Genomic DNA, 57,671 nt, shown 5'->3' with positions numbered 1-57,671 from the left:
ATCTAATTGTACTTTATAAATGGCTTCCCACTTTTTATATAATTCTTCATAAATGAAGTGATTCGATACGTTTGGTTCGAAGGTTTTTTCAAACTTTACGACTTGATCGATGGCTTCTTTAAAATTTAGATAAACGCCAGCACCTACACCTGCACATATCGCTGCACCAAGAGCAGTCGATTCTTTTACAACTGGAATTTTCACCTTCCTATTAAGAACATCAGCAAGAATTTGGCACCATAAGTCACTTTTTGATGCCCCGCCTCCAAATACAATGGATTCCGGTGAGGTCTTGGTAATTTTAGAAACCATTTCAATATTCCCCTTGGTTACAAATGCGGCATTCTCCATGATCGCCCTATAAAAGGTGGCCTTATTAAACGAACCATCAAATTTAAAATCTACGAAACTAGGTGCTGCATGTTTCCAAGAAAAGTAATTCATTTTATCGGAAAACGTGCAAATCATTCCATGGCTACCAGCCGGTACATTTTGGGCTCTTTTCTCCATTTGGTCATAAATGCTTTCACCACTTTCTTTTTGAAGGAGGGCTTCAAGCTCACAAAACGTATCTCTGAACCATCTCATGATCAATCCAGGAAAGAAGGCGATGGCTTCATATTGCCAAGTATTTGGGAGTGCATGACAATTCACTCTTACTTTACATTGATCATTGATTTCGACATGGTTAGTTGTATATTCATATTGCCAAAAACTTCCGCCTAAAACAGCGGCATCTCCTTCATTGATCACTCCCATCCCGATGCATCCTAATTGAGCATCACCACCTCCTGCAATCACTAAAGTTTGCGTACTTAATCCAGAAAGTGCTGAAAATTCTTCGGTAACATGGCCAATGATGGATCCGCTCTCATTTACGACTGGAAAAATATCATTCCGCAGACCAACCTTCTCTGAAATACGTGGATCCCATACTCGATTCTTAATATCAAATAGACCAGTCGTACACCCATTAGAAGGTTCAACCGAAATCACATCGGTTAAGCGATAGGTAATCCAGTCGTTCAACATTGTCACGTATTTTACTCTTTCATACGTTTCGGGAATATTCTTTTTCACCCAAAGAATTCTAGGAATTGCTCCTAGTGAAAAGGTTTGCCCTGAAACATGGTGAATTTCTGCTTCGATGGTGTCACTTATTTTATAAAGGTTCGCTACTTCATCATTGGACCTTGAATCAACATTCGCACAGGCCCATAACTCCTGACCGTTTTCATCGTATAAGACAATGGCTTCACGCATGCTCGTTGTTGAAATGGAGACAATGTTCTCTGGGTGAACCTTGCTTTTTGCTAAGATTTCCTTAATGAGATGGATGATTGTTTCCATATTTTGATTGATATCAAAGTCCTGAGAACCCGGATATCGTTTATCTTCGTTATGGGTCCATTCTGATTGTGTAACAAAGTGTTCATTGCCTAATGTGTCAAACAAAATGACTCTGACACTGCCAGTGCCGGCATCAATCGCCATTAAGTATTTTTCCATACGATCAACCTTCCTCACTATCATTATTAGGAATTATTGGTCTAAAGCATTTCAATCTATTAGACTATTAGCAACGGCTTCATCTGTAATTAATACATCGATATATCCTCCTTTTAATGCACCGATAATGGCTTCTTTTTTTTCGAGTCCTCCTGCTACCGCAACCACGTGGTTAAGTGATTTTAATAGATGAATATCAGTACTAATCAGTTGTTTATGCAATTCTAGATTTAAAACTTTTCCATTTTTATCATAGAATTGGCTTAATAAGTCTCCGACAGCCCCCATTGATTTATAGATTTCCATTTCATTCGTGTTTACATATCCTTCCTTCACAATGGTGGCCCGTTCATTTACGGCTCCAATACCAATGATCGTGATGGTGGAGTAAGGAATCATTTCAAAGATCTTCTTGATTGGTTTTTCATGAATCAATTGTTCGGCAAGGTGTTTAGTGGATGCCAATAATGGGGCGGGCATAATGTAATGGTTGTAATTGGGATTGGTATAATAATCAGATGATGAATCGACTGCCGTCGGAATGTAAAATCTGACTCCGCCGGATAATGAGACGAACGTAACTTTATACTTAGTTGAGATTGTTAAATGTCCCAAGGTTCTTGAAACGGCTTGGCCATAACCGACATTTATCATGGTGTCACTGGTAATTCTGTCTTCAATATAGTGGGCGGCGGCTTTAGTCAGACTCTCTAACGGTTTTTCTTTCGAAGAAGGAACAATATAAATATCCTGTAAGTTATATTGCTGCTTGATTTTATTTTGCAAATCGATGTGGACAAATTGATCCAGGTTAATTTTAAATTGAATAATGTTGTTTGCTTTCGCGATATCTAGGAATTTAATCACTTTCATTCTAGATAGATTTAAAGACTCTGCTATCTCATTTTGCGTCATTCCCTCAATATAATACTTCCAGGCTATTTTTATGATTAGGCTATTTTCATATGTCATCTTCTTCACTCTTTACAGTTTATTTTTAATACAAAAATTTTATGTTAAAACAATTGCGCTACCTTTGTTGTGCAGTCATACAAATGTAAACCCTGTTACCCTTCGTTTGCCATTCCATGTCCCTTATATATTGTAATAAGACTGTAATGAAAATTATGCCTAGTTCATATAATCTACGAGGGAATACCTAATAAGGTGTTTGGGGTTATGTAATATTTGTAATCCTTAAAAATATATATAGTTTACTAGCTAATAAAATGTTTGTTTGTTAATAAAAAGTATAATTCAGCAATAGACTAATAATAAAAGTAAGCGTTTGCATGACGGGTGCTAAGATAGGGGGGTATTATGGAAGCGCCGAGGAACTTAGTGACAGTAGAAAATATCCGTAAGTCATTTAACCGCAACACGGTTTTGAAGGGAATCTCTTTAGAACTTAATGAGTCGGAGGTCATAACGATTATCGGCGGAAATGGAGCAGGGAAGAGTACCTTAATGAAAATCCTCACCGGTATTTACAAAGCGGATGAGGGGTTTATTGAAATTTATGGAGAAAAGGTAGAGCACTTAAACCCATTCGCCGCACATGAAAGAGGCATATATTTAGTGCCGCAAGAACCATTGCTTTTTCCCAATATGACGGTTGAACAAAACCTTACAATCGGATTTCGTAAGCATAAAAATGCAGTGAGAGAAGAATCCATGAGGCTCATTAAAGAATTAGGCTGGAATATTGATTTGAAACGATTAGCTGCTACATTAAGTATCGCTGAGCAACAACAGCTTGAGATAATAAAAGGCTTAGTAAGAAAAGCAAAAGTGTTAATTCTGGATGAACCAACCTCTACCTTAACGTTTTCAGAAACAGAATCTCTTTTCAAGGTTATTAAGCAGTTACGGAATTCCGGTGTAGGCATCTTCTATATTACCCACCGACTTGACGAGGTCTTTCAGATTTCCACGCATGCAGTCATATTACGGGACGGAAAAGTAACACTTAAAGGGAGAATCGATGAATTTACGAAAGAAATGCTGATTCAAGGGCTGCTTCCAGAAGGAAACGAAAATCTGTATGAAGATCAGTTTGAAAGACGAAAAACTAACCACGAGGGAGAAGAACCGATCCTTAAGGTGGTAGACATTGTTGGGGAAGGATTTAGGAATATTAGTTTTGACGTTTATAAGGGAGAAGTGGTTGGCCTTGCTGGGCTTGTCGGGGCTGGAAGAACGGAAATTGCCGAAGCGATTTACGGTATTAATCCAATCCAAAGCGGAAAAGTCTATCTGGATGGTAAAGACATTACAAGGATGTCCATCAATGAAACGGTGGACAGCGGGCTGGCTTATATCCCCGAGGATCGATTTTTGAACGGAATTTTTTCGATCAGTTCTGTCAGAAATAATATCACATCACAAATAATGAAAAAGCATGGAATTTTTACGAAGAAGAAAGTAGAAGAACAGGTGGCCAGTCGGTATATTGATCGACTAAGAATTAAGGTGAGTTCCCAGGAGGATGATATGAAGTCATTGTCAGGCGGGAATCAGCAGAAAGTTGTAATCGCAAGGGCTCTATCCATGAACCCAAAATTGATTATCATGGATGAACCGACAAGGGGAATTGATGCTGCTGCCAGGGGAGACATCTATTCCATCATCTCAGAACTAAAGAACCAAGGATTTTCTATTCTGCTCATTTCCTCAGACCTTGAAGAAATCGGCAGAATAAGTGACCGCATCTATGCAGTGTATCAGGGAACATGCACTGTTTGCCTTAGCTTAGACGAAATTAATGCAGTCAATGTGATGAAAGCAGCTTTTGGAACATTTGAAGGAAGTGATCAGGGACATGGCTAGGGTTTCTAAAATTATCAAACAACGAGAATTTAGAACTTTACTATTTTTAATCCTTCTTTTTGTGGTTGTGGGTTTCATCAACACTGATTATGTATCTTTACAGAATATCGATAAGTCCCTGAAGAGCAGCTTGGTTTATATTGTGCTTGCGATCGGGATGACCTTTGTCCTATTAACAGGGAATTTGGATATTTCAGTAGGTGGAACGCTGGGATTAAGTGCGGCTGTTTGCGGAACCATTCTTAGAGATGGGGGAACTATTTTACTAGCGGTATTTACTACCATATTAATAGGCGCCTGCATCGGACTCATTAATGGTTTTGGAGTCGTAAAATTAAAAATTTCTTCGTTTATTATGACATTAGCCATGCTCTCTATAACAAGAGTGGTCCAAGTTATTTATACGGATGGAAAATGGGTAGAAAATATTCCTGCAAATATTAAGGAACTTTCAACTATAGATATTTTCGGTATGAATTTATTCTCGCTTATCGTTATTGTTGGGGTCCTAATCGTTCAAGTATACCTATCTAAGAGCAGTAAGGGAAGGTATTACACTGCTATTGGTGATAACGCAGACGGGGCCATATCATTGGGGATTCCTGTTAAAAGATATAGTACCTATTCATTTGTCATTTCAGGTATTTGTGCATCTATTGCAGGATTAATCTTTGTGAGTCAAATTGGTTTTGTCTCCACTAATGCCGGGACTGGAATTGAACTGACCGTCATCGCCGCCTGTGTTCTTGGCGGTGTGTCATTGATGGGCGGGATCGGAACGGTTATTGGGGCAGCATTAGGTGCCGTCATTTTAACGTCCATCAACTCTGCTCTGGTATTTATGAAAGTACCAGCCTTTTGGAATGATACGATTTCGGGTTCACTGTTAATTATCATTGTCGTTATTGATTCCCTTCTTGCGTTTCGTGCCAATAGAAAGGCAAAGAAAGTAAGATTAAATGCTAGAGTTCTGCAAAAGGAGGCTTAGAAATGACATGTTAACGAAAATCCCGAGATGGAACCTCGCCTTATTCCTCATTATTATTGCTGAAATTATCGTGTTTGGGATGATGAATCCGAGATTCTGGAATATCACAATCTTGTTAAATAGTTTTAATGATTTTATTGCGGTTGCTATTATTGGCTTTTTTGTCACATTGGTCGTTATTACTGGAGGAATTGATATTTCTGGGGTTTCGATTATCGGGTTAACCTCTGTTGTTACGGGACTCTTATCTCAAGTGGTTGGTCTAAACATTTGGGTTTCCATTATTTGTGCCATATTAATTGCTGGATTATGCGGCCTTTTCAATGGAGTCCTTATTGCTTATGGCAGAGTTCAAGCTATGGTTATAACGCTTGGCGGCATGCTTTTATATAGTGGGATTGCGATCGTGCTGGTGGGCGTGTCTGGTGTCAGTACCTATGAAGGGATATCGGGCTTTTCTGAAGGCTTTAGCAAAATTGCCAATGGAGAAGTTATGGGAATTCCGAGTGCCGTCATCTTGTTTTTTAGTATGTTTTTAATCGCCTATATCCTTTTGCACCGCACAAGATATGGAAGATATATTTACTTAACGGGAATTAATCAAAATACCGCCGAGTACTCTGGGATTGATACAAAAAAGATCATTACGAGTACCTACGTCCTGTCAGGATTAAGTGCTGGAATTGCAGGGGTTGTCTTAACTTCCTATTTAGGTAGTGCACGATCTGATTATGGTGCTGAATATCTTATGCCTATTCTTACTGTCGTTGTCTTAGGGGGGACATTAATAACAGGAGGTAAAGGGGGTGTTGTTGGGACAGCACTAGCCAGCATTATTTTAGGTTTTTTGCAGATAGGTTTGCAAATGGCTGGAGTTTCCACCCAATATATCGGATTGGCTACGGGCGTCCTTCTCATTGTTTCTGTTGCATTCCTGGGGATTAATCCAGATTTCAGGCTAAATGTAAAAAGAATCATCACACCAAAACAAAATATTGGAGGTTAAGCTGCAATGGGAAAATTAAAATCTATGAAACTTTTGATTGTTGTGGCCATTGTGATGTTATTTGTAGCTGCATGCGGATCCAATGAAGGCGACTCTGGAGACGGAGGCAAAAAGAAAGATGATAAAGATATTCAAGTTGTTTTCATACCTAAAATGACTGGGAATGCATTCTTTGAATCTGGTAACGACGGTGCACAGGAAATGGCCAAGAAAGTGGGCTTTAAAGTGAAATACGATGGGGCTCCAGAAGGTACGGTTGCGAATCAAGTACAAATTATTAATAGTGCTGTCAATAGCGGTGCAGATGCAATAGCCATTTCCTCTGTCTCTTCAGATGGGTTGAATCAGGCCTTGAAAAAGGCATTAGATGCCGGCATTAAAGTAGTCACATGGGATTCGGATGTGGATCCTAAATATCGTTCCGTTTATGTAAACCAAGGAACACCAGAAATCTTAGGAAAAATGCTCGTTGATATGGCTGCACAGCAGATGGATAACCCCAATGATGCGAAGAAAATTGCCTGGTTCTACTCAAGCCCAACCGTACCAGACCAAAATTCATGGGTTAACTATGCAAACAAATATATAAAAGAAAAATATCCAAAATGGGAACTTGTCACGACACAATTCGGTGATGCCAATGAACAAAAATCATTACAGGTTGGAGAAAGTATTTTAGATTCTTACCCTGATATTGATGCCGTCATTTGTCCAGATTCAACTGCTCTTCCAGCAATGGCACAAGCAGCTGCCAATAAAGGGTTAAAAGCCGATGATGTCATTATTACTGGATTTGCTTCTCCGAATTCAATGAGACAATTTATTGAAAATGGCACTATTACCAACCATGGTTTATGGGATGTTAAAGATCAAGGGGCCCTTGCCGTATACGTCGCTTATTGGTTAGCTAAAGGCAATGATATGAAAGTGGGGGACTCTATTGATGTCCCTGATATGGGTTCCGTTAAAGTAGAGCCGAACACGATCCAAGGATACGATTATAAGGCTGACGATTCAGGCATTATTGTTTTACCAGAGCGCATTGTATTTACGAAGGACAATACGAACGATTACGACTTTTAACGGTTTATATCGTGATTGTGAATTTAGGAATTAAGGAGAGAGAGAAATGGCAGATAGTATTGGTAACAAAAATGCAAAGGATTTTTCTGAGAGTGTTCCTTTCGCAAACAATGGGAATTTCCATGTGAAAGGGGCGAACAATTATGATTGGGGGATGAAGGATCGTTTATCCAGAATTTTTAACCCTTCCTCCGGAAAAACCGTCATGTTAGCGTTTGACCACGGGTATTTCATGGGACCTACTTCAGGACTAGAAAGATTAGATCTACTTATTCCTAAATTAGCCAATTATGCAGATTGTTTAATGGGTACGCGTGGTGCCATCCGAAGCAGCGTCCCACCAACCTTTAATAAGGCTATTGCATTACGGGCATCATCTGGTTCTAGTGTCCTCCAAGATGACCTAAGCCATGAATCCATGGTGGTAGACATTGAAGATGCCATCAAGATGAATGCCAGTGCCATCGCCATTCAAACATTTATTGGGGCAGATGGACAAAAAGAAACCATTGAAGAGTTAAACCGGGCAGTAAACTTTGGCTCAAGATACTCCATTCCAACTATGGGTGTTGTGGCTGTTGGCAAGGAAATGGAGCGGACCAATCAATTCTTCTTGTTAGCCACAAGGATGCTGGCCGAATTTGGAGCTCAAATCGTTAAAACCTATTACTGCGAGGATTTTGAAAAAGTGGCCTCTGCATGCCCTGTGCCACTAGTAGTTGCAGGGGGGAAGAAGATTCCAGAAAAAGAGGCCCTTACGCTAGCCTACAACTCTATTCAATGTGGGGCAGCTGGTGTGGATATGGGAAGGAATATTTTCCAATCCCAATACCCTGAAGAAATGATTCAAGCAATTGGTAAGGTTGTTCATGAAGGCTATACTGATCAAGTGGCTTATGAGTTTTTCCAACATCTAACAAACTAATAATCTTGCAAAATGTATTTCGTTGCTTGATTCCAGTTAAAGTGCGAGCACTGTAAGGTACCATATTACCCAAAGGATAAAGACGTCAGTCTTTATCCTTTTAATGATTGAAAAAACATCAAGAATTGCCTATTATTAACGGTAACGGCTGCTCACCAATACTATATTACTATCACGATATTTCCGATGGTAGTGGTAATTGAAAGGAGATAGAAGTGAAATCGTTACCATCAAATCAATTCATTCGTGAAGCCACATATGTGAAGTTATTTAAAAGTTCAAGGCATTTTACGGCATTGTTATTTGGACAGATTTTTTCTTTATTAGGAAGCTCTATCACAAATGTTGTTCTCCCTATTGTGGTTCTCCAGGTTTCTAATTCGACAGCCATGATGGGTACGGTAATGGCTATTTATATGGCGCCATTTGTTATTCTACTTCCTTTTACAGGTGTCCTTGTTGATAAAATGAATAAAGTAACTATCATGTTTATTGTTGATTTTGTCCGTTTTACCCTCATGTTCGTCTTATCGGCCTGTGCCTTTATGGATCAGTTGAATATGACATTCCTATTTATTTTTATGTTTTTTATGGGCATCATGGATAGTTTTTTTCAGCCGGCATATTCGGCTGTTAGAGCAAAGATATTCACACCGGATATCCGAAATGCGGCTAATTCACTAACACAGGTAAGTATGCAAGGATTAAGAATCTTTGGACCTATTATTGGAGGAATCATCGTTTCTGCCTTTTCAGCTGCCTGGGGATTCGGAATAAATGCGGCTACATATATCATATCTTTATTCTTTTTATATAGTCTTCGAACACTTACTTTTCAAAAAATAAGAACTGCCTCCAAAGAAAAAACATCAATAAAGGAAGAATTCATGGAAGGGATTGACGTCCTCAAGCAGCAGTCATGGCTATGGATTACCATTTTAGTTTTTTCATTAATTAATATTTTCTCAGGTGGAATTATTCGGATCATCCTTCCGTGGCTTATTAATAGTTATTACAAGCTTGAACCCGTAGTCTATGGACTTGTCCTAGGTGCTTCAGGAGCAGGTGCTATTGTTTGTGGGGTTATTTTTGGTTTAAAACCAGCATGGAAAAAAAGAGGATTACTCGCCTATAGTGGTGTGGTTTTAAGCGGGGTTGCACTTCTTTTATTGTCCTTTATCTCAAATGTTCCATTATTAATGCTGTGTATGTTTTTTGAAGGGGCTGGTATTATGCTATTTGGCCTGATTTGGGAGACAAGTCTTCAGGAATTGGTGCCTGAAGAAAAATTCGGCAGGGTAGCTAGTTTAGATATGCTTGGTTCCTTTGCATTGCTCCCAGTGGGATATTTAATCACCGGCTGGCTTTCAGAGGGGGTTGGTGAAATCTTCACCTTAGTTGTCTTTAGCATTATTATCATTTTACTATCTGGAATGGCCATGATGTGTAAGGGGATAAGAGGCTTTAATTAATTGGGGTTGCAGGTACAGCCTGCAAAAATAATTCATAATCCAGAATGGAAATTCCATACACGCCAATTGTATAATTACATAAAAAGCGTCCATTATCTATGCTATTGCCACTGTTCTTCGTCTTTCGCAAAATATGCATTTATAATAGGATAAAGGGAAATACCTAAAAAAGGTCATAAAAACGATTTTATTAAAAAGGAGAATGAAATCTATGTATTCATCAATAGCTGCATTTATTGACGATTGGAATCATGAAGCTGTATCTACTCAACATGTATTAGAAGCGTTAACGGATAGTTCCTTGCAGCAACAAGTCACTCCAGATGATCGGACATTAGGAAGAATTGCCTGGCATATTGTGACCAGCACACCCGGGATGCTAAATGAGTTTGGCATTAAAGTCCCATTTGTCGAAAACGCTGATACCGTTCCGCAATCAGCGAAGGAAATTGCAGAGGTATTCAGTCGAGTTAGTACCGACACTGCCAAAGCTGTAAAGGAACAATGGAGTGACAGTGCTCTAACAGATGAAGTGAATGTGTTTGGAATGAACATGTCCAAGGCTGCAACACTCTTATTACTTGTTAAACACATTATTCATCACCGTGGTCAAATGACCGTTCTTATGCGCCAAGCGGGAGTAAGCGTTCCGGGGGTTTATGGACCTGCACGAGAAGGATGGGCACAAATGGGGATGTCAGCTCCAACTATTTAATATCCATAGGGGGGTCTTTTGGTTGCTTGTTATTATACTAAAAACCACTAGACTCTGCCCTGGGACGCACCATCGGCAAGATCGGTAAACACCAAATTAAACTAAAGAAGTAGTTTAGTGGAAATTTATTAATAGATGGGAACCCACTTTAAATGAGATAGGAGGGTTACTATGGTTATTCTAGCCTCATTTCTACTATGGGAACCATCCCCGTGGAATCTTTAAATAGTATGGTAATGAATGAAAGAAGGGAATTTCATGGGGAGAGATCGGAAATTTAATACAGTTGATTTATTTCTTTGTACGAAAAAGCTCATTATTGAAACAGGGTATGAAGGGTTTACAATTGGTCAAGTAGCCAAACAGCTACACGTTTCACGAGCAGCCATTTATAAGTATTATCAAAATAAGGATGAATTGCTATTAGATTTTATGCTTGAGGAAATGAAAAATACATTGACAAGTTTTTCTTCCATTCCAGAGGAATTTTCCTTTTTAGAAAAGATAAACTTACTTTTGCAAAAAATATTCCTGTCCAAGGATTTACATTTAATCCTTGGAATTCAAGAAGTCATTCCTACCAATGATGCTCCACTTTTGGACGCCAAGAAAAATCAACTTTCTCTAATGCATCGCGAACTATATAAACCTCTTATCCATATAGTGCAGCAAGGAAAGACAGAAGGCCACATCGATATGGACCTGCCGAATGAAATGCTATTAGGATTTATCTTTCAAAGTATTTCTATTCCAAATCATTCAGGAATGGACACAGAACAAGTGCTCGAATTTACGAAGAAGTTGATTTTAAATGGAATTCTAAAAAATAAGTGACAAACTTGTAACTTATGTGTATAATAATCTTTGCGAGGCACATAAGTTATTTTTTTTCTCAAAAGTGACGCATGTGTAACTTAATTTGAGGGGAGAGTTTCATCTTGTTTTTAGCTATAAAAGAATTACAGCATGCGAAATTTCGATATGTGATGATGGGTATTATTATTATCTTAATTGCTTGGTTGGTTTTTATCTTATCAGGGCTTGGAAATGGTCTTTCGACTTTAAGTGCCGCCACGATTAAAAACCTAGATGCAAATTATGTTGTTTATGAGAAATCTGCTGGTGCCACCTTTAATAAATCTATTATCTCTAGTAATTTAATCGATGAGATTAAAGAAAATAAAGCTGTAAAGGATGCAGCAGCGTTTGGATCATCAATGGCGGCTGTTTCCAAAGAAAAAACAGATGATAGTCACAAGAAAACGGATGTTGCACTACTTGGAATCACACTCGGCTCATTTATTGAACCAGGCGTTATCGAGGGAAAACAACTTTCACCTAATGAAAAGTTTGGTGTTCTAGCTAATGAGAGTTTAAAAGATGCAGGGTACAAAATGGGTGATGAACTGCTTGTTTCAAATTCCAACATGAAGTTAACCATTATTGGTTTTGTTGAAAATGAAACATTTAACCATTTACCTGTATTATTTACGAATATGGATACCTGGAGAGATTATCAATATGCGGCACAAGGTTCTGACAATGGTGTTACTAAACCTGTTCAAGCCATTACTTTAAAAGCGCCTAATTTAGATTCTGCTATGCTTGATAAAGAAATTAACGGCATTGAAACTGTTACAAAGTCAGTAGCTGTAAATGGGATGCCAGGGTATAAGGAAGAAACTGGGACAATTTTAATGATGCTTGCATTTTTAATCGTTATTTCAGCATTTATCATCTCCGTTTTCTTTTATGTCATAACAATACAAAAAACACCGCAATTTGGTGTGATGAAGGCGATTGGGGCTTCGAATCGATTTATTTCTAAAGCTATTGTTGCACAGGTGTTTATTTTGTCGTTTTTTGGTATTTTGGTAGGAGCAGGTTTAACGTATTTAACAGCACTTGCCTTTCCTAAAGAAATGCCCTTTGATTTAGATGTTAACCTAGTAGTCTTATATGCGTTTGCTTTATTAATAATAAGCCTATTAAGTTCACTAGTTTCAGTCCGGCAAATTACTAAAATTGATCCGTTAACAGCTTTAGGGAGAGTGGAATAAATGAGTGGTATTCAGTTACTTCAGGTTACGAAACAGTATAAAGAGGGAACCTCTACTATAACAGCTTTACAAGAAGCATCTTTACCTGTTAATCCAGGAGAGTTAGTGGCAATTGTCGGTCCTTCAGGCTCAGGTAAAAGTACTTTACTATCAATCATTGGTGCATTAATAAAGCCTACGTCTGGTAAGGTAATTGTAAATGGTCAGGACGTGGGAAAGTTAAATGCGAAACAATTAGCAGATTTTCGTTTAAATGAAATAGGTTTTATTTTACAATCATCTAACTTAATTCCATATTTATCTGTACTTGATCAGTTAATTTTAATTAAAAAGATGACAGGCAAGGTGAACAAAGAAGATCGTCAGTTTGCGATAAATTTACTGACAGAGCTTGGATTAGGCAATAAGCTCTCGAAAATGCCTAATGAATTATCTGGTGGTGAACGTCAACGCGTAGCCATTTCTCGTGCTTTATTCAATCAGCCTAGCGTTATCCTTGCTGATGAGCCGACAGCAAGTTTAGATTCTAAGCGCGCTCATGAAGTGGTGAAATTAATTGCGGATGAAGTAAAAAAGCGAAAAAAGGCAGCAATAATGGTCACGCACGATGAACGTATGTTAGCTTACTGCGACCGTGTCTATCACATGGAGGATGGGAAAATAATGTTAAATGAGCTGCAAAGTTCCGCTAACTGACCTACTTACTAGCGGCTGATTTGAGAAGTCCAACAGGATGATTTACAAATTAGACGAAAATAGTATATTCGGTGCCTGACCCTCAGCAATATAAAGCGTTATCCAAGTAGGGTCAGGCACTTAAAGTACATACATTCACATGCTTAGTAGGAACTGATGGAAAAGCGTAATCTCTTATTTCTTTCATTAGCAAGCTACTTGTTACCTCCACGAGACCAAATCACCACTGGAATAAGTAATAAGGACAAAATTCCGCCCCCTAATGATAATATTGGAAAACTTGAACCTGCCACAATCATGCCTGACAGTACTCCACCAGCTGCTCCTGACAAGGCAATTAATACGTCGACTGTCCCTTGCGTTTTAGCTCGTGTGGAAGTTTTAGTTGAATCAACAATAAGTGCCGTCCCACTGATTAAACCAAAATTCCATCCTAAGCCAAGTAAAGAAAGAGCAATCACTAGTTGAACCATCGAATCTCCTGGTGCAAATGCTGCCAGCAAACCTGCCAGAAGCAACGTAGTGCCAGCGGCAATCGCCATCGCAGTACGCCCTAACTTATCAACCAGGATGCCTGTAACCAGTGAAGGGAGATACATGGCACCTATATGAAAACCAATAACAAGACCTACTGCACCCAAACCATGTCCATGATGCATCATATGAACTGGCGTCATTGTCATAATCGCTACCATGACAATTTGCGTAAGAATCATAATCGTTGCACCAACCATTATGCCCCGTTTGTTTTCTGTCTGTTCAGTTGTTGCTAAATGTCCTTTACTACTAGAATCTAGGCTGTTCGCTTCTATCGTTCTAGCGATAACCAATGGATCTGGACGAAGCATGATGAAAAGGACAACACCTGCTAAGAGATAGGCTGCTGCCGCTAAAATGAAAGGACCGGCTAGTGATGGAACACCAATAGAAAGGGCGAAATTCCCCATCACATTCACCAAATTTGGTCCTGCAACTGCCCCAAATGTTGTAAAAACCATCGTCATACTTATTGCAGTTGCTCGCTGTTTTTTATTTGCTAAATCCGTACCTGCATACCGGGCTTGTAAATTTGTTGCTGACCCCGCACCATAAACAAGTAAGGAAGCAAATAAAAGGAAAACACTATTTAAGATTGCTGCCATGATGACTCCAAATCCACCAAGTCCGCCAAGCAAAAAACCCGTTGTTAATCCAGTACGACGTCCATATGCTTGCGAAAGTCTTCCAACAAACCAAGCTGCTCCTGCTGACCCTAAAGTAAGTAATGCTGTAGGAATTCCAGCAAACGCATCTGTCCCAAGCATTTGCTGTGCCAGAAGTGCCCCTACCGTAACACCTGCTGCTAAACCCGCTCCACCAAAAATTTGTGAGATACTTACAACGATTAAAGTTCGCTTGTATAACGTTTTTTGTTTTTCTGGAGAATGAATGTAGCTTTGTAACCGAGCGAGTTGGCCGTCTACCGATTTTACATTTACTTTCTGTAACATCATCTAACCTCCTTTTCTAGAAATCTCATTTTCATTCATATTTTTTTCCAACTAGATTTGAATTATCATAATATGCACAATAAAAGCTATTTATCTTTCCAATTTGGACTTTAAAGAGAACGGCTTAGGATAAACTAACCGATTTTTGCAAATTTGTTTCGCATTAAAAATATAAATAGAAACATAAAAAGGGGAATCATATAACTGATTATTTCTGTCATGAAAGTCGTCGAAAGGTCTTGTGTCAGAAGAATTCCTCCACCTGAACTTCCAAGCGTGCCGTTAAAAATTCCGTAACAGACATTCAGTCCCCAATGGATGCCAGTATTTGCCCAAATAGATCCTGTTTTATAAATCGCATACGTAACAGATAATCCAAGCACAAGAGAAAAAAGAGTATTTGATAGGCTGAATCCTTCATTCCATGAATCATCAAGTACATATAAGACAAGAGAAATGAGAAACACCCATTTCATCGGCATTTTCCCTTTTAAATGTCCGAATACATACCCCCGAATAATAATGTCGTTTAAACAGGAACCGATCAAAAACGTCAGCATGATCATGAAAAGAGTCGATAACATTTGAGGAAATGGGACTATTCCTGTAATGTCAAAACCATGAAGGAGATATTGCATAGCATATTTGACCAGCCAAAAAGAAAAGCCGATGATAAACCCAAGCATCATATTTTTGGACCATTTTGGATGAAAGGTGATTCCGATATTTTTATACTCATTTGCCTTGGTTAGCATGAGGATTCCTTTCAATAATGGAAAAAACAAAAGGACTAATAAAACTTGTAGCCAAAATTGACCTGCTTTCGCAATTCCAATGTTCAAATATAAATCTAGCACAATGAAACCCGTTAATACTTTGCCATAATAAGACATATGTACCCCTTTTTTCTTTTTATTCTTATCATATGAAAAAAGCAAGGCAATGCCTAGTCGTTTCTTCGAATTAAATTCCTTTGCCGAATATCCTCTAATGTTCCTTACCCTCTGTTTCTATTGTAGTTGGGCTGACTTTTGCGTTTGTTGGCGGTCAAAAAGGAAGTGGAGAAAAACGACTAGTTTTTCTCCACTTCCTTTTGAAATCCCATTATTGGCAACTTTAAGTTGATAAACATTGTGGCTACCAGTGTCAATGCAATAAAAAGTGCATTGATGACAAGGGCTTTTGTTTTCGTTGTAATTGTCTGTGAGTATGATGCATTCATACGATTACCACTTTTTTTATTAAAAATAATATCCTATAATTAGATCTTGGTATAACTTTTTAGAAAATTAGTAAAAAAAATTAATCAATTTAATATCACTAGAGGTTAAATAATGAAGGTGTATAGAGTAAAGAAGCAGTTTAACGGCTATAAAAGGGGAACACTGTTTTACATGATAAGTGAATCAGAATTTATTGGAATAAAGGAGTTTGTGTTGCGAACGGAGGATTTAACAACTAGAATCATGATCAATGAAAGTGAATTCCTTTCCCACTTTATGTTTATAAAAGAAGTCTTTTAATAAAAGTGGAGATAGTAAATCGAATTTCCTAGAAGTATTCTCTTTGGATGTATATTAGGCAGGTTCTTATGGGCGCGACCACATCAGTAATAACCATGTGGCTGTCCCTAGGTCACCCAAGTGGAGGTATATATATGATGATTGATGAGTATTTCGCAACAGCGATGGAAGCCTGGAGTATGATGCAAAAGACATCCGGTGATGAAGGGGCAGAATGGGCAGAAAGATTTGAACGATACTTTTATGAATTTATTGATGAATTGAAGAAATGGTGGGCCACTCTTCATTCAAAGCCAACGAATATAGAGGATGCGGAGGAGTTACCTGAAATAAAAAAATGGATGGAACAAATTCCAGCACCCGTCCAACTAAATTTTCTGATGGAATTAGAAGATATTTTGGAGGGAATAGAAACGGAACGCTTTGATTAAGACACCCCTGAATACGTATTTGAAATTGAAAAAACATTTTATGTACATAAACAGTTTATGACCTATGATTTTTGAATAGTCGACCCCAAGCAAAGCAGCTCTGCAACAGAGTTGCTTTTTTGATTTGAGCTGTATAATGGCTCGGCGTGACAGCTTTAATGGGTATTGAATACAATTTAGAATAACTCCAACTAAGAGGTGGTGATAACATGTTTTCTGAGACGGGGATGCATGGCTTTACATTATTTTCAGTTGAACATATTGCTGTGTTGCTTATATTCTTTGCTGCCTGTTGTACGTTAGTGTATTTTAGAAAAAAACACAAGAAATACCATCAGATGATTAAATGGACACTGTTTATCATGTTGCCGATATGTGAAATTTCTTTACAATTATGGTTACTTTTAACCAATCAGTGGGAAGTGAGTAATCTTCCTCTGCAGTTGTGTTCGATTAGTACTTTTTTAGCTATGTATTTATTTTGGAAAAGGAACGAGAAGGTTTTTTATTTATTGTATTTTTTTGCTACCCTGCCTCCCATTTTAGCGATGGTTACGCCAGAAATGGTCTATACATTTCCTCATTTTAGGTTTATTGAGTATTTCCTTCACCATTCCGTCCTTCCATTGTCCGCATTCTATTTTATCCTATATGAAGGGTACAGAGTTCCCCGAAAGGCAATCATCTTTACTTATGTAACCGTCAACATTATTGCCGTGCCTATTTTTATCTTAAATCAATTCCTTGGCACAAACTTTTTCTACTTAGCGAGTCCAACAGAAACTAAAACGATTCTGACCTATTTCGGCAATGGTTTCTGGTATTATATGAATCTAGAAATTGCCGCACTGATTGTATTTTCCATCACATATTTGCCAATGGGGGTTTTTCAAAGGAAAGAAATTTCCAAGTCTGAACAGTAGTAGCCACAGAACCATGGGGGCTGTTCTTGTAGTCACAAAAGCCACTAGAACCGCCCACATGGGACGTGTTATGATAATAGAAAGAAACGGATGATTTATTTTGTGAGAATGGGGAAAATCGTATGACACTAGAAATCGTTCGCCATGATATTACAAAAATGACAGTAGATGCAATTGTGAATGCTGCCAATACCTCATTAAAAATGGGTGGTGGTGTTTGTGGAGCTATATTTCAGGCTGCAGGTATCCAAGAATTACAAAGGGCTTGCGATCAACTCGGAGGATGCAGGGCCGGAGAAGCTGTCATAACGAACGGATTCCAATTGGATGCCAAATTTATCATACATACTCCAGGTCCAATTTGGAATGGGGGAGGAAACAAAGAAGCAGCCCTGTTAAAGTCATCTTACATAAACGCTATGGATCTCGCCTATAAACATCAATGTGAATCCATCGCGTTTCCGTTACTATCGACAGGAATGTACGGCTTTCCAAAAGAGGAAGCCTTACAAATCGCAGTTTCCGCCATTAGTTCATTTATATTACAACATGATATGCTCGTTTATCTCGTTGTTTTTGATAAAAATTCTTTCTCCATTGGAAAGAAGCTGTTTTCTTCCATTCATCAATATATTGATGAGCATTATGTTGAGGATGCGGAAATCAGTTATCCACGTAAAATGGATGAACGTTATATATTGGAACAAAAGCTGGATTCCGAAATTTTTCAGGAGGATCTCTTAAAAGAAGCCAATTATTCTTTAGTTGATATGTTAGAGCAACTTGATGAATCGTTCTCCGAGCGATTGCTTCGATTCATTGATCAAAAGGGAATGACCGATGTTGAGACGTATAAAAGAGCGAATATTGACCGTAAATTATTCTCGAAAATTCGCAATGGCATAAATTATACTCCAACGAAGAAAACGGCTATTGCCTTTGCCATCGCCCTGCAATTAACGTTAATGGAAACGCTCGATTTGCTGAATACTGCAGGGTATACCTTGTCACGCAGCAGCAAATTTGATGTCATTATTGAGTTCTTTATTCAAAAAGCCAATTACAATATCCATGAAATTAATCAGGTCTTATTCACATTTGATCAGCCACTACTTGGTGCCTAAAATGTCGCTTTCGAAGCGACCTTTTTTTATGGAATCCTTGATATCCTTAGTTTATTAACCAACGGAGGATGAATAGGATGAAAAAAAATGTAACTGAATTAGTGTTTATTTTAGATAAAAGTGGTTCGATGGCAGGGCTGGAGTCAGATACAATTGGCGGGTTTAATGCGATGCTGATGAAACAACAAAATGCGGAAGGGGAAGCCTTGGTGACAACCGCATTGTTTAATCACCAGTACGAATTATTGCATGATCGTCTGAATGTAAGAGGAATATCACCTATTACGGAAAGTGATTATGAAGTCTGCGGCACGACCGCATTATTAGATGCGATTGGTTTTACGATTCAAAAAATAGCTAATGTTCAAAAGCGAACAAGTGAGGATGAACGTGCTGAAAAGGTCCTGTTTGTCATTACAACGGATGGAATGGAAAATGCTAGTCAGGAATATTCACCGGACAAAATCAAAAAAATGGTTCAGCTGCAAAAAGATAAATATGGCTGGGAGTTCATGTTTCTTGGTGCTAATATCGACGCCGTCTCAACCGCTGCTGAATTTGGAATCGATGAGGACTTTGCTGTGGAGTACCATGCTGACCATGTCGGTACGCAGTTAAACTATGCGGCTGTAAATGAAGCGGTCCTCAACCTGCGAAGTGGCAAAAAGATTGATCGAAGCTGGAAAGAGGGAATTGAAAAGGATTATCATCAGCGGACACATAATTGAGTAAGATGCTGATTAACCTAAGGTATAAAAATATTTGAAGTGCCTGAGATGATTCAGGCACTTTTTTGATTATGATAGAAATTAATTTTAACGGAATACTAACGAGGAGACTTTTTTAAGGTGGTGTTTTGGATGAAGAAGTACTTATCCATCCTGCTCTTTTCCATTTTTCTTGGATTTCCGACACTAGCTTCCGCGAAGCAGCATGTGCCGATCTTAGTGTATCATTCGATTGCAGAGTTTAACGGTACAGGATCAAAGGAGTTATATGTCACGCCAGAAAATTTTGAAAAACAAATAACGTACTTACGGGACCATGGGTTTACGCTATTATCGTTCGAACACTGGAGCGATAGGAGTAAAGTAACTAAACCGATTCTACTTACCTTTGATGATGGGTACAAAAATAATAAAAATGTCTTAACCGTTTTCCAAAAACTAGAATCGACCCATTTTAAACCTAAGGCTACCATTTTTGTGATCTCTGATTTTATTGGTCATTCCAATCGGTTATCTATTACGGATTTAAAAATATTTGCGGAGTCTGGGTATTTTTCCATTCAGTCTCATACAGCAACACATCCCGATTTAACCAAAATAAACAATTATGAACATGAATTGAAAGATTCCAAAGAAAGGATTGAGAGGATAACCGGTAAACCCGTATTTGCCCTAAGTTATCCATATGGAAGCTTCAATAAAAAGGTCGTTCTGGAAACGAAGAAATACTACTCATTTGGACTTACCACCACACCCGAATTATTTATCGAAAAAGGCATAAAAGATGAGCTCTATTATTTACCACGGATTTACGTAAAGAATTCCACAACAATTGCGGACTTTGCGAAAATTGTGGACTAAATAGTAATGCCTGTACCCCAGAGCAATAAGGGGGACAGGCATCATTTTTCCACTATAACATTAAAATAAAATGATTTTCCGAAATTTCTGAAATAAATTGACTGTGTTCCTCTCATATGGTAAGTTTTTACTAAAGTAAACGTTTTCTATTATTTATCTTTTGATTTAAACTAGCAAATTATTATTCTAATATGAGTAGAGGAGTTGTATACATATGTCAAATATTCCGTCAATCCTTGCTAACTTGAGGATTCCTGTCATTGGAGCACCGATGTTTATTATTAGTACTCCAAAACTAGTCATTGAGCAATGTAAGGCAGGGGTTGTTGGCTCGATGCCTGCACTGAATGCAAGACCCGCCGCCCAGCTTGATGAATGGCTAGCGGAAATCACAGAGGAGCTAGCAGACTACAATGCTCGTAACCCAGAGCGTCCAGCTGCCCCATTTGCGATTAATCAGATTGTTCACAAGAGCAATGATCGCCTTGAGCATGATATGGAATTATGTGTGAAATATAAAGTTCCAATTATCATTTCTTCCTTAGGGGCACGCGAAGAAATTAATGTGGCTGCCCATAGCTATGGAGGCGTTGTTTTTCACGATGTCATCAATAACAAGTTTGCACATAAGGCCATCGAAAAAGGAGCAGATGGTTTGATTGCAGTTGCGACCGGTGCGGGTGGTCATGCTGGAGTCAAGAGCCCGTTTGCGTTAATTCAGGAAATCCGTCAATGGTTTAAGGGTCCGCTCGCTTTATCTGGGTCTATCGCTAATGGAAACGCGATTCTTGCCGCTCAAGCGATGGGTGCAGATTTTGCTTACATTGGATCACCATTTATTGCTACAGAAGAAGCGAGGGCAGCAGAGGAATATAAGCAGGCCATTGTGGATTCCACTTCTGATGATATTGTCTATAGTAATCTATTCACCGGTATCCATGGGAACTATCTTGCATCTTCAATCCGAGCTGCCGGCCTGGATCCTGAAGCACTCCCTGAAAGTGATCCAACCAAAATGAATTTTGGCGGAGATGGAAAGGCGAAGGCCTGGAAAGATATTTGGGGAAGTGGACAGGGGATTGGCGTTATCAATGAGATCTCGAGTACAGCCGTATATGTCGACAAGCTTCATCAAGAGTATAGTACGGCAAGAAAAAATTTAATGAAGTCCAGTGAAGTATTTGCATAGGTATTTCCTTTCAAACAATCGTTAAAAAAGCTGCCTCGTCAGCTTTTTTTTTATGAAGATTATTATTTTTTTGAAGGAAAAATCACTCCCACCCCTTATAAAACCAATCTTTCTGCTTGGAAGAGCCCTTACACATTTTCACTTTAAACATACTTTGTAGTAAGTCGGTGAAAAGGGGGTTTGTTATATGGATGGTGCAGGAGCAGGCGGAGGCTTTGCTTTAGTGGTTGTATTGTTTATCCTTCTCATAATTATTGGTGCGTCCTTTATGGGCGGAGGATTTGGAGGATACTATTAACCAATTAAAAGCTGATTGAAAGGGGGGAAAAGTATGTACGGATATGGAGGATTCGGAGGCGGCTGTGGCGGCTTTGGATACGGCGGCGGTTTTGGATACGGCGGAGGCTTTGCCTTAATCGTTGTATTGTTCATCTTGTTAATCATCATTGGTGCAACTTGTTTTTATTAATTAAAGGTAAGTAACTTTATTTCTTGAAATAAAAAAGGCCCTTTTTTAGGGCTTTTTCATTTTTTAAAAGGTCCTATATTTACTAACGGAAAATAAAGCACTGCAAGATATAGTAATCGATACTATTCAGTTTATCCTCGGTTTAAAAAATGAACTGTCTATTGAATCCCTTCATTTTAGCATTCGAAAATGATAGCATGATAAGAGTGGCTTAAAAATGATATTGTAATATATCTAAATATTCATTATAATACTATTAGTTAAAATAATAATTTAGCTGAGAAAGCTAGTCTCTTTGGAATCTTGCTATTTTCTTAGACTATGGGGGGAACATCTATGAAAAATCTGATGAAGAAATGGAATCAATTAAGCTTGGTCAAACAAATCATTATCGGTTTAATTGTTGGTATTATCCTGGCGGTATTGATCCCAGAAGCAGCAAAGCCAGTGGTCATTTTAGGTTCCTTATTTGTAGGGGCACTTAAAGCGATTGCTCCAGTTCTTGTTCTATTCTTGGTCATGTCAGCTATAGCACAGCATAAGAGCGGTCAACAGACAAACATGAAATCAATTATTAGTCTTTATCTATTAGGTACCTTTTTAGCAGGGTTAATCGCCGTTGTGGTAAGCTATATTGTTCCTGTAAACCTAACACTTGCAAAGGGTGCTGAGGATTTAACAGCTCCTGGCGGTGTTGTAGAGGTTCTTAAAACATTATTATTGAATGTGGTTGATAATCCTGTCAAAGCTATTTATAATGCCAACTATATCGGCATTTTAGCTTGGGCGGTAGTCCTTGGCATGGCATTACGAAATGCACCAGCTACAACGAAAACGATGATTTCAAATTTTTCAGATGCCGTATCCAAAATGGTTACATGGGTCATCAAGTTTGCCCCACTTGGCATCATGGGACTTGTGATTGACTCGATTACGACAAATGGGATTGAGTCATTACTAAGCTATGGAAAATTACTTGCTGTTTTGGTTGGATGTATGCTGTTTGTGGCATTGGTTGTGAACCCAATCATGGTGTTTGTGGCCATTCGTCAAAACCCATACCCACTTGTATTCAAGTGTATCAGGGAAAGTGGTATTACCGCATTCTTTACCCGCAGTTCGGCAGCGAATATTCCGGTAAATATGAAATTATGTGAAAACCTAGGCTTGAATAAAGATACGTATTCTGTCTCCATTCCATTAGGTGCAACTATTAATATGGCGGGTGCAGCCGTTACGATTTCTGTTTTGACACTTGCAGCGGTTCATACTTTAGGCATTCACGTGGACATCCCTACAGCTATCATTCTTAGTGTCCTATCAGCTGTTTGTGCCTGTGGTGCTTCTGGTGTAGCAGGTGGATCCCTCTTACTGATTCCACTAGCTTGCAGTCTTTTCGGAATTCCAAATGATGTTGCCATGCAGGTTGTTGGAGTAGGCTTTATCATTGGTGTATTGCAAGATTCCTTTGAAACAGCCCTTAATTCATCTACGGACGTCCTTTTCACAGCAACAGCTGAATTCAAGAAGTGGCGTAAAGATGGAAAAAAAATTGAGATTAAAAAAGCAGCTTAATGTTGCCACCTACGTACAGTTGGTATAAAGAAAGGAACCCCGGCTCATAAGAACCGGGGTTTTTCTTCTTTTTACGAAGAAGTAAGAAATTCATTTATTTTCTTTACATATTCATCTAACGGATAGTGGTTATATAGATTGCTCGCTAATTGAATCGGGTCGCCAAAAAAATATCTTTCATATTGGGTTTGCCTTGTGCCGAATGAACTCATGGTAAGATCCCATGCTAATCGAAAAAGTTTCACACGTTCATCAGCCGGTTTGTTTACCCCTTGAAGATAGTGGTCAAGATCTGCTTTGATTTCAGATTCGAATGCCGATTCAGTTGGCAATGTTACCATACCGCTGGCACCTATCAATTGAATAATCTCGCAGAAACGAGGATATATTTTGGGAAAAATATTAGTGGCGACTTGAAGGGGAAGTAAACTTGGGCGCATATAGCCCCACTCATCGAGAGTTGCGTCATTTTCAGACTTCTCGACCAGTGCTTTCATGGTTTCAAGGCCGATGATGATTTCTGAAAGTTTTTCTTGGATATGTTGGTATTCTTGGACATTTATTGTCTCCACTAACACTTCAGCCAGCCCTAGAATAAATTCTGTTTTGACAATTTGCCTTGTTAGGACTTGATGGGTGGCAAAGTGGTGAAATGAGCTAAGAAACATGAAATCACTTGACGCCTCGACATTATCGTAAAAAAAAACACGATCCCATGGAACTAACACATTATCAAAAACGACTAGTGAATCCATTTCCTCATATCGAGAGCTTAAGGGATAATTAAAATGAGACTCACCGCCAACAAACGATTCCCTGCAAATAAACTTTAATCCTTTTGTGTCGGAAGGTATAGAAAAGGCAAATGCTTCTTCTGACTCCATGAACTTCCTTGGCGCCGTATAGACCAATACTTCATCGGTTATGCCCCCTTGGGTAGCAAGAAGGCGGGCGCCCTTAATCACAATTCCTTGTTCATTTTTATCTATCATCTTAGCGGAGATTGGCTCTTTTGAATAATGAAAATGATATTGTGAGCGATTTATTTGTGGCGTAATAAACGTATGGGTAAACGAAAGGTCTTGTTCTCGAGCTTTTTCATATAATGCGAGAATGTTTTCAGGAAAACAATTTTTCTTCCCTTTTAATAGGGCAGCGGAAGAGGAGGCAAAGCTCATAATTACTGTGTTCATATAGTCCGGACTTCTCCCCATCAAGCCATGAGTGTGTTGGGCCCAACGTTCCATCATCTTTCTTCGTCTTTTTAAGTCTTCTTTCGTTTTTGGCTGCAGATAGGAAAGCCCGATGGGATCCCCCTTTTCAGTGGCTTGGAACGTCATCTGATTTCTTATATTTGGGTCATTTTGCAAATCATAAAGAACGGCTTTTGTCTGAAGTATTCCTTTAAAGGCAGGATGTTTCGAAAGCATACCTGCAATTTTTTCCCCGTCAACCCAAATTTCTGTTTTCATTTGATCGATTCGATCGATAAACGTTTTTCCATCTATGGTTCCCAATTGTACCTCACCCCATTAAATTAACATATCCGGTCGATTGATCTACTTCCATTTTATTGGAGTTCAAAGCGGCTTGTTCCTTTGGAATGAGCCTTATTTTCACAGAGGATAAAATATTAAAATAGCATGTCGCGATACACATCGATTAGCTTACATAACGCTACAGCCAAACCTACTAAGCTTGCCTTCATTTTCGCGGGATGATTTTTCTTATTTGCGTATTGGTAAACCCACACAACAATAAATCCCAATGGAACCCATAATTCAAATTTACCGCCATTTGACATGGATTGTGAATAGATTGGGGCAGTATAAATACTAACCAAGAAATAGAGAAAAACAGTAAAACTTCGATTCTCTAATTCCTTACTCCATCTCCATAACGAATATAGGATTATTGCAAAAATAGCGAAAGTAAGGATAGGTAAAAGATGTATGGTGGTATTCCCAAATTCAATTTGCATCAGGAATCAATCCTTTCTTAAATCAATTATCCACAATTTTCCTTTATCATAGCATACATTGGTACCAGTACGGTACCTTATTCCATGTTCATGCTCCATTCAGTCACGTAGAACACTGCTACGTGACCGTTTCTCATAATCCTGCTTTTTTTAGTAATGTAGACAACTACCTCTTCAATAAGGGATAACCAATGTAAGCAGACTACAAAATACCTACAATACTCCTGTTCAAAAACCAATGTATTAATTCCTATCATTTCTTGCTCGTTCTTTGTTACTCGACTTAATTCTCCCTCTAACTACTATCTTACTAGTAAAAATGTACTAGCAAACGTAGATTATCGTTGGTTTTTGTATAACTATTAATGTTTACTAAGCTAGTAAAATCAATGATAATCTACTGGAATTGCTTATATTTTTATAAAAATAGGAGGGTTTAAATGAGGAAGAAAAAGGTAGCATCAGTTTTTTTAACAGCAGGACTAGTTTTAAGTGTCAATGGAGTATATGCACAGGGGCCAAGCGGGGCACCAAACTCGAATGCCGCATCCGCATTCGACAACAAGATTATCAAGAAGATTAGTGCGGATAATATGTATAACACGATCGCACTTTTGTCCGAACAGCCTCGAGCAGCTGGAACGGATGGGGAGCTAAAGGGAGCAATGTACATAAAGGGCCAGTTTGAGAAGTATGGGTATGAGACTGAGTTGCAGCCATTCCCATTCTATGATGTCATTAGAAACAATGTTAGTGGAGTCTTAGAAATTGGTGGACAAAATTTAAAGCCATATGTTTTTTCAGGATCATATAGTGGAGAGGTTACCGCAGAAGTTATGTATGTTGGCAAAGCTTTTGCCGGAACAGTACCGGAGGCAGTTAAAGGGAAAATCGCCCTAATAGAACGCGGAGACAACACATTTGTTGAAAAGATCCAAAATGTGTTAGATAAAGGTGCTGTTGGGGTTATTATGTATAACAATAGCGGTACATCGAATGCGTTTGGTCAAGCAAGCTATGGGCAAAATATTCCCGCGGTCGCCATCACCAGAACGCAAGGAACAGCATTAGTGGAACAATTAAATGGCGGTCCATTAACAGCTAAAATAAATGTATCTGGTTCCGGTCTGGTTGAAAAAACCTCTTACAATGTCATTGCCAAAATGAAGCCAAATAAAAACAAGGATACCGGTCAGATTGTTATGATTGGAGCGCACCATGATTCAGTTCCAGGAGGCCCTGGTGCCAATGATGACGCTTCTGGTGTATCTGCAGTCCTAGAATTGGCCAGAGTTATGGCGAATATGCCAATTGACACGGAGCTTCGGTTCGCAACCTTTGGCTCCGAGGAAAAGGGTCTGTTAGGATCCAGCTATTACGCTAGTACGCTAAGTTCAGAGGAAGCAGATAAAATGGTCGCACACTTCCAAATGGACATGATCGGCAGTAAGGACGCCGGCGGTGACAACGCTGCAAACGGATTGATCATGTATACGATTGATGGAAAGAAAAATTTAGTCACCGATCTTGCTTCTGCCGCAGGTGCAAGAACCGCACTTGGTGAAGTCGTACCCTATGGCCAGTTAGGCAGAAGTGATCACGAGCCATTCCATAACCTAGGAATTCCGGCTGCGTTATTTATTCATTCACCACTTGAACCATGGTATCATACCCCAGCGGATACAATTGATAAAATTGATAAAAACAAGCTACAGGAAACAGCAGAAATTGTTGGTGCTTCCGTCTATCAAATTGCTAGGCCGGACACGCCAGCTCTACAACATTCACGTGTGGCACCAAAGCCAGTTGACTACGATTTCGAGAATCGCCCACCAGGGGCTTAATAATTATATGAAAAAATGGCGGAAGATTGGCTTCCGCCATTTTCTTACGGTCATGTGATGACCAAAAGTAGACAAATTTTTGTTTACCACAATATAATTAAGGATAATAATAAAGTTGAATGGAGAGATGTACATGATTAATAAAGTTGGACAAATTATGGTATATGTTAATAACCAAGATGAAACAGTAAAATTTTGGACAGAAAAGGCAGGTTTTGTTGTTATTTCTGATCAAAATAATGGTCAAGGGATGAGATGGATTGAAATTGCGCCTTCAAAGGATGCTGAAACAAGTATCGTTCTCCATAATAAGGAATTAATTGCGAAAATGCAGCCAGAGTTACATTTAGGTACACCATCTCTGATGTTTTACTCCAATAATCTTGAGCAATTATATAAAGATTTTACGGATAAAAATATTACAGTCGGTGAAATGGTCCAAATGCCTGGCGGTAAAGTGTTTAATTTTGCTGATAACGAAAACAATTATTTTGCTATCATGGAGAAAAGGTAACACCTAATAGACAGATGAACGGCTAGAATACACATTTTTAGTCGTTTTTATGTTTATTTATTTTTAGGGGGGACAGGTAAAAATGAAAGCAATTGTTGTGAATCAACCTGGAGGAGCGGAACAATTACAGGTTCAGGATGTACCTGCTCCAAAGATAAAACCCGGTGAACTATTGATAAAAGTAAAAGCTTTTGCCATCAATCGGACAGATATCGTTGCCCGAGAGGGAAAAGCCGGTTATATGACCAATCCGATTTTAGGGATAGAAGTGGCTGGTGAAGTGGTGGAAGCTGCTGAAGATGCCATAATCGATGTAGGAACACGGGTCATGGGTCTTGTAAATGGCGGTGGTTATGCTGAATATGCGGTTATGCCAGCGGACAGGGCAATGAAGGTTCCGGAACATTTATCATTCGAAGAGGCCGCTGCGATTCCGGAGGTTTTCTTAACCGCCTATCAAACATTGTTCTGGTTAGGAGAACTAGCCCAACATGAAACCATACTCATTCACGCCGGCGGTAGTGGTGTGGGGACAGCAGCCATCCAATTAGTCAAACAAATGACCAATGCAAAAATTATCACGACAGCTGGGTCACAGGAAAAGCTAGATTTTTGTCAATCACTTGGTGCGGATATTGGCATTAACTATAAGCAGAAGTCCTTTGATGAAGAGGTATTAAAGGCAACGAATAACCAAGGAGTTGATGTCATTCTTGATTTCATTGGGGCTTCCTATTGGAAGCAAAACATAAAGAGCTTAAAAATTGATGGTCGCTGGGTTTTAATTGGTATTTTGGGCGGATCAATCGTTGAAAACATGAATATCATGGAGCTTATGGCAAAAAGGGCCCAAATAAAAGGGACTCTATTAACACCAAGAACGGATCAATATAAGAAAGAGTTAACCGAGGAGTTTATAAGCAAAGCAAAGTCTTTATTTAATCAGGAAAAAATCCGGCCAATTGTCGATACTGTTTTCCCATTTAAGGATATTCAAGAGGCGCATCGGCATATGGAAGCAAGTAAGAACATAGGTAAAATTGTCGTTCGAGTTTAGTATAAATGAAGTCAAAAAGCAAGAACATATTTACATGCTCTTGCTTCGTTTCTATGAGCGAATCTAAAAAAGCGAATTTTTAAAAATTACATACAAAAGAACGAATTAACTTCTGCGGTCTCTAACAAATTCCCGATAAAGAATGAGCCAAAAATACCATATACAGCGCTCACTTCATCAAATCTGGTTTCATAGATCAATTTTTTGAATTGAAGGGCATCATCGCAAAATAGGGAAACACCCCATTCAAAGTCATCAAAGCCGACAGAGCCGGTGACAATTCGTTTAACCTGTTCGGAGTAAGGCTTTCCGGTGTCAATATGCTCAAACATTAATCTTTTTCTGTCTTCCTTTGGTAGCATGAACCAGTTGGATTTTTCACCACGAAGCTTACTCATCGGATAAAAACAGATATAATCCATTTTTGGAATAGTTGGGTAGAGTTTAGCTCTCATGGCTGGATTCTCAAATGGATTAGCTGCCATTCCAGAATAACTGCTTTTTTCAATAACGGACACGTAAGAGAACGCCGGCCTTGTAAAATCAGCCAGAGCCGTTTTGTTGAAGGCTGTTTTCACTTCGATGAGGTCTTTCATCGTTGGTCTTAGAATCATGAACATAAGGTCAGCTTTGTTGCCGGCAATGGTATAGACAGTGTGACTGCCGTTATGTTCGTCCTCAATGGTTTCCCACTTATGTAATAGTTCTTTAAATTCATGAAGGGCCTGATCCCGCTCAGCCTCAGTAGCAACCTTCCACTTAGCCCAATCCATTGTCCGAAAATCATGCAAACAGTACCAACCTTCAATAGTTGTCATGGCTTCGTTCATCATTATCACTCCAAAATGAAAGTATTATTTAGTATTTCCTATGTAAATGATAATTATTTTCACCAAAGAGTGTTGTGATATATATCACACAAACAAAAAATAAGCGGAAACCATACTGAGGTATAAGAAAAATATATTGCAGGAATTAATGGACACGTTTAAACCGTTTTTACCCTTTTTCCAAAATGTTGGATAGGATATTTCAAATTACCCGGGTAAGAATAAAAATGGTGTTTAGACACCTACTAACGACATGTGGGGGAATTGCGATGAATATTCGTGAGGGGTTAATTCCAACTGCTTTAGGCACTGCAGTAACAGCGACAGGTTATGCATTAAAGCAAAAACGCGGGTCGAATAAAATGGTAGCTAACACTGTTTTTGGTTTTGGTCTAGCACACGTGGTATTAGGTGTAATTGACCTTGTAGAACACCGCCGTTAGAGAGCAGGGCGAGTACCATTCGTACTCGTCTTCTGTGTTTCGCATTAAAACAGGATTTATAGAAAAAATAAAATAAGGAGGTGTAAGTGCATGAGATTCATACACAAAATTGCATTAGTACTAGTCATAATAGGTGCAATAAATTGGGGGTTAATTGGTTTATTTAGATTCGATTTAGTTGCCACTATTTTTGGCGGACAAGATGCCTTTTTATCTAGAGTCATCTATTCTCTAGTTGGATTAAGTGGTCTGATTTGTATAAGCCTGCTGTTTGCGCCAATGCGAAAGGAAGAGAAAGATGTAAATCGGCAAGGCACTGGAAACTTAAATTATGCTACCGAATTTGGCGAGGAAACCGATTTATCAAAATTAAAAAAGGATTAAAAACACTTAAGATGGCCTAGTCATCTTAAGTGTTTTTTTTGATACTTTAATATTTTTGAAAATAAAGATTCTTCCCAACCTGCCATTCAGCGTGGTTTTTTCATCAAAGATGGCACTGCCAACCAATTCTCCCAATACCAATGATGAAATAAAGTCAAAAGGGGTAATCTGACTAATTTGTGTTTTTCCTAAGCTTTTAACGGTAATAAAAAGGGCTATAAAACCAATGATCAACTCAACGAATACAACCAAATAACTCATGTATTTCCTCCACTAACTTCCATTAAATTTAGTTATAGACAATGGGATGATTTCTAAACATTCCTTCATAACATAAGTTCAAAATAATAGTAAAAAAAGTTTGTAATGATTAACAGGATTATAGGACAAAATACATTTGTGCTCTAGGAAAGGTGGCACTGTTATGAATAAATTCACCTATACACTAAGGAGGGCAACAATGGGAATTTTAAGCGGAAATCCTAAGGAAGAGCCTTTGCATTATGGTGAGGTTTTTGATCTTTGGGCATCATTATTAGCGGGCAATGGAATGATTGCAGGTTATCAAACCATGGGTAACCATGCGGGAGACGATGACTTAAAAAAGTTATTAGCAGAAGCTGTAGAATTATGCCAGCATGAAAAGAAACAAGTGGAAGAATTATTGAAGGAGAATGGGGTCGGTTTACCTCCAGCTGCACCAGAACCGCCGCAAGCATGTTTGGAGGATATCCCGGTGGGGGCTAGAATTCCTGACCCGGCAATCGCAGCAACACTGTCTGCAGATATCGCAGCAGGATTAGTCGCATTTAGTGCAGTGATGGGGAAATCAATCAGGGAAGATGTAGCGATGATGTATGGCCAATTCCATATGCAAAAAGCAGCCCTCGGTTTAAAGGTCCTTCGTTTAAATAAGGAAAAAGGCTGGTTGGTTCCACCGCCATTGCATCTTAACAAACAAGGTGATTGTTAGATTACAAAAAGGATGAACGTTATGTTCATCCTTTTTGTAATCTAAACTAATTAAGAATTTAAATCATGTAGACGGGGCTTTGTTCATTTGGCATTTTGGATATATGGATGTTGTAATTGGGAACAGGAAAGAGTTTTGCCCTAACCAGTATTATTTACTGATATTTTCCACCTTTTGTCTATTTTTTCATGGAATCCAACTCCCTGTTGGCGCTAATAATATGGAAGGAATGACGGAAAGGGAGAGTACATGCTGAAAAGTATTTCTTTCAGGATTACTACATAGGAGGAGTTTCACATGGATTTTTTTATCCCGAAGGCTGGCGGGAAGAGCAAGGGTGGTGAGGAAGGAAATTTAAGTTGGTGGCAGTTATCCTTAATCGGGATCGGCTGTACGATTGGAACAGGTTTTTTTCTTGGTTCGACAATTGGGATAGAAGTAACCGGTCCGTCTGTTGTCTTTTCTTTTATGTTGGCTGCTTTAGGGACGTACGTTGTCTATAATCTATTAGCTAAAATGACGGCTGAGGATCCTCAAGATGGTTCATTCTGCTACTATGCAAACAAAGCCTATGGACGTTGGGCTGGATTTAGCTGCGGTTGGAATTATTGGTGCTCCAATATCCTAATTATGGGTAGTCAGCTGACTGCACTTTCCATTCTGTCAAGATTTTGGTTTCCGAATGTTCCTCTATGGCTTTTTGCCACGGGGTATGCCATTCTATCTATTTTAGTGGTTATTACGGGAAATAAAGGGTTTGATAAAGTTGAAAACGTATTAGCGATCATTAAAACAGCTGCCATCGTTATGTTTATTATTATGGCTGGGGCTGCCGTATTTGGCTGGATCCATGGTGATGTGAAACACCCCGGTTTTCCCCATTCAACAAAAGAATTATTCCCAGGGGGCTACAAAGGGTTTTGGTCCTCCTTAATCTATGCCTTTTATGCATATGGTGGAATTGAAGTTATTGGACTTATGGCTATGAGATTAAAAAAGAAAGAGGATGCGCCTAAAGCTGGTATTATCATGTTGATTGTCTTAGTTATCATATATGTCATTTCGATCGGACTTGCCGTCTACATGGCTGCACATGGGGCATTTACGGAAAAGGAAAGCCCCTTTGTTACCGCATTGGATAGCTATCATTTTGCTTTTTTTCCACATGTATTTAATGCGGCTATCATATTAGCCGGATTTTCAACTATGACTGCTTCCTTATTTGGGGTAACGACTCTTCTTGTGACTCTTGCAGAAGGTGGTGATGCCCCGTCCTTGTTTTCTAAAAAACTAAAAAAATGTAAAGAACTCCCACTTCCATCCTTAAGCCTGGCGACCATTGGATTAATTGCCTCCATTGTCACCGCCTTGTTGCTGCCAGGTAAGATCTATGAGTACATTACGACCGCAGCAGGCATATTAATTCTTTTCAATTGGTCCTTTATCATTATTTCTGCTCTGCATATATTGGAAATTAAACTAGGCGGAAAATTGTTAGCATTTTTAGGATTAGCCCTTATTCTTGCTGCTGTTAGCGGAACATTAATGGAAACAAATATTCGCATGGGTCTATTTGTTAGTTTATTAGTAGTTGCGATTATTGGACTCATTGCAGTGATCATGCAAAAAAAGATCTGGAAGAAGGAAAACTGAGCGGGATACATACGACCAATATTGATGAATATAAGAATATTCGATTGGAAAACCTAGTTTTAATTATGAGAAAAGGGGGATCACTTATGGATATAATCAATCCAATGGATATAATGAAACCCATTCATTTAAGTACGAAAGAATTAGATGAGTCTCTACCGTTAACATCTGTTGAAATGGCTAAACTCTGGGCTACATACGTGGGAAACAGTATGTCCAGTCAGATATTAAGTTATTATCTTCAACATTGCGAGGATCCCTATATTCGGACGTTGTTGGAAAATGGTTTAGCCTTATCAAAGGACTTCACGAAGAGGATTGAAGGATTTTTTCAGAAAGATGATTTCCCGATACCATTAGGTTTTACGAAAGAGGATGTCAATCTTGGTGCCCCGCGTTTATATGAAGATGCTTTCTATGTGCACTATTTAAAATATGCGGCAAAGGCCGGACTAAGCCTTTACGCAGTGGCGGTTCCATTAGTCATGAGGGAGGATCTTAGGGAATTTTTTGTTTATTGCAATCAATGTACGTCCCTCTTTTTAGGGCAAATTAATAATGTTTTATTTGAAAAGAAATTAATCGCAAAACCACCGATAATCCCTACACCGAATGGAAGCGACTTTATTCAAAAGCAAAATTATTTAAATGGGTTTGTAGGGGATATCAGACCATTACATGCATTAGAAATTACCCACCTGTATGATAACATTGAGAATAATGCAACAAGTAAGGCGTTATTATTAGGATTTTACCAGACTGTGAAAGATGAAAAGATTAAAGCCTTGTTTAAACGGGGGTTGGACATTACGGATAAATCGGTAAAGCAGTACATGGAAAAACTTCACACCGAAAACTTGCAAACTCCGTCATATATTGACCATTTAGTTACACCGTCCACCTATCCACCTTTTTCGGATAAAATCATGTTATTTCATAAAGTGGACATGTTCTCAATGAAGATAAGATCGTTTGGAAACTCATTGGCGGTTAACGGTAGAAGAGACTTAGCCATGTTATACGGAAGAACTCTTGTAAACATTGGCTTATTCGTTGATGATGGGGCAAATATTTTAATTGAAAAAGGGTGGATGGAATCACCGCCAAAAGCATTTGACAGAACTTAATAGGAACATTTCATTCTCTTTATCGTTAGTAATGAAAACCATTTCTAAGGGGACCAATGATGAGAATTCGTTTTGGCTATGTGGCGAATGCACTAGGTTTATGGGATGCTAGTCCATCAAAAGCGTTAACCTTTGCTCGGTATTCGGCCCTTCCTAAACACGAGCGAATGGAAAAGCTCAAAGCAGTAACGGGTAAAAATTTACAGCATACAAAAAGAATCTTGCACTATAATATCGCACACGAAATCAAATTATATCGATTTTCTAGCTCCCTAGTTCCCTTAGCTACCCATCCAGAAGTCATGTGGGATTTTGTTACTCCTTTCAAAACAGAATGGGAGGAACTGGGACAATTGATCCAACAATTTCAACTCCGCCCAAGCTTTCATCCGAATCAATTTACACTGTTCACAAGTCCTCGCGCGGAAGTGACGATGAATGCTGTAAAGGATATGGAATTCCACTATAAAATGCTTGAAGCAATGAATGCACTAGAAAGAGGGATTATCAATATACATATCGGCGGTGCTTACGGTGACAAGGAAACTTCATTAGCCCGTTTTCATCAAAATCTAAAACAATTACCCCATGAGGTAAAGAAGCAGATGACGCTGGAAAATGATGATAAAACCTATGATGTCAAAGAAACCTTGAATACTTGTGAAAAAGAAAAGGTCCCCATGATTCTTGATTATCACCACTATATGGCGAATCAAGGGGAAATTGACCTTACGCTATTTTTACAACGGATCTTTAACACATGGAATACGATACCAAAGGTTCATATTTCTTCACCAAAATCAGATCAAGTTTATCGTTCCCATTCCGATTTTGTCTCATTTGAATTCATCCACCCTTTTTTAAAAATGGCAAAGGAGCTTAATCAAGACTTTGACATTATGATTGAAGCGAAGCAGAAGAACCTGGCGATGTTGCAGCTTATTGATGACATAGCCTCCATCCGGGGAGTCAAACGTCTATCCGGCGGTGAGGTGGAATGGTAATGAGAAGGCAAAGGATTGAGGTGAATAAATGACCACCATCGTACGTTTAGGATATGTAGCCATGAGCATGGAATTAAAAAACGCTTCACCCTCGCAAACGATGACCTTTACCCAATTCCAGAAAATTGATGATCGCGCAGCAGCGATTCGGAAACTGGAACGGATTTCGCAGTCCAATTTACACCATACACTTAGAATTTTAAAGCATAATGCTGCGTCCGAGATTCATTTCTATCGGTTAACTTCACGTCTTATTCCACTAGCCAACCATGAAGAACTCCTTGATTGGAATTATGTAAAGCCATTGCAGAATCAACTGCGGGAGGTTGGCGATTTTGCCAAAGAACATGACATACGAATCGATTTCCATCCTGATCACTTTGTTCTTATCAATTCGATGAAGAAAGATGTTTTAAAAAACTCAATTCAAACGTTGAAGATGCATTATTTATTATTAAAGGGAATGGGGATTGATCCCACTCACCGTTGTGTGATGCATGTGGGGGGCAATTATAAAGAAACCGAAACGTCACTTGAACGATTTATCGATAATTGGATGGTTGTGCCTAGGTCGATTCAAAAAATGATCATGCTTGAAAATGATGATACGTCGTTCACCCTTGAAGATACACTTTACTTGTGTGAAAAATTGGATATTCCGCTTGTGTTCGATTATCATCATCACTTGGCACATCATCGAAATGACCATTGGGAAGACCATTGGGCTCGTGTCGTCCAAACATGGAGGAATGCATCCCTTCCATTAAAAATGCATATCTCCAGTCCAAAAAGCCAACAGACTTTCCGCCACCATGCAGATTTTGTGGACATGGAAATGTTTTTTCAATTTCTAAAAGAAATCAAGGGCAGCCTCCCGCAGATTGATTGCATGATTGAGGCCAAGAGAAAAGACGAAGCCTTGTTTCAACTAATGGAAGAGATTAAAACGAGGGAGGATGTAGACATCATTGGTGGCTCGTCTTTTTATTTGAAATAATATAAAGAAGATGTTCCTCCAAAATACAGCGTTTATTTTTTTTGAAATATAATGTCCCACTTCAGAGTAAACTAAAGAAAAATGATGGTGAAGGGGCATATGCGATGAAATCAATTAAACCGATCAAGATTCATTCGAGAATAAATTCTCCTGTTAATGAATCCTTGACATCGGCCGAAATGGGAAAACTTTGGGCCACTTATATGGGGAATACCATGGGAGAAAAGGTCCTTACCTATTACCTAAAACATGTGGAAGATGAAGAAATAAAAAAAGTGCTTGAAAATGCTTTGCGTCTTTGTGACACCATTTTGGAAAAGATAATGGTCATCTTTCAGAAAACCAACTTTCCCATTCCAGTTGGTTTTTCCAAAGAAGATGTAAACTTAGGTGCACCGAGGTTATTTTCTGATGAGTTCTATCTTCATTATTTAAAATATACAGGGAAAGCAGGGATGAGTATTTATTCCATTGCGATTCCTTTAATGGTTCGAGATGATATTAGAGAATTTTTTATCGAAACCCTTGATGCCACGATCAAATTGATAACAGAGGTTAACTTGGTACTGGAGTCAAAAGGGTTCTTAGTAAAGCCCCCCGTTATTCCCGTTCCTCAAAAGACTGATTTTGTTAAAAAACAAAATTATTTAAATGGCTTTTTAGGGAATGTTCGCCCTCTCCATGCACTGGAGATAGCCCATCTATATGATAATATTGAAAATAATGTAACTAGTAAGGCATTACTGGTAGGTTTTTCTCAAGTGGCCAAAGGAGATCAAGTGCAAAAGTTTCTTATAAGAGGGAAGGAACTTACAAACAAACATATTGATGCCTGTTCAGAAAAATTACATAATGAAAACTTACCTTCACCAACCTTTTTAGATCATTTGGTCAGCACCAGTACATTTGCCCCGTTTTCAGACAAATTGATGCTTTGGCATAAAATTGATATGTTTTCAATGAAAATAAGATCATACGGAAATGCTGCATCATTAAATGGAAGGCGCGATTTAGGTGCAATGTATGCTCGGTTCTTAGTGGATATTTCTCATTATGTTGAGGATGGGGCTAACATTATGATTGCCCAAGGCTGGATGGAGGAACCACCAGAGGCAGTTGATCGTGATAAATTGACGAAACACAGTAAATAAAGGGAGTTAGGGATGGAAGTAAACATTGAAAAGCACCTATCACTAGGTGCTTTTCAATGTTTACTTCCCAATAGGTCCCTAGGAAACTAATAATCCATTGATCGAACTGTACACTTGGTGGATCGCTTCTTTACCAGCTTTCTCCCATCTGCTTTTATCATAAATGTAGCCGTCTTTATCCAGTGGTGCTTGAAATTGATCAAGTCCAGTCGTAGCAGTCATGAAGGAATTTTCATCATGATCTAATCCAATATTCACGACATGCTTGATAACAAAAGGAGTTCCAAACTCAACCAAGGTATTAGAATGATCTAGTGCCCCATCTACGACATAAATAGGGACTCTTAGATAAATAGAATCTCCACCGTCACGGTACAATAATGCGTCGAATTTACCTTGGTCATACTCAAAATTACTGCAAAAACTACACCCTAAAGAATGTAATATTTCACGAACTGCTCCAAAATATGCTCTTTTTCCTTCAATTTCCGTTTGTAATTGAATCATTTTTTCTTCACTCCTGTAATTAAGGTCATTACCTATTCTTAACCAGGAAATGAATAAAATACCTTCATATCAATAAGAAATTGGAAATTGTAAATTTTTATTATTCTCGAATAAGAACTGGAATGTAACGAATCCTAATCCATATAGGAGGTGTTTTAATGTCAACTCAGAAACGTGCAAATGGAGAGAAAAATAGAGGGTCATCAGGCAACCAGCCGGGTTCTGGCTCGAAGTACCATGAGGAGCATGCAGGAAAGGTGACAGGCTACGGACAGCCAGATCCTAATGCGGAGGGGCTTACAAATTTGCCTGACAAGCCTTCTTCATAAGAAAAGATATTACGCCCATTAGCGGCGTTTTTTTCGTTGGATTACTATTGAATGGACGGTGCTGGTTGTGGAATTTACTCAGAATGATCACTCTTACAATCCGGGTGACATTGTCTACGTTTTTTATCGAAATCCTCATACACAGGATGTAGCCAATGTACAGGCAGCTGCAGTTGTCAATCATCCGGATAATCCTGATGAATTGGCTATTTTTCTCTACGAAACCTATTACCCATTAACGAATGATATGGCTGTCTACCAGAATGAGGCTGATGCTTTGCAGGTATATGAACAGTATTTTGGCAATGTATAGAATGGGGATCATCATATGAACAAACCATTTATGCCGCAGCTTGTTTACTTTGAGCCGGCTGCACTAGAGTATCCACTGGGGAAGGAACTGAAGGAGAAGTTTGAAAAAATGAATGTGGAAATTCGTTATACCACCTCACATAATCAAGTGAGAAACCTGCCGGGCGATACAGATTTCCAAAGGTATCGAATAGCCAAATCTACCCTGGTAGTTGGTATAAGGAAAACACTAAAATTTGATACATCAAAGCCTTCTGCGGAATATGCAATTCCATTTGCAACAGGCTGCATGGGGCACTGTCATTATTGTTATTTGCAAACAACGATGGGATCAAAGCCCTATATTCGTACATACGTCAATGTTGAGGACATTTTAGATGCTGCCGACAAGTATATGGAAGAAAGAGCACCCGAAATGACTCGATTTGAGGCATCCTGTACATCCGATATTGTCGGACTTGATCATCTAACCCATACGTTGAAAAGGGCAATTGAACATTTCGGGAAATCAGAGTTAGGGAAGCTCCGTTTTGTCACCAAGTTTCATTATGTGGATCACCTACTCGATGCCAAGCATAATGGAAAAACAAGATTTCGCTTTAGCGTTAATGCCGATTATGTGATAAAAAATTTCGAACCTGGTACCTCGCCACTAGCAAAACGTATTGAGGCAGCCGGAAAAGTTGCAAGAGCCGGTTATCCGCTAGGATTCATTGTTGCCCCCATTTACCTCCATGAAGGCTGGGAGGAAGGCTACTATCATTTATTTGAACGACTCAATGAAGAATTACCTCAGGATGCTCGCGATGATATCACTTTTGAATTTATTCAACATCGGTTTACGAAACCAGCTAAGCGGGTAATTGAAAAGAATTATCCGATGACGAAACTAGAATTGGATGAAACTGCCAGGAGATATAAATGGGGAAAATACGGAATAGGGAAGTATATTTATCAAAAAGAGGAAGAAGAAGATATTAAGAGCCATCTTTATTCCTATATGGAAAAATTTTTCCCTCATGCAAAATTGGAATACTTTACATGAAGATGATAGCAAGTCTATAAGGAAACACACGATTTTTCAGTTGAAAAATCGTGTGTTTTTTATTTTTCACACCCCTCGGGGTTCATATATTTGTGAGTCTCACATACATTTAGACTATATCGGTACAGGCTCTATAATTGTATAGGTACCAACTAAAAAGTAATGGCTTTGAATTGAAAGGGGAAAAAGTAGATGGAGCTCCTACAACAAATCATAAATAGTTATAGTACGTTTTTTTCGCTGGAAACATTTGAAAATGTCGTAACAAATCCAGCCAGCTGGGGAGTTATTGGTACCCTTATTATTCTTGAGGGATTGTTATCTGCCGATAATGCCCTTGTCCTGGCTGTTATGGTAAAACATTTGCCAACAGAGCAACGAAAGAAAGCTCTATTCTATGGGATTTTTGGCGCCTATTTTTTCCGCATTGTGGCCATTGGTTTAGGGGTTTCACTCATAAATATTCCTTGGATTAAAATTGTCTGCGGACATTATCTTTTGTGGATCGTCTTTCAAAACTTTTTTCAAAAAAAGGATGAAGACGAGGATGTTCAAAATAAGAAAATGGGATTCTGGCGGACGGTATTAACCGTGGAACTAATGGACATTGCCTTTAGCTTTGATAGTGTGATTGCGGCATTTGGCGTCTCTAATCAGGTATGGGTTTTATTCATTGGAGGCGTGCTGGGCATCTTAATGATGCGCGGTGTTGCCCAATTATTCTTGACCTTGATTGAAAAAGTACCTGAATTTGAAACCACCGCGTTTTTACTAATTGGCGTGATTGGTGTAAAAATGATCATCGCAGCTTTCGGGTTCCATATGGATGAAGTGGTATTATTCAGTATTTTAATCGCAGTGTTTATGGGAACATTCATCGTTCACCTATTCAGGAAGAATTCGGGGAATGAACCAACCGTATGAGCGTTTTCCCAATCTTATCACTACTTTACTTATTAAGGTGAAATCTTTTTGATTTCATCTTTTTCTAGTAAGATTCGAATGGAGTCTATCAAATGGGAAGGGATGTTATAATGAGGAAGTAGTTGTTTATAAATGAGAATGGAAGCAAGGAGGATGTGATGAAATTTTTAGATCAAACCCTGGCCCAGGAAATCGTTAATAGAACAATGAAGATCATAAATCGAAATATAAATGTGATGAATGATAAGGGGGTCATTATTGGCTCCGGTGACAAAAGCCGGATTGATTCTATTCATGAAGGGGCAATAAGGGTTATTGAGAATCAATCTGGATTTGAAATCGAGAGTAGCGAAGCGGAAAAACTCCACGGTGTAAAGGCTGGGATCAATCTTCCCATTAAGTTTCATGATCAAATCGTGGGAGTAATTGGAATTACTGGCGTTCCTGAAGAGATTCGAAGCTATGGGGAGCTCGTAAAAATGGCAGCGGAAATGATTTTACAGCAAGCGGTCTTACTCGATGAAATGCAGTGGGATGAAAGGTTAAAGGAGGAACTCATCAGCCAGCTGTTGCATGACCCTGAAAATCTCGATGCTCATTATTTTGAAAGAGTGAAACGACTGGGGATTGATTTAGACATTCCTCGGATAGCCATCATTGTGACAGTAGAAGACCGCCCCGCCATTTTCAAAACTATCCGCGATCGGCTTCAGAAGGAAGACCTATATATGATGCAGCCTGATTATCTTGTTTTACTTAAAAAAGTAAATGAGAAGAATTCAGCGAATATCCAAAGGGAATTGGAACATGTAGTTGGGTTTTTGGAAACAAAAGAAGGTGGACGCAGTAAAATTAGTGTTGGCAGCTATCGTCCAACTCTGAAGGGATTAGCCGATTCTTATCAAGAAGCCATCTTGACTTCCGCCGTCGGACGTAGGCTTGATCCACAGAAAATGATTTATCTTTTTGAAGAATATAAAATTCCTGTCTTTCTTGCTAAGGCAAATAAACTGGGCATGGGCGGGGAGTTAGCCGACTATTACCACCAATTAAAAAAGGTTGATAAAAAAGGGGAATTGGTAGAAACTCTCCTCGCATATGTCGAGGAAAATGGTGACATCCATACGATTACAGGAAAATTATTTATCCACCGGAACACCCTCAGATATCGTTTGGACCGGATTATGGATGTAACAGGTAAAGATCCACGGAAAGTAAAGGATTTGCTAGAGCTTTATTTGTCAGTCATATTAGAACAAATCATGTAATTGTGCATTTGCACAAAAGACCTGCACTATCTGGGTCTTTTTTTTGATCGCTTGGCTAATGAAACCGCCTTAGGTAACGCTTACAATGGACATACAGACGAGATAAGGAGGAAATCATCATGGATGCTCATATTCAAGTAAGCGCTTTAGGTGCCATTTGTGCACTTGTCATTGCCATTATTTTAATTTTGAAAAAGGTGTCTCCTGCCTACGGGATGATTGCCGGAGCATTGATCGGCGGACTCATTGGCGGAGTTGACATCACTAACACGGTAACGTTAATGATGGAAGGGGCGAAAGGCATCATTCCGGCCGTGCTTCGGATTCTTGCAGCGGGTATACTCGCCGGGGTCCTGATTGAATCGGGTGCTGCTGCCGTCATCGCTGAAACGATTGTAAAAAAACTTGGTGAAACGAGAGCACTTCTTGCTTTAGCGGTCGCTACGATGATTTTAACGGCGGTCGGAGTTTTTATCGATGTTGCTGTTATCACAGTATCGCCAATTGCACTTGCCATTGCCCGAAGAGCCGGAATTTCTAAAACGGCGATCTTGTTCGCCATGATAGGCGGCGGTAAGGCAGGGAATATCATATCACCAAATCCCAATGCCATTGCGGCATCTGATGCTTTTAAAGTTCCACTTACCTCTATTATGGCTGCCGGAATTATTCCTGCCCTTTTCGGACTTGTGGTAACGTATCTCATTGCAAAAAAACTTATTAATAAAGGTTCCAGTATAAAAGATTTTGAAGTGCAGACACACAATGGCGGAAAGCTTCCATTATTTCTCCCAGCCATTGTTGCCCCACTAGTGACAATCATTTTATTAGCCTTAAGGCCCTTATTTGATATTAGCATTGACCCCATGATTGCCCTTCCAGTTGGCGGGATTGTCGGGGCATTGGTAATGGGTCGAGGTAGAAAAGTGAATGAGTATGCTGTTTCTGGCCTTGGCAAAATGTCAGGCGTAGCCATCATGCTACTTGGAACAGGTACACTCGCAGGGATTATTGCGAATTCAGGATTGAAAGACTTATTGATTGAAGGGTTAAATGTACTCGGTCTTCCTGGATACGTCCTTGCACCGGTATCAGGTATTTTTATGTCGGCTGCAACGGCTTCAACCACTGCCGGTACAGCTGTAGCGAGTCAGGTATTTAGCGGGACTATTCTAGGTATGGGTGTGTCGGCTATCGCTGGTGCAGCAATGATTCATGCAGGGGCAACCGTTTTAGACCATCTGCCACACGGAAGCTTTTTCCATGCAACTGGTGGAAGTGTCAATATGGATATCAAAGAACGCTTAAAAGTCATTCCATACGAGACACTCGTTGGTTTAACGATGGCCATCCTTTCAACATTGATTTATGGTGTGTTTCACTTTTTTGGATAGTTCATCCGTGCAATATTGACATAGATAGGAGAGAAATAGGATGAAAATTGTTATTGCACCTGATTCATTTAAGGAGAGTTTGTCCGCCCTTGAAGTCGCTGATGCTATTGAAAAAGGCTTTAAGCGTCAAATCCCTGATGCGGATTTTGTGAGAATTCCGATGGCTGATGGCGGCGAAGGGACGGTTCAGGCCCTAGTGGATGCCACGGGTGGGGAAATTATTTATAAAAAGGTAACGGGTCCTCTTGGTGAACCTGTAGATGCCTTTTTCGGAGTTCTTGGTAATAAGACGACTGCTGTCATTGAAATGGCTGCCGCTTCAGGCCTACATCTTGTCCCTGTGGAAAAACGAAACCCATTGATTACCTCGACACGTGGGACAGGGGAATTAATTGCTGCAGCTCTTGATTTAGGCGTTACTCACATTATTATTGGAATCGGTGGAAGCGCAACAAATGATGGCGGAGCGGGGATGGCGAAAGCCCTAGGGGTTCGTTTCCTCGATCTTGCTGGGCATGATATTGGGGAAGGAGGCGGGTCACTTGGTGATGTAGCTTCTATCAATCTTGCTAATGTGGATCCCCGCTTACAGGGTATAAAAATGGACGTGGCCTGTGATGTCGATAACCCGCTAACAGGTGATAGAGGAGCTTCCGCTATTTTTGGACCGCAAAAAGGGGCAACACCAGAAATGGTCGAGCAATTGGACCTAAATCTTGCCCATTTTGCCGCTATTATTGAACAGGACCTTGGGAAAAAGATAAACGATGTATCTGGTGCCGGTGCTGCCGGCGGTCTTGGTGGCGGCTTACTTGCATTTTTACCTGCAGAGCTAAAGCGCGGCGTTGAAATTGTCATTGAGGCAACAGGACTTTCCCACCTAGTCCAGGATGCTGATTTGGTGATTACCGGGGAAGGTAAGATTGATGGCCAAACGATCTTTGGAAAAACGCCGATTGGGGTAGCCAAAACAGCAAAAAGGTTTGGTGTTCCTGTTGTGGCGCTTGCGGGAAATATGGCTGATGACTCCACTGTTGTCCACGACTACGGAATCGATGCCGTTTTTAGTATCGTACCGGGAGTTGTTTTACTAGAAGATGCCCTTAAGAATGCTGCGGTATATGTAGAACGGACTGCTGCTAATCTTGCCGCGGTTTGGAAGATGCAGCGATAATGTAGGAGACCTGACCAAGTGTTTGACACTTGGGGCAGGTCTTTTGTTTTTTGAAAAGCTGTAAGAGGGTTAAACCAAGGAACGATACACTATGCCTGATATTTTTTCTCGCCCATTCAAAGGAAATTGGAAAAATTCATAGAATACAATTATGTGACAAATTTTTCAGGTTCGGAGGAACATCGTTGCAGCAGCTTATCTATTTTGTTGAAGATTTATTCATGCTTGTACTTTTTGTCGGAATTGGACTAATTTTTGGTATAATTGGTTGGAGAACGAATCAGTATGCCAAGATGTACGGGGGATTTGGACATTTTACCGGGGCTATCATTAGCTTTAGTTTAAGTTACCTAGTAAGCCTTGAAGATAGCAGTAAGGGAATTGCGATCATGATTCTTTACCCACTACTTGCGGGCATCGGCTGGTTACTTGGACTGTTGGTGGGCAAAAGAAAGGATAGGCGTAAAAAGGAATAGGCAATGGTTAGGGGAGAAAAAGTATGCACAATAATGAAGGTTATATAGAAGTAACAGGTGGAAAGGTTTGGTATCAAGTTTTCGATGAAAAGGGTGGGGGCACGCCAGTCATTATTCTCCATGGCGGGCCGGGATCATCCTCTTTTTCGCTTCAAGGGTTAAAAGCTCTTGCGAAAGATCGTCCCGTGATCTTATATGATCAATTAGGTTGTGGAAAATCCGACAGACCAACGGATACCTCTCTTTGGCATCTCAACCGTTTTGTAGAGGAATTAGCGCAAATAAGACAAGCGCTGAAGCTTAGTGAATTACATATCCTAGGTCATTCCTGGGGGACAACGCTTGCTGCTGCTTATTGCTTAACAAAGCCAAGCGGTGTGAAAAGTGTAATTTTTTCAAGCCCCTGTCTTAGCGCCCCCTTATGGGAACAGGATCAAAAGCGAAATCTAAAAAAACTTCCACTTGAAATACAGGAAACCATTACACGCTGTGAAGAAAATGGAACGACCGATTCGAAAGAATTTGAAGCGGCGATTGAGGTATTTGGAAAACATTTTGTAAACAGAATGGAGAAGCAACCGGAATGGCTAGAACAAAGACCTTCAGGGTACCGGAATGCTGAAATCTATACTATCATGTGGGGGCCATCGGAATTTACCGTTCTTGGCAATTTGAAGGAGTTTGACTGTACATCGAAATTAAAGGACCTTACCTGCCCGGTTCTATATACGTGTGGGCGATTTGACGAAGCAACACCAGAAACAACTCAATACTACAGTGACGTGACCCGGGATTCGAAATTCCATGTATTCGAAAACAGCGCACACATGCCGTATATTGAGGAGCCAGAAGAATATATAACAATAATCGGGAATTTTTTTCAATCCATTGATCTCCAAGGAAAATAAGCTATTCTTACTTGTTTAAACTCGGCTGAAATCGATCAGCCCTTTTTTTACGGGTTCTTTTCATAAAGTTGGGTAAAAGAAAATAAATTTTGCTATAATGATAGAAGTGTAAAAATGAGGTTGTAAAAAAAAGGAATTATTCAGCAATGATCGGACATTGGAGGTTCATATGGGGAAAAATAGATATGTATTTTGGGGGCTTGTGATTACAACCCTTATTTCGGCGTTAGATGCCAATATAATGCAGACAGCAAGTCCAACGATTGTCAAACAACTCGGCGGCATGGAATTGTTTGCTTGGATCTTTGTCGTTTATATGTTAGCGAGTACTGTTACTGTACCACTTTACGGTAAACTATCAGATATGTATGGGCGGAAAAAGCTGTTAATGATCTCGGTTGGTCTGTTTACGTTTGGCTCGATCCTGTGTGGAATCGCGAATTCCATGGAGATGCTGATTGTGTATAGAGGGATTCAAGGGCTTGGCGCCGGCGGAATGGTTCCACTCTCTATGATAATCGTTGGAGATTTATTTACAATTGAAAAGCGTGGCAAGATCCAGGCGGTATTTAGTACCATTTGGGCTATTTCCTCTATTGTAGGGCCTGTTTTGGGTTCCTTCTTCGTTGAGACCTTGACATGGAGATGGATTTTCTTTATCAATATCCCTATTGGTATTGCCACAGTGCTGTGTCTACTTCCTTATAAAGAAAAAACAGTATTTAAAAAGACTCATATCGATTATAAAGGGTTCTTCCTTTTTGGATTTTCGATTACCCTTTTATTATTGGCTACCAATGTGAGTCATGGTATTTGGTACATCCTGATTGGAATCATCGGATTGATTGTATTCCTATTAGTTGAAAGGAAAGAAACAGAACCGTTTCTCCCTGTGTCATTGTTTAAAAATAGAGGAATCCTCATGACGAATTTGTTCATGTTGTTTTATTGTTTATCGTTTTTCGGTACTTCGAATTTCATTCCCTTGTTTTTACAAGAAGGTCGAGACATGAGTATTTATAAAAGTGGCCTGATTCTATTAAGTATTGCGCTCGGCTGGATGTTTGGTAGTACACCGGCAGGGAATTGGATCCTCCGCTTTGGTTACAAAATATTATTTATTATCGGCAGTTTTATTACGACCATTTCGGGATTAGCGCTTTATTTATTCATTCAGGATATTTCTTACATGGGATTGTTTTTGATTTTAACAATCCAAGGTGTTTCCTTCGGTTTGCTGTTTGCGGTAGGCACGATTGCTTCTCAAGAATTTGCCGAACCCCATATCAAGGGGATGTCTACATCACTGCAGATCTTTTTAAGAAATATTGGAACGTCAATTGGTGTAACCATCATGGGTTTGCTTATTAATCAGGCAGTAACCATTTCCGTTGGTATGAAAAACGTATTCCTTTATGCCTTGTGCTTGAGTTTGATCACGGTTGTGTTGAGTTTTCTCATTCCTGCTAAGACCGGTGAATTAAGTAAAAGCCATTCATAGATTAAGAAAAAGACCGGACGTGCGTTCGGTCTTTTCTTTGCTTTAGTATCCGTACAATTTGCGGAGACAAGACATAAGGTTTTTGGCTAAAACCGATAAAAGATATGTGTGACCATATGTAGAAAAACTATGCGTCGACGGTCACAATAATATCAATTTTCGATTAATATAGTTGGTTTAGCTAACTAGTTAAGAATCTCTCTAAATTCTTTCCCTTTTTGGACGTAGTGCTCACTAGACATTTGCAGCATCTGTAAATCTTTCTCTGAAAGCTCGCGGACCACTTTTCCTGGTGAACCAAGTACAAGGGAGCGAGGGGGTATCTTAATTCCACCTGCAAGTAGCGTATTCGCACCAATAATGCATTCCTCACCAACCTCCACATCGTCAAGAAGCGTGGACCCCATGCCAATGATGGATTTCTTTCCTACTTTGCACCCGTGCAAAATAACATTATGGCCAATGGTTACATCATCTTCAATTACCACTGGAAATCCTTCGTATAGATGAATGGTCGAGTTATCTTGGATACTGCATCGTTCACCGATGATAATCGGACCGTCGTCTGCACGTAATACGGCATTAAACCATACGGTTGATTCTTTGCCAATCCGGACATCGCCAACCAGATATGCACCTGGTGCAACAAATACTGAATCATGAATGGCGGGGGATTTCCCCTTGTAAGGAATCTTCATTTCAAAACCTCTCCTTTTTAGTTGTCAGAATTATTTATCTCCTTTTAAAATTATATCATTTAGGTCACTAAATACTATAAAGACGGCACTAAACAGAATGTGAAAAATGAAAGCGCTTTATTAATTGACAAAATAGTTAAAATAGTCAAAATACATTGACAGGGTATATTTTCGATGGTAATCTTATCTAAAATTAGATATGAATCAATGACGAGAAGAGTAGGGTATTGCCTTGTCCAGCAGAGAATCGACGGTTGGTGGGAGTCGATGACGGGCTTATCTGAAAATCATCTCTGAGATGTATAGCTGAACGGTAAAAGTAAGCTGTACCGGAATGTCCACCGTTACAATGGAACCCGTACCTAAATGGTACGTTGATCGAGAGCCGCAGTTTCAATAGTACAATTGCGGAAGTAGGGTGGTATCGCGAGCTAACTCGTCCCTATTCCATTAGGGACGGGTTTTTTGTTGTTTAAAAATGCAAATTCATTTACCAAGACCAAAACCATTTTACATGCACAGTAGGAAATACAGAGGAGGAGTTTTAACATGAGTCAACAAGTCGAAAAGAAAACGTTTAGTGTCGAAGATATTATCCTTGCCAGCCATAATATTAAGGATGAAATTTCCCCAACCCCGCTGCAGTACAATCATCTGCTGTCAGAACGATATGATTGTCATGTATATTTAAAAAGAGAGGATTTGCAAAGTGTCCGTTCGTTTAAGATTCGCGGGGCCTATAACCGTATCAAAAAGCTTAATGAGGATGAACTTCAAAACGGTATTATCTGTGCAAGTGCTGGCAATCACGCTCAAGGAGTGGCCTATTCTTGTCACCTTTTAAACATTCATGGCAAAATCTATATGCCAAGTACAACACCAAAGCAAAAAGTGAACCAAGTAAAATTTTGGGGTAAAGACAGTGTTGAAATTGTGTTAACTGGAGATACCTTCGATGATGCATATGAAAAAGCCATGGAGTGTAGCCAGGCTGAAAGTCGTACCTTTATTCATCCCTTCGATGATTTCGATGTGATTGCCGGTCAAGGAACGGTGGCAGTCGAATTGCTCAACGATTGTCCTGAAAAAATTGATTATCTCTTTGCCGCAATCGGCGGCGGTGGCTTGCTAGCGGGGGTGGGAACTTACTTAAGACACTATTCCCCAACCACACAATTAATCGGTGTCGAACCTCAAGGGGCACCAGGAATGAAGGAATCAGTACTCAAAGGGGAGGTTACCTCCCTCAAAGAAATTGACCCATTCGTAGATGGCGCGGCAGTTAAAACAGTTGGATCCAAAACGTTTGAAATTTGCAAAGAAATCGTCGATGACATTATTGTGGTTCCGGAAGGTAAGGTTTGTACCACGCTTTTGTCCTTGTATAACGAAAATGCCATTGTTGTGGAACCAACTGGAGCCCTTTCCGTTGCTGCCTTAGATACATATTCAGATGAAATTAAAGGGAAAACAGTTGTTTGTATCGTCAGCGGCGGCAACAATGATATCGGGCGGATGCAGGAAATTAAAGAGCGCTCCAAACTTTATGAAGGCCTGCAGCATTATTTTATTGTCCAATTTCCGCAGCGCCCAGGAGCATTACGCGAATTTCTCTTTGATGTACTTGGACCAAATGATGATATTAGCCACTTTGAATATACGAAAAAAAATAATCGAGAGACAGGTCCAGCATTGGTTGGTATCGAATTAAAAGATAAAGATGACTATCTACCATTAATAGACCGGATTAAGGCAAAGGGATTTATTTATCGGGAAGTAAATAACGATAGCACGTTGTTTCAAATGCTTGTGTAATGCGAAAGGATCATCCATACAACATGGAATGATCCTTTTTTTTGAAAATCGAGGCATTTCTTATACTTTTTTGTTTTTAGGATACTTAACAAATGAAACATTTAATGTATAATATTATCTGTGTATGAAAGTATCATTTTGATAAAGTGATGTTTGACAATTAGATGATTCATAACTCAAAATTGTTATGTTGAAAAAATATGAAAGATTCAGTTTTTTTCTTATAATAATTTCGTGTAGATTCAAAGCGGAAAGAGAGTGTTCATAATGGGACGTAAGTGGAACAATATTAAAGAAAAGAAAGCTTCAAAGGATGCTAATACAAGTCGTGTTTATGCGAAATTTGGGGTTGAAATTTATGTTGCAGCGAGACAGGGTGAACCGAATCCTGAGTCCAACCAAGCGTTAAAATTTGTTCTAGAACGTGCGAAAACATACAATGTACCAAGACACATTATTGACCGTGCGATTGAAAAAGCAAAAGGTGGTTCCGAAGAAAGCTATACAGAGCTTCGTTATGAGGGCTTTGGACCAAATGGATCCATGGTCATCGTTGATGCACTAACGAATAACGTAAACCGTACCGCATCCGATGTTCGTGCTGCTTTTGGTAAAAACGGCGGAAATATGGGTGTCAGCGGATCTGTAGCCTATATGTTTGATGCTACTGCTGTTATTGGTGTCGAAGGAAAAACAGCAGATGATGTTCTTGAGCTATTAATGGAAGCAGATGTTGATGTCCGTGACATTATAGAAGAAGAAGATTCGGTGATTGTCTATGCAGAGCCAGACCAATTCCATGCCGTGCAAGAAGCATTTAAGCAAGCAGGGATGACGGACTTTACCGTTGCCGAATTAACTATGCTGCCTCAAAATGAAATTACACTTCCTGAAGATGGACTAGCAAAATTTGAAAAAATGATTGATGTATTAGAAGAATTAGAAGATGTGCAGCAAGTGTACCACAATGTGGATTTAGGTGAATAAAAAAGCAAAAAAAGTAGCAACTACATTATTTAGTTGCTACTTTTTTTACCTGCCCCGAAATCGAACCCTTTATTTTCAGTTTGCTTTTTATTATTTTTTGCTATAGATAAAATAAATATCGTGGCAATTATGAAAATAGAGCCAATCCACTCAGCCGCACCAAAGGAAACATGGAGCCAAGCAACGGCCAAAAAGGCCGCGGATAATGGCTCGACACAGGCAAGCAGACTTGCATCAGAAGCACTGATGTATTTCAAACTCTCCATATAGCAAAAGAAGGCAATCAACGTGCCACAAATAACCACAAACACGACCGCTAAGAAGGATGTCAGACTCCAATCACCTTGGAACTTCCAGGGAGGATGGATGAAACTAAATCCGATGCCGCCAATGGTCATCCCCCAGCCAACCGTCATCAATGAACCCCATTTTGATAATAAGCCGCCCGGATAGAGCGTGTAAAATGCGAGGGCAAATGCGGAAAGAATCCCCCAGAAAAATGCCATTCCTGTAATGGACAGGGAATGAACACTTCCTTTCGTTACTAAAAGAAAGGTTCCCAAAAGTGCGAGAATAATCGCCAACACTTCTTGTTTTCCTGGTAATGACTTTGCTCGTAGAAATAAATAGCTGGCAATAATCACTGGCGCCAAATACTGCAAGACGGTTGCTGTTGCCGCATTTCCATGCTCGATTGCAGCAAAATAGGTGTATTGAACGCCGAACATACCAATGATTCCAAAAATAATCAGACGGCCAACATCCTGTTTATTTTTCCATACACTCCAAATAGATTGTTTCCCCACAGTTTGTGAAAACAGTAATAAGCCAATTCCTGAAAAAATAAGCCGTGTCACCACAAGCCAGTTGGTGCTGAAACCTTGCTGATGAAATAGGTACTGAGCAACGGTGCCGGATACTCCCCAAAAGGTTGCGGCAATGAGCACTAAGACAATTCCCTTCGCCCTTGAGTGGGGCAATGCTGCACTGTGTGAATTCATGTTTCCCCTCCCAAAACGAAAGCCATTCAGACTATTAATCTATAATTATAACAAAAATTATATCACTTTTCAGAAAGAAGGATTGAAAAAAACGTTCAAATTTCCATTATCTCTATTTTTAGTAGTAATGACGGGAGCAAGATATCGATATCCTTTTGCAAGCTTCTATATATCTTATTATTATCATCCTGATATTTCACTGATAGCAACATGTAGCAATCAATTTTTAGGAAATTTATTCATTAGGGATTCATTCCAAGACGTATTTTCGCTTTAATACTTTAACGTATGCTATTATACAAGATAATACATATGGAGAGGATGAAAAAGGTGTCAGTAGAAAGCGTTAAAACCTATTTTAAACAATGGAATCGTGAAATGGATATCATGGAATTTGAAACATCAAGTGCTACTGTTGATCAAGCCGCGGAAACGATTGGGGTAATCCCAGCACGAATCGCCAAAACATTATCCTTTCGTGGGAATGAGGAAAAAGCCATCCTAATTGTTGCTGCTGGTGATGCCAAGGTCGATAATAAAAAGTTTCGGCAAAAATTTGGATTCAAACCGCGAATGCTCACACCAGATGAAGTGCTTGAGCAAACAGGACATGCCATCGGCGGGGTTTGCCCATTCGGTTTGAAAAACGAAATTGACGTTTTCCTTGATATATCGATGCAACGATTCGAGACCCTATTCCCGGCCTGTGGCAGCACGAACTCTGCCATTGAGTTATCAAAGGATGAAATTCTTCAATTTTCTTCTGCCGTAGCGTGGGTTGATGTGTGCAAAGGATGGGAAGACGAAGCCCTATTAAAAGACAGCCAGCAACTTGAAGTGTAAATAACAATGGTTGTGAATAACGGTGAATTTTTATATTTTGCTAAGGACGGAGCTTGTTATATGCTGAGAAAAATAATCAAATAAATTGAACCCACGTCCCTTTTATAGGCGTGGGTTTTTAACCTTATCTTGGTGTAATCGGCTTAACAGAAATAGCTTGAGTATAACTTGTGACCACACAGCCTTCCAAATGATTAGGTTGAAGAAATCCTAAATTTAGTGCTGCTTTAATTTTTCCATCATCCGGCTTTTTTACAACTTGTATAAGTTCATTCATCTGTAATTCTTCTAATCTTTTTATCGTTTCATCCTCATTGTACTTTTCTGTCTTTCGAATCTGCCTTTGCAGCTTGAAACCACTGATGGTGATTTCGGCTTTATGATTGGATCCGACAAGATTATTAAAATAGGTTTGAAAGGCATCCTTTAATTGATTCATTTCCAGTTCCATTTCTTTTTTCTGTTTATTCAGCTCGTAATGCCTGACTAACATCTCACCTGTAATCAAGGAATCATTGTTACTAAACAATATCCTCGCCTCCCTACGAACGTATATTCCATTTTATGATGGATTTCGGAAAATATAACCACTTGGACAGAATAAAAAACAATTGCATTCTTCCCAATATAATGGCAAGCTTAAGTATGATAAAAACTTCATTGGAAAGAACTTTATAGGTGATGAATATGATTGAAATAAAAACTTCAAAGCTAAGCGATGGCGAATTAAATAGAGGTGTATTTGCAACAGAGGATATTGCAAAAGGGAAGCTGATTCATGCGGCACCCGTAATTCCTTACCCAAATGAGGAGCATGTTCACATTGAAAAAACCTTGCTTGCTGATTATGCATTTGAGTATGGGGTAAACCACACTGCGTTTGTTTTAGGATATGGGATGTTGTTTAACCATTCGTATGAACCCAATGCAACCTATGAAATAAATTTTCCAAATCACACGTTTGACTTCTATGCATACAAGGATATTAAAGCGGGTGAAGAAATCCTCATCAACTATAATGGTGACGAGGACGACCAAGAACCCCTTTGGTTCCATAAGGATGAAAAAAGTGCTTCTGAAGATGAGTAAACAAAAAAGGATAGATAGTGGCAGTTTTTTTCTGCTCTATCTATCCTTTTTTTGTTTTTTTAAAACTTTCTAAAGGAATGTGTCGTCTAAGATGTATCAAGGGAGGGACAAAAGTGGAGGAATTGACAGCGGAAGTAATTGAAACAGAAGATAAAGAAACCCTAATAGATGAAATTATGACTAGATATGGGCAGGACATCTTACAACTTGTTTATTCATATGTGAAAAATAAAGGGCTAGCTGAAGACCTAACCCAGGATATTTTTATTAAATGTTACAATTCACTTCATAAATATAGCGGTAAATCGAAGCTGCGGACATGGCTATGGCGCATTGCCATCAATCATTGCAAGGACTACCTGAAGAGCTGGTATACTCGGAACGTCGTCACGACAGACGAAGAACCGACAAACAGTCAAACGAAAAAGGAAATGGTCGAGCAGGTCGTCATTCAGAAAGAAGAGGATGATGAATTAATTTCTGCGGTTATGACACTGCCGATTAAATATCGAGAGGTGATATATCTCTTTTATTATGAGGAATTGCCGATTAAAGAAATCGCAGCTGTTACAAATACGGTAGAAAACACAGTGAAAACAAGATTAAAACGGGCGAAAGAACTTATGAAAGAACGATTGGAGGCATAGAACATGGAGGATCGTTTAAAGAATTTAAGAAAATCAATGAATCGAACTACCTTTTCACAGTTGAATTTTACCGAAAAGCATCGAAAAGACATTCGTGAAAAAATCAAACAGCAGGAAGAAAAAGAAGAGGATGTTCTATTTGCTGTCCTGCAGCTACTTGTCAACGAAAGAACGGGTTTTGAATTAGTAAAACTTTTACGGGGTAGAGGCATCAGGAAATTCGAGGATAACGAAGGATCTCTCTACATTCTGCTCCACCGTTTAGAGCAGAATCAATGGATTCAAGCGACGTGGCAAAGATCTAAGGCGAAATATTACCAGTTAACTAATAAAGGGAAAAAAATCTTGCAAAAAGCGGGTAAGAATCAAACGAAAAAAGGGTTTGTTTTACATGAACTGCTGGAGGGGTGAGACGGACGTGGCAAATAAGAAGTTTATTTTTTTGAAAGAGGTAACAGAACAAATTAAATCGAAGGAAGCCAAGAATGTTGTAGCCACTGAATTAGGTTTTCATATCCAGGAAGCCAAAAATTTATTAATAGAGATGGGGTTACCGGAAACAGAGGCTGAGGAAAAAGCCATTGAACAAATGGGTAGCCCGAGCAAATTAGGTAAACAGATGAATAGGCTGCACAAGCCCAAGGTAGATTGGTTTATGATCATTCTATTGGTGACAACATTGGGACTTGGATTTTTACCGTTAGCTTCACTTGGATACTTGGAGGATACGACACATTTTGCTTTTATGAAAAGCGTTACTGTTTTACTAGGTGCTTCTGCAGCTATAGGAATCATGTTAATCGATTTTCGAGCATGGAAAACACGAGGGTGGATGTTTTACACTTTAGGCGTTCTCTTTTTACTTATCATCAGATTTCTTTCTAATACCATGATTAATGGGGTACCGCTACTTAGAATCCCGTCAATTATTACCTTAGAAAGCTCAATGGTATTGCCCTTATTTTTCCTTGGTTGGGCTTCATTTTTTAGTAACGAGCGGCTTAAGATTTGGCAATTTTTTATATTGTTTTTCATCCCATTGCTCTTATTATTAGCAGTGTCAAATATTACAATTCCCTTTATGTATACTGTTATGGTCATGGGAATGTTTTGGTGGAGTAAATTTAGCAGAAAAAAAATGATGGTTATTGGGGGAATAACCTTCTGTTTATTCTTGATTATGGGGTTGGTTTCTTTAGAACGTCTTAAGAGTTATCAACTAGGAAGAATTCTTGCCTTTATAAACCCAGAGAAATCTTCGGGTGGGGCAAGTTATATGATTTTACGAGTGAAAGAATTAATGTCAAAAGCCGGTTGGTTTGGTAACCATGGGAATAAAGAGTTTATTCCATCAGCACATACGGATTTTGTTTTTGTGAGTTTAACCTATACATACGGCTGGCTTTTTGCAATTGCTTTATTTGTTATCCTTACCCTAATTATGGTGAGATTTATTGTTATCTCTAATAAAATTCATGATTCTTATGCCAAACTTCTTTTGTTTGGTGCAGTGGGACTTTATGGGGTTCAGCTGGTTTGTAACGTGGGAATGGCACTTGGCGTCTTTCCACAAACCTCGATATCCTTGCCTTTTATTAGCTATGGGTTAATGCCAGTATTGCTAAATTCCTTTTTAATTGGAATTGTGATGAGTATATATCGACGGAAAGAATTACTATCAAACCGTTTTGTTTAAGATTTTGGTCATGCATGCCTAAATAGTTAAGAAAAAACAGGACATCCGCCTATGCCTTTTCACGATTTCAACATAGTCTAGACTGTAACCTATATAAAGGAGAGATGCTCAAATGAACGATTTGAGACAATTTAATACAGGCATGGGTGGTTTTGGCGGCATGGGCGGAGGATTCCCTGGAATGGGTGGATTTAGCGGCACGGGTATGGGAGTCGGATACCCGGGTATGGGAGGATATCCTGGTCATGGATGGCATGACGGCTATGGGGGTGGATACCCTGGTCATGGATGGCATGACGGCTATGGGGGTGGATACCCTGGTCATGGATGGCATGGCGGCTATGGGGGTGGATACCCTGGTCATGGATGGCATGGCGGCTATGGGGGTGGATATCCTGGTCATGGATGGCATGGTGGACAAGGCGGCTGGGGTGGATACCCTGGTCATGGCGGCATGGGTGGATTCCCGAGCCATGATGGATATGGCGGCATGGGTGGCATGTTCCCAGGTCACATGGGTGGAACCCCCACCAATCTTTAATTGAAGACAACTTCAACATTGAAAAGCAATTACGAATAAGAATAAATAAACCTAATTGGGTATGCCACATCTATTAACAGAAAAAGCCTTGATCTTTCAAGGCTTTTTCGCATGCCCACAAAACCAACACAAATCTTAAAGGAATACAACGAAACATGCAGAATAGTAAATAAAGATACAACCGTGCCGCGGTGGATTCAGTGATACGAGCAACAAATACGAGGGGAAAATCCTTCTTGTAAACTATAAAAAAGGGAGAAATAAACATGTATATTCAAAAGGCCACATTAAATGAGCTTGATGCTTTAACAGAGCTATTTGATTTGTACAGGCAGTTTTATGAACAAAAATCCGATATGGAGGGGGTAAGAAAGTTTTTGCAGGAGAGAATTCTTAACGAAGAGTCTGTTGCTTTTATCGCACTTGAAGAATCTAATCCGCTTGGTTTTGTACAGCTTTATCCTTCGTTTTCAAGTGTAAGTATGCAGCGGTCATGGGTATTAAATGATTTATATGTGAAGGAAATCGCCCGCGGAAGGGGTGTGGGCGAATCCTTGATGAAAATGGCAATAGATTTTGCGAAAGAAACTGGGGCGAAGGGACTTTTTCTTGAAACTGCTGAGGATAATACGACAGCCCAAAGGCTTTATGAAAAAATCGGCTTCATTAGGGAATCTCATTATTTCTATTATTTTTCCATATAAATTTTGAAAAAATAGCCGTACTTGAACGAAATGAAGAAAGCCACTGATTTATATCAGCGGCTTTCTTGTGGTTTTATTTAAGATCTTAATGATGAACTATTTATTCAATCACGGAGGAATTCTATTTACTTAATTCTATTAATAATTCGTAGGCAATGTGTTGTTCAAAATCCTTTGGCTTTTCCAATACAATCCCTCTTCTTGATGCAGCTGCAATAATTAGTCCTAATTCATAGTACATATTTTTAGAGACTAATC

At 39.3% G+C, this 57,671-nt stretch carries 61 protein-coding genes, 2 pseudogenes and 1 other annotated feature (1 of these 64 running past the window's edge); of the genes and pseudogenes, 50 read left to right on the top strand and 13 right to left on the bottom strand.

Annotated features, from left to right (window positions below):
* Both lsrK and G6554_RS14195 read right to left on the bottom strand, forming a co-directional pair.
* Positions 1–1,509 carry the 5' portion of an autoinducer-2 kinase gene (gene lsrK, locus G6554_RS14200; protein ID WP_166242938.1) on the bottom strand. It extends 51 nt beyond the left edge of the window, so only the first 1,509 of its 1,560 coding nucleotides appear in the window; its start codon is at positions 1,507–1,509; the stop codon falls past the left edge of the window.
* Positions 1,510–1,560: 51 nt separating this feature from the next.
* Positions 1,561–2,481: a sugar-binding transcriptional regulator gene (locus G6554_RS14195; protein ID WP_166242936.1), complete on the bottom strand. Its 921-nt coding sequence runs from the start codon at positions 2,479–2,481 to the stop codon at positions 1,561–1,563.
* 348 nt (positions 2,482–2,829) lie between these two features.
* Between G6554_RS14195 and G6554_RS14190 the strand changes: the two genes are divergently transcribed.
* The 10 genes from G6554_RS14190 to G6554_RS14145 all read left to right on the top strand — a co-directional run bounded on the left by G6554_RS14190 (position 2,830) and on the right by G6554_RS14145 (position 13,283).
* Complete coding sequence (locus G6554_RS14190; RefSeq protein ID WP_166242934.1) at positions 2,830–4,338, top strand: sugar ABC transporter ATP-binding protein; 1,509 nt, start codon at positions 2,830–2,832, stop codon at positions 4,336–4,338.
* Positions 4,331–5,326: an ABC transporter permease gene (locus G6554_RS14185; RefSeq protein ID WP_166242932.1), complete on the top strand. Its 996-nt coding sequence runs from the start codon at positions 4,331–4,333 to the stop codon at positions 5,324–5,326. Before G6554_RS14190 ends, G6554_RS14185 begins: the two co-directional genes overlap by 8 nt.
* A 7-nt stretch (positions 5,327–5,333) precedes the next feature.
* Positions 5,334–6,332 (top strand): ABC transporter permease, encoded by a 999-nt coding sequence (locus G6554_RS14180; RefSeq protein ID WP_166242930.1) that lies wholly within the window; start codon positions 5,334–5,336, stop codon positions 6,330–6,332.
* 6 nt (positions 6,333–6,338) lie between these two features.
* The gene (lsrB, locus tag G6554_RS14175; protein ID WP_207343083.1) at positions 6,339–7,415 is read left to right on the top strand and encodes an autoinducer 2 ABC transporter substrate-binding protein LsrB; all 1,077 of its coding nucleotides are present in this window, start codon (positions 6,339–6,341) and stop codon (positions 7,413–7,415) included.
* 46 nt (positions 7,416–7,461) lie between these two features.
* Complete coding sequence (gene lsrF / locus G6554_RS14170) at positions 7,462–8,340, top strand: 3-hydroxy-5-phosphonooxypentane-2,4-dione thiolase (protein WP_166242928.1); 879 nt, start codon at positions 7,462–7,464, stop codon at positions 8,338–8,340.
* A gap of 215 nt (positions 8,341–8,555) precedes the next feature.
* Positions 8,556–9,812, top strand: a complete 1,257-nt coding sequence (locus tag G6554_RS14165) for an MFS transporter (protein WP_166242926.1) — start codon at positions 8,556–8,558, stop codon at positions 9,810–9,812.
* Between the two features lie 211 nt (positions 9,813–10,023).
* The gene (locus tag G6554_RS14160) at positions 10,024–10,527 is read left to right on the top strand and encodes a DinB family protein (RefSeq protein WP_166242924.1); all 504 of its coding nucleotides are present in this window, start codon (positions 10,024–10,026) and stop codon (positions 10,525–10,527) included.
* A gap of 258 nt (positions 10,528–10,785) precedes the next feature.
* A complete protein-coding gene (locus G6554_RS14155; RefSeq protein WP_166242922.1) occupies positions 10,786–11,361 on the top strand; it encodes a TetR/AcrR family transcriptional regulator in 576 nt (191 codons plus the stop codon).
* Between the two features lie 104 nt (positions 11,362–11,465).
* Entirely contained in the window at positions 11,466–12,587 is a 1,122-nt protein-coding gene (locus tag G6554_RS14150; RefSeq protein WP_166242920.1) for an ABC transporter permease, read from the top strand.
* On the top strand, positions 12,588–13,283 hold the full coding sequence (locus G6554_RS14145; RefSeq protein ID WP_166242918.1) for an ABC transporter ATP-binding protein: 696 nt from the start codon (positions 12,588–12,590) through the stop codon (positions 13,281–13,283).
* A gap of 194 nt (positions 13,284–13,477) precedes the next feature.
* Here G6554_RS14145 and G6554_RS14140 read toward each other — a convergent pair whose 3' ends face one another.
* The 3 genes and pseudogenes from G6554_RS14140 to G6554_RS14130 form a co-directional block, all read right to left on the bottom strand.
* Positions 13,478–14,776: an MFS transporter gene (locus G6554_RS14140; protein ID WP_166242916.1), complete on the bottom strand. Its 1,299-nt coding sequence runs from the start codon at positions 14,774–14,776 to the stop codon at positions 13,478–13,480.
* Positions 14,777–14,907: 131 nt separating this feature from the next.
* Positions 14,908–15,666, bottom strand: a complete 759-nt coding sequence (locus G6554_RS14135) for a CPBP family intramembrane glutamic endopeptidase (protein WP_166242914.1) — start codon at positions 15,664–15,666, stop codon at positions 14,908–14,910.
* Positions 15,667–15,872: 206 nt separating this feature from the next.
* Positions 15,873–15,995: pseudogene (locus G6554_RS14130) on the bottom strand (ECF transporter S component); the annotation flags it as partial.
* 112 nt (positions 15,996–16,107) lie between these two features.
* On the opposite strand from G6554_RS14130, the gene G6554_RS14125 reads away from it, so the two are divergent.
* The 10 genes from G6554_RS14125 (at position 16,108) to sstT (ending at position 23,596) form a co-directional block, all read left to right on the top strand.
* Positions 16,108–16,296: a hypothetical protein gene (locus G6554_RS14125; protein ID WP_166242912.1), complete on the top strand. Its 189-nt coding sequence runs from the start codon at positions 16,108–16,110 to the stop codon at positions 16,294–16,296.
* A 134-nt stretch (positions 16,297–16,430) separates the two neighbouring features.
* A complete protein-coding gene (locus G6554_RS14120) occupies positions 16,431–16,727 on the top strand; it encodes a hypothetical protein (RefSeq protein WP_166242910.1) in 297 nt (98 codons plus the stop codon).
* Positions 16,728–16,936: 209 nt separating this feature from the next.
* The gene (locus tag G6554_RS14115) at positions 16,937–17,650 is read left to right on the top strand and encodes a YwaF family protein (protein WP_166242908.1); all 714 of its coding nucleotides are present in this window, start codon (positions 16,937–16,939) and stop codon (positions 17,648–17,650) included.
* A gap of 122 nt (positions 17,651–17,772) precedes the next feature.
* On the top strand, positions 17,773–18,774 hold the full coding sequence (locus G6554_RS14110) for a macro domain-containing protein (RefSeq protein WP_166242906.1): 1,002 nt from the start codon (positions 17,773–17,775) through the stop codon (positions 18,772–18,774).
* A gap of 77 nt (positions 18,775–18,851) precedes the next feature.
* The gene (locus G6554_RS14105; protein WP_166242904.1) at positions 18,852–19,502 is read left to right on the top strand and encodes a vWA domain-containing protein; all 651 of its coding nucleotides are present in this window, start codon (positions 18,852–18,854) and stop codon (positions 19,500–19,502) included.
* A 132-nt stretch (positions 19,503–19,634) separates the two neighbouring features.
* The gene (locus G6554_RS14100) at positions 19,635–20,363 is read left to right on the top strand and encodes a polysaccharide deacetylase family protein (RefSeq protein WP_166242901.1); all 729 of its coding nucleotides are present in this window, start codon (positions 19,635–19,637) and stop codon (positions 20,361–20,363) included.
* A gap of 214 nt (positions 20,364–20,577) precedes the next feature.
* The gene (locus tag G6554_RS14095) at positions 20,578–21,552 is read left to right on the top strand and encodes an NAD(P)H-dependent flavin oxidoreductase (protein WP_166242899.1); all 975 of its coding nucleotides are present in this window, start codon (positions 20,578–20,580) and stop codon (positions 21,550–21,552) included.
* 187 nt (positions 21,553–21,739) lie between these two features.
* On the top strand, positions 21,740–21,850 hold the full coding sequence (locus tag G6554_RS14090; protein WP_166242897.1) for a YjcZ family sporulation protein: 111 nt from the start codon (positions 21,740–21,742) through the stop codon (positions 21,848–21,850).
* A 33-nt stretch (positions 21,851–21,883) separates the two neighbouring features.
* Positions 21,884–22,021 (top strand): YjcZ family sporulation protein, encoded by a 138-nt coding sequence (locus tag G6554_RS14085; protein ID WP_166242895.1) that lies wholly within the window; start codon positions 21,884–21,886, stop codon positions 22,019–22,021.
* 336 nt (positions 22,022–22,357) lie between these two features.
* On the top strand, positions 22,358–23,596 hold the full coding sequence (sstT, locus tag G6554_RS14080) for a serine/threonine transporter SstT (RefSeq protein ID WP_166242893.1): 1,239 nt from the start codon (positions 22,358–22,360) through the stop codon (positions 23,594–23,596).
* A 71-nt stretch (positions 23,597–23,667) separates the two neighbouring features.
* Here sstT and hpaB read toward each other — a convergent pair whose 3' ends face one another.
* Both hpaB and G6554_RS14070 read right to left on the bottom strand, forming a co-directional pair.
* Complete coding sequence (gene hpaB, locus G6554_RS14075; protein WP_166242891.1) at positions 23,668–25,113, bottom strand: 4-hydroxyphenylacetate 3-monooxygenase, oxygenase component; 1,446 nt, start codon at positions 25,111–25,113, stop codon at positions 23,668–23,670.
* A gap of 116 nt (positions 25,114–25,229) precedes the next feature.
* Positions 25,230–25,577: a hypothetical protein gene (locus G6554_RS14070; RefSeq protein ID WP_166242889.1), complete on the bottom strand. Its 348-nt coding sequence runs from the start codon at positions 25,575–25,577 to the stop codon at positions 25,230–25,232.
* 440 nt (positions 25,578–26,017) lie between these two features.
* Here G6554_RS14070 and G6554_RS14065 point away from each other — a divergent pair, with 440 nt between their 5' ends.
* The 3 genes from G6554_RS14065 to G6554_RS14055 all read left to right on the top strand — a co-directional run bounded on the left by G6554_RS14065 (position 26,018) and on the right by G6554_RS14055 (position 28,992).
* Complete coding sequence (locus G6554_RS14065; RefSeq protein WP_166242887.1) at positions 26,018–27,421, top strand: M28 family peptidase; 1,404 nt, start codon at positions 26,018–26,020, stop codon at positions 27,419–27,421.
* Positions 27,422–27,554: 133 nt separating this feature from the next.
* The gene (locus G6554_RS14060; protein WP_166242885.1) at positions 27,555–27,935 is read left to right on the top strand and encodes a VOC family protein; all 381 of its coding nucleotides are present in this window, start codon (positions 27,555–27,557) and stop codon (positions 27,933–27,935) included.
* An 82-nt stretch (positions 27,936–28,017) separates the two neighbouring features.
* On the top strand, positions 28,018–28,992 hold the full coding sequence (locus G6554_RS14055) for an NAD(P)H-quinone oxidoreductase (protein ID WP_166242884.1): 975 nt from the start codon (positions 28,018–28,020) through the stop codon (positions 28,990–28,992).
* Positions 28,993–29,078: 86 nt separating this feature from the next.
* On the opposite strand, the gene hemQ is transcribed toward G6554_RS14055, so the two are convergent.
* The gene (gene hemQ, locus G6554_RS14050) at positions 29,079–29,822 is read right to left on the bottom strand and encodes a hydrogen peroxide-dependent heme synthase (RefSeq protein ID WP_166242980.1); all 744 of its coding nucleotides are present in this window, start codon (positions 29,820–29,822) and stop codon (positions 29,079–29,081) included.
* Positions 29,823–30,091: 269 nt separating this feature from the next.
* On the opposite strand from hemQ, the gene G6554_RS14045 reads away from it, so the two are divergent.
* A complete protein-coding gene (locus tag G6554_RS14045; RefSeq protein WP_149870190.1) occupies positions 30,092–30,265 on the top strand; it encodes an asparagine synthase in 174 nt (57 codons plus the stop codon).
* A 90-nt stretch (positions 30,266–30,355) separates the two neighbouring features.
* Positions 30,356–30,649 carry a DUF378 domain-containing protein gene (locus G6554_RS14040; RefSeq protein ID WP_166242882.1) on the top strand — a complete coding sequence of 98 codons (294 nt, stop codon included), beginning with the start codon at positions 30,356–30,358 and terminating at the stop codon, positions 30,647–30,649.
* Positions 30,650–30,736: 87 nt separating this feature from the next.
* Here G6554_RS14040 and G6554_RS14035 read toward each other — a convergent pair.
* A pseudogene (locus G6554_RS14035) lies at positions 30,737–30,910 on the bottom strand (DUF421 domain-containing protein); the annotation flags it as partial.
* Between the two features lie 199 nt (positions 30,911–31,109).
* On the opposite strand from G6554_RS14035, the gene G6554_RS14030 reads away from it, so the two are divergent.
* The 6 genes from G6554_RS14030 (at position 31,110) to G6554_RS14005 (ending at position 37,554) form a co-directional block, all read left to right on the top strand.
* The gene (locus G6554_RS14030; RefSeq protein WP_166242880.1) at positions 31,110–31,622 is read left to right on the top strand and encodes a DUF3231 family protein; all 513 of its coding nucleotides are present in this window, start codon (positions 31,110–31,112) and stop codon (positions 31,620–31,622) included.
* A gap of 297 nt (positions 31,623–31,919) precedes the next feature.
* Complete coding sequence (locus tag G6554_RS14025) at positions 31,920–33,275, top strand: amino acid permease (protein WP_166242878.1); 1,356 nt, start codon at positions 31,920–31,922, stop codon at positions 33,273–33,275.
* A gap of 86 nt (positions 33,276–33,361) precedes the next feature.
* Positions 33,362–34,402: a DUF3231 family protein gene (locus tag G6554_RS14020; protein WP_242637791.1), complete on the top strand. Its 1,041-nt coding sequence runs from the start codon at positions 33,362–33,364 to the stop codon at positions 34,400–34,402.
* A gap of 59 nt (positions 34,403–34,461) precedes the next feature.
* The gene (gene uvsE, locus G6554_RS14015) at positions 34,462–35,406 is read left to right on the top strand and encodes a UV DNA damage repair endonuclease UvsE (RefSeq protein WP_166242976.1); all 945 of its coding nucleotides are present in this window, start codon (positions 34,462–34,464) and stop codon (positions 35,404–35,406) included.
* A gap of 28 nt (positions 35,407–35,434) precedes the next feature.
* Positions 35,435–36,403 carry a UV DNA damage repair endonuclease UvsE gene (gene uvsE / locus G6554_RS14010; RefSeq protein WP_166242876.1) on the top strand — a complete coding sequence of 323 codons (969 nt, stop codon included), beginning with the start codon at positions 35,435–35,437 and terminating at the stop codon, positions 36,401–36,403.
* Between the two features lie 104 nt (positions 36,404–36,507).
* Positions 36,508–37,554 (top strand): DUF3231 family protein, encoded by a 1,047-nt coding sequence (locus G6554_RS14005; RefSeq protein ID WP_166242874.1) that lies wholly within the window; start codon positions 36,508–36,510, stop codon positions 37,552–37,554.
* A gap of 78 nt (positions 37,555–37,632) precedes the next feature.
* Here the strand turns inward: G6554_RS14005 and G6554_RS14000 are convergent, their stop codons facing one another.
* Entirely contained in the window at positions 37,633–38,061 is a 429-nt protein-coding gene (locus tag G6554_RS14000; protein WP_166242872.1) for a YugN family protein, read from the bottom strand.
* A gap of 158 nt (positions 38,062–38,219) precedes the next feature.
* Here G6554_RS14000 and G6554_RS13995 point away from each other — a divergent pair, with 158 nt between their 5' ends.
* The 10 genes from G6554_RS13995 (at position 38,220) to G6554_RS13950 (ending at position 47,392) form a co-directional block, all read left to right on the top strand.
* Positions 38,220–38,390, top strand: a complete 171-nt coding sequence (locus G6554_RS13995; protein ID WP_166242870.1) for a hypothetical protein — start codon at positions 38,220–38,222, stop codon at positions 38,388–38,390.
* Positions 38,391–38,457: 67 nt separating this feature from the next.
* Entirely contained in the window at positions 38,458–38,703 is a 246-nt protein-coding gene (locus tag G6554_RS13990) for a transcriptional regulator SplA domain-containing protein (protein WP_166242868.1), read from the top strand.
* A gap of 15 nt (positions 38,704–38,718) precedes the next feature.
* Complete coding sequence (gene splB, locus G6554_RS13985) at positions 38,719–39,747, top strand: spore photoproduct lyase (protein WP_166242866.1); 1,029 nt, start codon at positions 38,719–38,721, stop codon at positions 39,745–39,747.
* Positions 39,748–39,939: 192 nt separating this feature from the next.
* Positions 39,940–40,671 carry a TerC family protein gene (locus G6554_RS13980; protein ID WP_166242864.1) on the top strand — a complete coding sequence of 244 codons (732 nt, stop codon included), beginning with the start codon at positions 39,940–39,942 and terminating at the stop codon, positions 40,669–40,671.
* Positions 40,672–40,829: 158 nt separating this feature from the next.
* Positions 40,830–41,939 carry a sugar diacid recognition domain-containing protein gene (locus tag G6554_RS13975; RefSeq protein ID WP_166242862.1) on the top strand — a complete coding sequence of 370 codons (1,110 nt, stop codon included), beginning with the start codon at positions 40,830–40,832 and terminating at the stop codon, positions 41,937–41,939.
* Positions 41,940–42,058: 119 nt separating this feature from the next.
* Complete coding sequence (locus G6554_RS13970; protein WP_166242860.1) at positions 42,059–43,333, top strand: GntP family permease; 1,275 nt, start codon at positions 42,059–42,061, stop codon at positions 43,331–43,333.
* A 40-nt stretch (positions 43,334–43,373) separates the two neighbouring features.
* Complete coding sequence (locus tag G6554_RS13965) at positions 43,374–44,507, top strand: glycerate kinase (protein ID WP_166242857.1); 1,134 nt, start codon at positions 43,374–43,376, stop codon at positions 44,505–44,507.
* A gap of 185 nt (positions 44,508–44,692) precedes the next feature.
* Positions 44,693–44,983, top strand: a complete 291-nt coding sequence (locus tag G6554_RS13960) for a hypothetical protein (RefSeq protein WP_166242855.1) — start codon at positions 44,693–44,695, stop codon at positions 44,981–44,983.
* 23 nt (positions 44,984–45,006) lie between these two features.
* The gene (locus G6554_RS13955; protein ID WP_166242853.1) at positions 45,007–45,891 is read left to right on the top strand and encodes a proline iminopeptidase-family hydrolase; all 885 of its coding nucleotides are present in this window, start codon (positions 45,007–45,009) and stop codon (positions 45,889–45,891) included.
* Between the two features lie 169 nt (positions 45,892–46,060).
* Entirely contained in the window at positions 46,061–47,392 is a 1,332-nt protein-coding gene (locus G6554_RS13950; protein ID WP_166242851.1) for an MDR family MFS transporter, read from the top strand.
* A gap of 185 nt (positions 47,393–47,577) precedes the next feature.
* Here G6554_RS13950 and G6554_RS13945 read toward each other — a convergent pair whose 3' ends face one another.
* The gene (locus tag G6554_RS13945) at positions 47,578–48,090 is read right to left on the bottom strand and encodes a gamma carbonic anhydrase family protein (RefSeq protein ID WP_166242849.1); all 513 of its coding nucleotides are present in this window, start codon (positions 48,088–48,090) and stop codon (positions 47,578–47,580) included.
* A 198-nt stretch (positions 48,091–48,288) separates the two neighbouring features.
* Positions 48,289–48,537 (top strand) — a binding site (T-box leader).
* A 102-nt stretch (positions 48,538–48,639) separates the two neighbouring features.
* Between G6554_RS13945 and ilvA the strand changes: the two genes are divergently transcribed.
* Both ilvA and G6554_RS13935 read left to right on the top strand, forming a co-directional pair.
* On the top strand, positions 48,640–49,905 hold the full coding sequence (gene ilvA, locus G6554_RS13940; RefSeq protein WP_166242848.1) for a threonine ammonia-lyase IlvA: 1,266 nt from the start codon (positions 48,640–48,642) through the stop codon (positions 49,903–49,905).
* Between the two features lie 267 nt (positions 49,906–50,172).
* Positions 50,173–50,892 (top strand): YebC/PmpR family DNA-binding transcriptional regulator, encoded by a 720-nt coding sequence (locus tag G6554_RS13935; RefSeq protein WP_166242845.1) that lies wholly within the window; start codon positions 50,173–50,175, stop codon positions 50,890–50,892.
* 29 nt (positions 50,893–50,921) lie between these two features.
* Here G6554_RS13935 and G6554_RS13930 read toward each other — a convergent pair whose 3' ends face one another.
* Positions 50,922–51,893 carry a DMT family transporter gene (locus G6554_RS13930; protein WP_166242843.1) on the bottom strand — a complete coding sequence of 324 codons (972 nt, stop codon included), beginning with the start codon at positions 51,891–51,893 and terminating at the stop codon, positions 50,922–50,924.
* A gap of 330 nt (positions 51,894–52,223) precedes the next feature.
* Here G6554_RS13930 and G6554_RS13925 point away from each other — a divergent pair, with 330 nt between their 5' ends.
* Complete coding sequence (locus tag G6554_RS13925; RefSeq protein WP_166242841.1) at positions 52,224–52,736, top strand: YbaK/EbsC family protein; 513 nt, start codon at positions 52,224–52,226, stop codon at positions 52,734–52,736.
* A gap of 124 nt (positions 52,737–52,860) precedes the next feature.
* Here G6554_RS13925 and G6554_RS13920 read toward each other — a convergent pair whose 3' ends face one another.
* Positions 52,861–53,265 (bottom strand): hypothetical protein, encoded by a 405-nt coding sequence (locus tag G6554_RS13920; RefSeq protein WP_207342997.1) that lies wholly within the window; start codon positions 53,263–53,265, stop codon positions 52,861–52,863.
* Between the two features lie 158 nt (positions 53,266–53,423).
* On the opposite strand from G6554_RS13920, the gene G6554_RS13915 reads away from it, so the two are divergent.
* The 6 genes from G6554_RS13915 to G6554_RS13890 all read left to right on the top strand — a co-directional run bounded on the left by G6554_RS13915 (position 53,424) and on the right by G6554_RS13890 (position 57,413).
* Positions 53,424–53,825, top strand: coding sequence for an SET domain-containing protein (locus G6554_RS13915; RefSeq protein ID WP_166242839.1), 402 nt, complete (start codon positions 53,424–53,426; stop codon positions 53,823–53,825).
* A 113-nt stretch (positions 53,826–53,938) separates the two neighbouring features.
* Positions 53,939–54,472 (top strand): sigma-70 family RNA polymerase sigma factor, encoded by a 534-nt coding sequence (locus G6554_RS13910; protein WP_166242837.1) that lies wholly within the window; start codon positions 53,939–53,941, stop codon positions 54,470–54,472.
* Positions 54,473–54,475: 3 nt separating this feature from the next.
* A complete protein-coding gene (locus G6554_RS13905; RefSeq protein ID WP_166242835.1) occupies positions 54,476–54,883 on the top strand; it encodes a PadR family transcriptional regulator in 408 nt (135 codons plus the stop codon).
* 7 nt (positions 54,884–54,890) lie between these two features.
* Positions 54,891–56,168, top strand: coding sequence for an FtsW/RodA/SpoVE family cell cycle protein (locus G6554_RS13900; protein WP_347564308.1), 1,278 nt, complete (start codon positions 54,891–54,893; stop codon positions 56,166–56,168).
* 112 nt (positions 56,169–56,280) lie between these two features.
* Entirely contained in the window at positions 56,281–56,709 is a 429-nt protein-coding gene (locus tag G6554_RS13895) for a hypothetical protein (protein ID WP_166242831.1), read from the top strand.
* A gap of 266 nt (positions 56,710–56,975) precedes the next feature.
* Positions 56,976–57,413 (top strand): GNAT family N-acetyltransferase, encoded by a 438-nt coding sequence (locus G6554_RS13890; RefSeq protein WP_166242829.1) that lies wholly within the window; start codon positions 56,976–56,978, stop codon positions 57,411–57,413.
* Positions 57,414–57,671: the final 258 nt, after the last annotated feature.

The sequence above is a fragment of the Bacillus sp. MM2020_4 genome, assembly GCF_011250555.1.
GTDB lineage: Bacteria > Bacillota > Bacilli > Bacillales > Cytobacillaceae > Neobacillus.
The sequence above is the reverse complement of the archived record's forward strand: the minus strand, read 5'-3'. Positions and strand labels throughout refer to the sequence as shown.

Bases quoted from the DNA above. Each gene is read 5' to 3' on its own strand.
- G6554_RS14020 (WP_242637791.1), top strand. From the start codon at position 33,362: ATGGATATAATCAATCCAATGGATATAATGAAACCCATTCATTTAAGT.
- hemQ (WP_166242980.1), bottom strand. From the start codon at position 29,822: ATGAACGAAGCCATGACAACTATTGAAGGTTGGTACTGTTTGCATGAT.
- ilvA (WP_166242848.1), top strand. From the start codon at position 48,640: ATGAGTCAACAAGTCGAAAAGAAAACGTTTAGTGTCGAAGATATTATC.
- G6554_RS14055 (WP_166242884.1), top strand. From the start codon at position 28,018: ATGAAAGCAATTGTTGTGAATCAACCTGGAGGAGCGGAACAATTACAG.
- G6554_RS14190 (WP_166242934.1), top strand. From the start codon at position 2,830: ATGGAAGCGCCGAGGAACTTAGTGACAGTAGAAAATATCCGTAAGTCA.
- G6554_RS14125 (WP_166242912.1), top strand. From the start codon at position 16,108: ATGAAGGTGTATAGAGTAAAGAAGCAGTTTAACGGCTATAAAAGGGGA.
- G6554_RS14085 (WP_166242895.1), top strand. From the start codon at position 21,884: ATGTACGGATATGGAGGATTCGGAGGCGGCTGTGGCGGCTTTGGATAC.
- G6554_RS14095 (WP_166242899.1), top strand. From the start codon at position 20,578: ATGTCAAATATTCCGTCAATCCTTGCTAACTTGAGGATTCCTGTCATT.
- G6554_RS13915 (WP_166242839.1), top strand. From the start codon at position 53,424: ATGATTGAAATAAAAACTTCAAAGCTAAGCGATGGCGAATTAAATAGA.
- G6554_RS14185 (WP_166242932.1), top strand. From the start codon at position 4,331: ATGGCTAGGGTTTCTAAAATTATCAAACAACGAGAATTTAGAACTTTA.
- uvsE (WP_166242976.1), top strand. From the start codon at position 34,462: ATGAGAATTCGTTTTGGCTATGTGGCGAATGCACTAGGTTTATGGGAT.
- G6554_RS14045 (WP_149870190.1), top strand. From the start codon at position 30,092: ATGAATATTCGTGAGGGGTTAATTCCAACTGCTTTAGGCACTGCAGTA.
- G6554_RS13890 (WP_166242829.1), top strand. From the start codon at position 56,976: ATGTATATTCAAAAGGCCACATTAAATGAGCTTGATGCTTTAACAGAG.
- G6554_RS14025 (WP_166242878.1), top strand. From the start codon at position 31,920: ATGGATTTTTTTATCCCGAAGGCTGGCGGGAAGAGCAAGGGTGGTGAG.
- G6554_RS13945 (WP_166242849.1), bottom strand. From the start codon at position 48,090: ATGAAGATTCCTTACAAGGGGAAATCCCCCGCCATTCATGATTCAGTA.
- splB (WP_166242866.1), top strand. From the start codon at position 38,719: ATGAACAAACCATTTATGCCGCAGCTTGTTTACTTTGAGCCGGCTGCA.
- lsrB (WP_207343083.1), top strand. From the start codon at position 6,339: ATGGGAAAATTAAAATCTATGAAACTTTTGATTGTTGTGGCCATTGTG.
- G6554_RS13930 (WP_166242843.1), bottom strand. From the start codon at position 51,893: ATGAATTCACACAGTGCAGCATTGCCCCACTCAAGGGCGAAGGGAATT.
- G6554_RS13950 (WP_166242851.1), top strand. From the start codon at position 46,061: ATGGGGAAAAATAGATATGTATTTTGGGGGCTTGTGATTACAACCCTT.
- G6554_RS14160 (WP_166242924.1), top strand. From the start codon at position 10,024: ATGTATTCATCAATAGCTGCATTTATTGACGATTGGAATCATGAAGCT.
- G6554_RS14145 (WP_166242918.1), top strand. From the start codon at position 12,588: ATGAGTGGTATTCAGTTACTTCAGGTTACGAAACAGTATAAAGAGGGA.
- G6554_RS14040 (WP_166242882.1), top strand. From the start codon at position 30,356: ATGAGATTCATACACAAAATTGCATTAGTACTAGTCATAATAGGTGCA.
- G6554_RS13965 (WP_166242857.1), top strand. From the start codon at position 43,374: ATGAAAATTGTTATTGCACCTGATTCATTTAAGGAGAGTTTGTCCGCC.
- G6554_RS14140 (WP_166242916.1), bottom strand. From the start codon at position 14,776: ATGATGTTACAGAAAGTAAATGTAAAATCGGTAGACGGCCAACTCGCT.
- G6554_RS14105 (WP_166242904.1), top strand. From the start codon at position 18,852: ATGAAAAAAAATGTAACTGAATTAGTGTTTATTTTAGATAAAAGTGGT.
- G6554_RS13955 (WP_166242853.1), top strand. From the start codon at position 45,007: ATGCACAATAATGAAGGTTATATAGAAGTAACAGGTGGAAAGGTTTGG.
- G6554_RS14065 (WP_166242887.1), top strand. From the start codon at position 26,018: ATGAGGAAGAAAAAGGTAGCATCAGTTTTTTTAACAGCAGGACTAGTT.
- G6554_RS13895 (WP_166242831.1), top strand. From the start codon at position 56,281: ATGAACGATTTGAGACAATTTAATACAGGCATGGGTGGTTTTGGCGGC.
- G6554_RS14195 (WP_166242936.1), bottom strand. From the start codon at position 2,481: ATGACATATGAAAATAGCCTAATCATAAAAATAGCCTGGAAGTATTAT.
- G6554_RS13980 (WP_166242864.1), top strand. From the start codon at position 39,940: ATGGAGCTCCTACAACAAATCATAAATAGTTATAGTACGTTTTTTTCG.
- uvsE (WP_166242876.1), top strand. From the start codon at position 35,435: ATGACCACCATCGTACGTTTAGGATATGTAGCCATGAGCATGGAATTA.
- G6554_RS14180 (WP_166242930.1), top strand. From the start codon at position 5,334: ATGTTAACGAAAATCCCGAGATGGAACCTCGCCTTATTCCTCATTATT.
- lsrF (WP_166242928.1), top strand. From the start codon at position 7,462: ATGGCAGATAGTATTGGTAACAAAAATGCAAAGGATTTTTCTGAGAGT.
- G6554_RS14155 (WP_166242922.1), top strand. From the start codon at position 10,786: ATGGGGAGAGATCGGAAATTTAATACAGTTGATTTATTTCTTTGTACG.
- G6554_RS13995 (WP_166242870.1), top strand. From the start codon at position 38,220: ATGTCAACTCAGAAACGTGCAAATGGAGAGAAAAATAGAGGGTCATCA.
- G6554_RS14135 (WP_166242914.1), bottom strand. From the start codon at position 15,666: ATGTCTTATTATGGCAAAGTATTAACGGGTTTCATTGTGCTAGATTTA.
- G6554_RS13970 (WP_166242860.1), top strand. From the start codon at position 42,059: ATGGATGCTCATATTCAAGTAAGCGCTTTAGGTGCCATTTGTGCACTT.
- G6554_RS14000 (WP_166242872.1), bottom strand. From the start codon at position 38,061: ATGATTCAATTACAAACGGAAATTGAAGGAAAAAGAGCATATTTTGGA.
- G6554_RS14100 (WP_166242901.1), top strand. From the start codon at position 19,635: ATGAAGAAGTACTTATCCATCCTGCTCTTTTCCATTTTTCTTGGATTT.
- G6554_RS14115 (WP_166242908.1), top strand. From the start codon at position 16,937: ATGTTTTCTGAGACGGGGATGCATGGCTTTACATTATTTTCAGTTGAA.
- G6554_RS13905 (WP_166242835.1), top strand. From the start codon at position 54,476: ATGGAGGATCGTTTAAAGAATTTAAGAAAATCAATGAATCGAACTACC.
- G6554_RS14120 (WP_166242910.1), top strand. From the start codon at position 16,431: ATGATGATTGATGAGTATTTCGCAACAGCGATGGAAGCCTGGAGTATG.
- G6554_RS14110 (WP_166242906.1), top strand. From the start codon at position 17,773: ATGACACTAGAAATCGTTCGCCATGATATTACAAAAATGACAGTAGAT.
- G6554_RS14090 (WP_166242897.1), top strand. From the start codon at position 21,740: ATGGATGGTGCAGGAGCAGGCGGAGGCTTTGCTTTAGTGGTTGTATTG.
- G6554_RS14060 (WP_166242885.1), top strand. From the start codon at position 27,555: ATGATTAATAAAGTTGGACAAATTATGGTATATGTTAATAACCAAGAT.
- G6554_RS14070 (WP_166242889.1), bottom strand. From the start codon at position 25,577: ATGCAAATTGAATTTGGGAATACCACCATACATCTTTTACCTATCCTT.
- G6554_RS14005 (WP_166242874.1), top strand. From the start codon at position 36,508: ATGAAATCAATTAAACCGATCAAGATTCATTCGAGAATAAATTCTCCT.
- G6554_RS13975 (WP_166242862.1), top strand. From the start codon at position 40,830: ATGAAATTTTTAGATCAAACCCTGGCCCAGGAAATCGTTAATAGAACA.
- G6554_RS14030 (WP_166242880.1), top strand. From the start codon at position 31,110: ATGGGAATTTTAAGCGGAAATCCTAAGGAAGAGCCTTTGCATTATGGT.
- sstT (WP_166242893.1), top strand. From the start codon at position 22,358: ATGAAAAATCTGATGAAGAAATGGAATCAATTAAGCTTGGTCAAACAA.
- G6554_RS13935 (WP_166242845.1), top strand. From the start codon at position 50,173: ATGGGACGTAAGTGGAACAATATTAAAGAAAAGAAAGCTTCAAAGGAT.